57 protein-coding genes (2 of these 57 only partly in view) are annotated in these 55,267 nt (G+C 64.2%); 37 read left to right on the top strand and 20 right to left on the bottom strand.

The genetic code is table 11. The features are described 5' to 3' along the window. Window positions 1–680, bottom strand: the 5' portion of a protein-coding gene (locus ACM9ME_RS04300; protein WP_415642206.1) for an ATP-binding cassette domain-containing protein. It extends 133 nt beyond the left edge of the window; 680 of the gene's 813 nt are visible here — the first part of the coding sequence; it begins with the start codon at window positions 678–680; the stop codon falls past the left edge of the window. A gap of 71 nt (window positions 681–751) precedes the next feature. Here ACM9ME_RS04300 and ACM9ME_RS04295 point away from each other — a divergent pair, with 71 nt between their 5' ends. The 4 genes from ACM9ME_RS04295 to ACM9ME_RS04280 are packed head-to-tail and all read left to right on the top strand — an operon-like array spanning window position 752 to window position 5,015. After that, window positions 752–1,546 (top strand): SDR family oxidoreductase, encoded by a 795-nt coding sequence (locus ACM9ME_RS04295; RefSeq protein ID WP_415642205.1) that lies wholly within the window; start codon window positions 752–754, stop codon window positions 1,544–1,546. Next, window positions 1,543–3,606: an amidohydrolase family protein gene (locus ACM9ME_RS04290; RefSeq protein WP_415642204.1), complete on the top strand. Its 2,064-nt coding sequence runs from the start codon at window positions 1,543–1,545 to the stop codon at window positions 3,604–3,606. The genes ACM9ME_RS04295 and ACM9ME_RS04290 overlap by 4 nt, the downstream gene beginning before the upstream one ends. A gap of 10 nt (window positions 3,607–3,616) precedes the next feature. Further along, on the top strand, window positions 3,617–3,958 hold the full coding sequence (locus ACM9ME_RS04285; RefSeq protein ID WP_415642203.1) for a DUF1801 domain-containing protein: 342 nt from the start codon (window positions 3,617–3,619) through the stop codon (window positions 3,956–3,958). Further along, the gene (locus tag ACM9ME_RS04280; RefSeq protein ID WP_415642202.1) at window positions 3,945–5,015 is read left to right on the top strand and encodes an aspartyl protease family protein; all 1,071 of its coding nucleotides are present in this window, start codon (window positions 3,945–3,947) and stop codon (window positions 5,013–5,015) included. Before ACM9ME_RS04285 ends, ACM9ME_RS04280 begins: the two co-directional genes overlap by 14 nt. Here ACM9ME_RS04280 and ACM9ME_RS04275 read toward each other — a convergent pair. Beyond that, window positions 5,012–5,944, bottom strand: a complete 933-nt coding sequence (locus ACM9ME_RS04275) for a sterol desaturase family protein (protein ID WP_415642201.1) — start codon at window positions 5,942–5,944, stop codon at window positions 5,012–5,014. The genes ACM9ME_RS04280 and ACM9ME_RS04275 overlap by 4 nt on opposite strands. Window positions 5,945–6,054: 110 nt before the next feature. Here ACM9ME_RS04275 and ACM9ME_RS04270 point away from each other — a divergent pair, with 110 nt between their 5' ends. The 15 genes from ACM9ME_RS04270 (at window position 6,055) to ACM9ME_RS04200 (ending at window position 18,770) form a co-directional block, all read left to right on the top strand. After that, complete coding sequence (locus ACM9ME_RS04270) at window positions 6,055–6,885, top strand: formyltransferase family protein (RefSeq protein ID WP_415642200.1); 831 nt, start codon at window positions 6,055–6,057, stop codon at window positions 6,883–6,885. Then, window positions 6,869–8,779, top strand: coding sequence for an asparagine synthase (glutamine-hydrolyzing) (asnB, locus tag ACM9ME_RS04265; protein WP_415642199.1), 1,911 nt, complete (start codon window positions 6,869–6,871; stop codon window positions 8,777–8,779). The genes ACM9ME_RS04270 and asnB overlap by 17 nt, the downstream gene beginning before the upstream one ends. 11 nt (window positions 8,780–8,790) lie before the next feature. Next, window positions 8,791–9,381, top strand: coding sequence for a flavoprotein (locus ACM9ME_RS04260; protein ID WP_415642198.1), 591 nt, complete (start codon window positions 8,791–8,793; stop codon window positions 9,379–9,381). Between the two features lie 62 nt (window positions 9,382–9,443). Next, a complete protein-coding gene (locus ACM9ME_RS04255) occupies window positions 9,444–9,713 on the top strand; it encodes a PqqD family protein (RefSeq protein ID WP_415642197.1) in 270 nt (89 codons plus the stop codon). A 39-nt stretch (window positions 9,714–9,752) separates the two neighbouring features. Beyond that, complete coding sequence (locus tag ACM9ME_RS04250) at window positions 9,753–9,917, top strand: hypothetical protein (RefSeq protein ID WP_415642196.1); 165 nt, start codon at window positions 9,753–9,755, stop codon at window positions 9,915–9,917. 52 nt (window positions 9,918–9,969) lie between these two features. Beyond that, window positions 9,970–11,016 carry a hypothetical protein gene (locus ACM9ME_RS04245; RefSeq protein WP_415642195.1) on the top strand — a complete coding sequence of 349 codons (1,047 nt, stop codon included), beginning with the start codon at window positions 9,970–9,972 and terminating at the stop codon, window positions 11,014–11,016. Next, window positions 11,013–11,546: a hypothetical protein gene (locus tag ACM9ME_RS04240; protein WP_415642194.1), complete on the top strand. Its 534-nt coding sequence runs from the start codon at window positions 11,013–11,015 to the stop codon at window positions 11,544–11,546. Before ACM9ME_RS04245 ends, ACM9ME_RS04240 begins: the two co-directional genes overlap by 4 nt. Next, complete coding sequence (locus ACM9ME_RS04235) at window positions 11,543–12,346, top strand: DUF455 family protein (RefSeq protein WP_415642193.1); 804 nt, start codon at window positions 11,543–11,545, stop codon at window positions 12,344–12,346. Before ACM9ME_RS04240 ends, ACM9ME_RS04235 begins: the two co-directional genes overlap by 4 nt. Next, on the top strand, window positions 12,343–13,053 hold the full coding sequence (locus ACM9ME_RS04230) for a DUF455 family protein (protein ID WP_415642192.1): 711 nt from the start codon (window positions 12,343–12,345) through the stop codon (window positions 13,051–13,053). The genes ACM9ME_RS04235 and ACM9ME_RS04230 overlap by 4 nt, the downstream gene beginning before the upstream one ends. Further along, a complete protein-coding gene (locus tag ACM9ME_RS04225; RefSeq protein ID WP_415642191.1) occupies window positions 13,050–13,550 on the top strand; it encodes a S24/S26 family peptidase in 501 nt (166 codons plus the stop codon). Before ACM9ME_RS04230 ends, ACM9ME_RS04225 begins: the two co-directional genes overlap by 4 nt. Window positions 13,551–13,558: 8 nt before the next feature. After that, window positions 13,559–14,602 carry a hypothetical protein gene (locus ACM9ME_RS04220; RefSeq protein ID WP_415642190.1) on the top strand — a complete coding sequence of 348 codons (1,044 nt, stop codon included), beginning with the start codon at window positions 13,559–13,561 and terminating at the stop codon, window positions 14,600–14,602. Window positions 14,603–14,624: 22 nt separating this feature from the next. After that, the gene (locus ACM9ME_RS04215; protein ID WP_415642189.1) at window positions 14,625–15,485 is read left to right on the top strand and encodes a sterol desaturase family protein; all 861 of its coding nucleotides are present in this window, start codon (window positions 14,625–14,627) and stop codon (window positions 15,483–15,485) included. Next, entirely contained in the window at window positions 15,485–16,465 is a 981-nt protein-coding gene (locus ACM9ME_RS04210; RefSeq protein ID WP_415642188.1) for an acyltransferase family protein, read from the top strand. Before ACM9ME_RS04215 ends, ACM9ME_RS04210 begins: the two co-directional genes overlap by 1 nt. Further along, window positions 16,462–17,538 carry a nucleotidyltransferase family protein gene (locus tag ACM9ME_RS04205; RefSeq protein WP_415642187.1) on the top strand — a complete coding sequence of 359 codons (1,077 nt, stop codon included), beginning with the start codon at window positions 16,462–16,464 and terminating at the stop codon, window positions 17,536–17,538. Before ACM9ME_RS04210 ends, ACM9ME_RS04205 begins: the two co-directional genes overlap by 4 nt. Next, window positions 17,535–18,770: an O-antigen polymerase gene (locus ACM9ME_RS04200; RefSeq protein ID WP_415642186.1), complete on the top strand. Its 1,236-nt coding sequence runs from the start codon at window positions 17,535–17,537 to the stop codon at window positions 18,768–18,770. Before ACM9ME_RS04205 ends, ACM9ME_RS04200 begins: the two co-directional genes overlap by 4 nt. Here the strand turns inward: ACM9ME_RS04200 and ACM9ME_RS04195 are convergent. From ACM9ME_RS04195 to rpmI, 8 genes are all read right to left on the bottom strand, one after another. After that, complete coding sequence (locus ACM9ME_RS04195) at window positions 18,743–19,612, bottom strand: ribonuclease (protein ID WP_415642185.1); 870 nt, start codon at window positions 19,610–19,612, stop codon at window positions 18,743–18,745. The two genes, ACM9ME_RS04200 and ACM9ME_RS04195, sit on opposite strands and share 28 nt — an antisense overlap. Window position 19,613: 1 nt before the next feature. Then, the gene (locus ACM9ME_RS04190; RefSeq protein ID WP_415642184.1) at window positions 19,614–20,180 is read right to left on the bottom strand and encodes a Maf family protein; all 567 of its coding nucleotides are present in this window, start codon (window positions 20,178–20,180) and stop codon (window positions 19,614–19,616) included. 26 nt (window positions 20,181–20,206) lie between these two features. Further along, window positions 20,207–21,643 carry a S41 family peptidase gene (locus ACM9ME_RS04185; protein ID WP_415642183.1) on the bottom strand — a complete coding sequence of 479 codons (1,437 nt, stop codon included), beginning with the start codon at window positions 21,641–21,643 and terminating at the stop codon, window positions 20,207–20,209. Between the two features lie 93 nt (window positions 21,644–21,736). Next, entirely contained in the window at window positions 21,737–24,109 is a 2,373-nt protein-coding gene (pheT, locus tag ACM9ME_RS04180; protein WP_415642182.1) for a phenylalanine--tRNA ligase subunit beta, read from the bottom strand. After that, entirely contained in the window at window positions 24,106–25,152 is a 1,047-nt protein-coding gene (pheS, locus tag ACM9ME_RS04175) for a phenylalanine--tRNA ligase subunit alpha (protein WP_415642181.1), read from the bottom strand. Before pheS ends, pheT begins: the two co-directional genes overlap by 4 nt. 124 nt (window positions 25,153–25,276) lie before the next feature. After that, window positions 25,277–25,588 carry a GIY-YIG nuclease family protein gene (locus ACM9ME_RS04170; protein ID WP_415642180.1) on the bottom strand — a complete coding sequence of 104 codons (312 nt, stop codon included), beginning with the start codon at window positions 25,586–25,588 and terminating at the stop codon, window positions 25,277–25,279. Between the two features lie 73 nt (window positions 25,589–25,661). Further along, the gene (gene rplT, locus ACM9ME_RS04165; RefSeq protein WP_415642179.1) at window positions 25,662–26,027 is read right to left on the bottom strand and encodes a 50S ribosomal protein L20; all 366 of its coding nucleotides are present in this window, start codon (window positions 26,025–26,027) and stop codon (window positions 25,662–25,664) included. 13 nt (window positions 26,028–26,040) lie between these two features. Then, on the bottom strand, window positions 26,041–26,244 hold the full coding sequence (rpmI, locus tag ACM9ME_RS04160; RefSeq protein ID WP_415642178.1) for a 50S ribosomal protein L35: 204 nt from the start codon (window positions 26,242–26,244) through the stop codon (window positions 26,041–26,043). A gap of 179 nt (window positions 26,245–26,423) precedes the next feature. Here rpmI and ACM9ME_RS04155 point away from each other — a divergent pair, with 179 nt between their 5' ends. Both ACM9ME_RS04155 and ACM9ME_RS04150 read left to right on the top strand, forming a co-directional pair. Then, on the top strand, window positions 26,424–28,553 hold the full coding sequence (locus ACM9ME_RS04155; RefSeq protein WP_415642409.1) for an AsmA family protein: 2,130 nt from the start codon (window positions 26,424–26,426) through the stop codon (window positions 28,551–28,553). Window positions 28,554–28,620: 67 nt separating this feature from the next. Further along, window positions 28,621–29,259, top strand: a complete 639-nt coding sequence (locus ACM9ME_RS04150) for a DUF4893 domain-containing protein (protein ID WP_415642177.1) — start codon at window positions 28,621–28,623, stop codon at window positions 29,257–29,259. On the opposite strand, the gene ACM9ME_RS04145 is transcribed toward ACM9ME_RS04150, so the two are convergent. After that, on the bottom strand, window positions 29,256–30,032 hold the full coding sequence (locus tag ACM9ME_RS04145; protein WP_415642176.1) for an inositol monophosphatase family protein: 777 nt from the start codon (window positions 30,030–30,032) through the stop codon (window positions 29,256–29,258). The two genes, ACM9ME_RS04150 and ACM9ME_RS04145, sit on opposite strands and share 4 nt — an antisense overlap. Further along, the gene (locus ACM9ME_RS04140) at window positions 30,032–30,967 is read right to left on the bottom strand and encodes a ribose-phosphate pyrophosphokinase (RefSeq protein ID WP_415642175.1); all 936 of its coding nucleotides are present in this window, start codon (window positions 30,965–30,967) and stop codon (window positions 30,032–30,034) included. Before ACM9ME_RS04140 ends, ACM9ME_RS04145 begins: the two co-directional genes overlap by 1 nt. A gap of 65 nt (window positions 30,968–31,032) precedes the next feature. Between ACM9ME_RS04140 and ACM9ME_RS04135 the strand changes: the two genes are divergently transcribed. From ACM9ME_RS04135 to ACM9ME_RS04120, 4 genes are all read left to right on the top strand, one after another. Further along, window positions 31,033–32,691, top strand: coding sequence for an NAD+ synthase (locus ACM9ME_RS04135; RefSeq protein ID WP_415642174.1), 1,659 nt, complete (start codon window positions 31,033–31,035; stop codon window positions 32,689–32,691). A gap of 38 nt (window positions 32,692–32,729) precedes the next feature. Next, on the top strand, window positions 32,730–32,930 hold the full coding sequence (locus ACM9ME_RS04130) for a type II toxin-antitoxin system RelE/ParE family toxin (protein ID WP_415642173.1): 201 nt from the start codon (window positions 32,730–32,732) through the stop codon (window positions 32,928–32,930). 88 nt (window positions 32,931–33,018) lie between these two features. Next, complete coding sequence (locus tag ACM9ME_RS04125) at window positions 33,019–33,297, top strand: HigA family addiction module antitoxin (protein WP_415642172.1); 279 nt, start codon at window positions 33,019–33,021, stop codon at window positions 33,295–33,297. Then, complete coding sequence (locus tag ACM9ME_RS04120; protein WP_415642171.1) at window positions 33,294–34,598, top strand: glutamate--tRNA ligase; 1,305 nt, start codon at window positions 33,294–33,296, stop codon at window positions 34,596–34,598. The genes ACM9ME_RS04125 and ACM9ME_RS04120 overlap by 4 nt, the downstream gene beginning before the upstream one ends. A gap of 135 nt (window positions 34,599–34,733) precedes the next feature. Here ACM9ME_RS04120 and ACM9ME_RS04115 read toward each other — a convergent pair whose 3' ends face one another. Both ACM9ME_RS04115 and ACM9ME_RS04110 read right to left on the bottom strand, forming a co-directional pair. After that, complete coding sequence (locus ACM9ME_RS04115; RefSeq protein WP_415642170.1) at window positions 34,734–35,372, bottom strand: HAD family hydrolase; 639 nt, start codon at window positions 35,370–35,372, stop codon at window positions 34,734–34,736. Then, window positions 35,369–35,623, bottom strand: coding sequence for a DUF3572 family protein (locus ACM9ME_RS04110; RefSeq protein ID WP_415642169.1), 255 nt, complete (start codon window positions 35,621–35,623; stop codon window positions 35,369–35,371). The genes ACM9ME_RS04115 and ACM9ME_RS04110 overlap by 4 nt, the downstream gene beginning before the upstream one ends. A 31-nt stretch (window positions 35,624–35,654) precedes the next feature. Between ACM9ME_RS04110 and ACM9ME_RS04105 the strand changes: the two genes are divergently transcribed. Beyond that, window positions 35,655–36,029, top strand: a complete 375-nt coding sequence (locus ACM9ME_RS04105; RefSeq protein WP_415642168.1) for a response regulator — start codon at window positions 35,655–35,657, stop codon at window positions 36,027–36,029. On the opposite strand, the gene queF is transcribed toward ACM9ME_RS04105, so the two are convergent. Both queF and ACM9ME_RS04095 read right to left on the bottom strand, forming a co-directional pair. Then, entirely contained in the window at window positions 36,026–36,472 is a 447-nt protein-coding gene (gene queF / locus ACM9ME_RS04100) for a preQ(1) synthase (protein ID WP_415642167.1), read from the bottom strand. The genes ACM9ME_RS04105 and queF overlap by 4 nt on opposite strands. Then, the gene (locus ACM9ME_RS04095) at window positions 36,469–37,395 is read right to left on the bottom strand and encodes a LysR substrate-binding domain-containing protein (RefSeq protein ID WP_415642166.1); all 927 of its coding nucleotides are present in this window, start codon (window positions 37,393–37,395) and stop codon (window positions 36,469–36,471) included. Before ACM9ME_RS04095 ends, queF begins: the two co-directional genes overlap by 4 nt. 88 nt (window positions 37,396–37,483) lie before the next feature. Here ACM9ME_RS04095 and katG point away from each other — a divergent pair, with 88 nt between their 5' ends. After that, a complete protein-coding gene (gene katG, locus ACM9ME_RS04090) occupies window positions 37,484–39,700 on the top strand; it encodes a catalase/peroxidase HPI (RefSeq protein WP_415642165.1) in 2,217 nt (738 codons plus the stop codon). Window positions 39,701–39,774: 74 nt separating this feature from the next. Next, window positions 39,775–41,640, top strand: coding sequence for a DUF7380 domain-containing protein (locus tag ACM9ME_RS04085; RefSeq protein WP_415642164.1), 1,866 nt, complete (start codon window positions 39,775–39,777; stop codon window positions 41,638–41,640). 35 nt (window positions 41,641–41,675) lie between these two features. Here ACM9ME_RS04085 and ACM9ME_RS04080 read toward each other — a convergent pair whose 3' ends face one another. Beyond that, window positions 41,676–43,352: a cisplatin damage response ATP-dependent DNA ligase gene (locus ACM9ME_RS04080; protein WP_415642163.1), complete on the bottom strand. Its 1,677-nt coding sequence runs from the start codon at window positions 43,350–43,352 to the stop codon at window positions 41,676–41,678. Between the two features lie 109 nt (window positions 43,353–43,461). On the opposite strand from ACM9ME_RS04080, the gene rpmG reads away from it, so the two are divergent. The 3 genes from rpmG (at window position 43,462) to nhaA (ending at window position 45,320) form a co-directional block, all read left to right on the top strand. Then, the gene (gene rpmG, locus ACM9ME_RS04075) at window positions 43,462–43,629 is read left to right on the top strand and encodes a 50S ribosomal protein L33 (RefSeq protein ID WP_415642162.1); all 168 of its coding nucleotides are present in this window, start codon (window positions 43,462–43,464) and stop codon (window positions 43,627–43,629) included. A 129-nt stretch (window positions 43,630–43,758) separates the two neighbouring features. Beyond that, window positions 43,759–44,154 (top strand): acyl-CoA thioesterase, encoded by a 396-nt coding sequence (locus ACM9ME_RS04070; RefSeq protein WP_415642161.1) that lies wholly within the window; start codon window positions 43,759–43,761, stop codon window positions 44,152–44,154. A 26-nt stretch (window positions 44,155–44,180) separates the two neighbouring features. Further along, window positions 44,181–45,320, top strand: a complete 1,140-nt coding sequence (nhaA, locus tag ACM9ME_RS04065; protein ID WP_415642160.1) for a Na+/H+ antiporter NhaA — start codon at window positions 44,181–44,183, stop codon at window positions 45,318–45,320. Here nhaA and ACM9ME_RS04060 read toward each other — a convergent pair. Next, the gene (locus ACM9ME_RS04060) at window positions 45,289–45,717 is read right to left on the bottom strand and encodes a CoA-binding protein (protein ID WP_415642159.1); all 429 of its coding nucleotides are present in this window, start codon (window positions 45,715–45,717) and stop codon (window positions 45,289–45,291) included. The genes nhaA and ACM9ME_RS04060 overlap by 32 nt on opposite strands. Next, window positions 45,701–46,666 carry an Mrp/NBP35 family ATP-binding protein gene (locus ACM9ME_RS04055; RefSeq protein ID WP_415642158.1) on the bottom strand — a complete coding sequence of 322 codons (966 nt, stop codon included), beginning with the start codon at window positions 46,664–46,666 and terminating at the stop codon, window positions 45,701–45,703. The genes ACM9ME_RS04060 and ACM9ME_RS04055 overlap by 17 nt, the downstream gene beginning before the upstream one ends. A gap of 60 nt (window positions 46,667–46,726) precedes the next feature. Between ACM9ME_RS04055 and hflK the strand changes: the two genes are divergently transcribed. The 5 genes from hflK to ACM9ME_RS04030 all read left to right on the top strand — a co-directional run bounded on the left by hflK (window position 46,727) and on the right by ACM9ME_RS04030 (window position 53,426). Beyond that, window positions 46,727–47,827: an FtsH protease activity modulator HflK gene (hflK, locus tag ACM9ME_RS04050; protein ID WP_415642157.1), complete on the top strand. Its 1,101-nt coding sequence runs from the start codon at window positions 46,727–46,729 to the stop codon at window positions 47,825–47,827. Next, window positions 47,827–48,690: a protease modulator HflC gene (gene hflC / locus ACM9ME_RS04045; RefSeq protein ID WP_415642156.1), complete on the top strand. Its 864-nt coding sequence runs from the start codon at window positions 47,827–47,829 to the stop codon at window positions 48,688–48,690. Before hflK ends, hflC begins: the two co-directional genes overlap by 1 nt. Before the next feature lie 69 nt (window positions 48,691–48,759). Beyond that, a complete protein-coding gene (locus tag ACM9ME_RS04040; protein ID WP_415642155.1) occupies window positions 48,760–50,301 on the top strand; it encodes a Do family serine endopeptidase in 1,542 nt (513 codons plus the stop codon). Between the two features lie 40 nt (window positions 50,302–50,341). Further along, window positions 50,342–51,961: a helicase HerA-like domain-containing protein gene (locus ACM9ME_RS04035; protein ID WP_415642154.1), complete on the top strand. Its 1,620-nt coding sequence runs from the start codon at window positions 50,342–50,344 to the stop codon at window positions 51,959–51,961. Window positions 51,962–52,151: 190 nt separating this feature from the next. After that, window positions 52,152–53,426: a cytochrome P450 gene (locus ACM9ME_RS04030; RefSeq protein ID WP_415642153.1), complete on the top strand. Its 1,275-nt coding sequence runs from the start codon at window positions 52,152–52,154 to the stop codon at window positions 53,424–53,426. Here ACM9ME_RS04030 and ACM9ME_RS04025 read toward each other — a convergent pair. Continuing rightward, window positions 53,423–54,661 carry an argininosuccinate synthase gene (locus tag ACM9ME_RS04025; protein ID WP_415642152.1) on the bottom strand — a complete coding sequence of 413 codons (1,239 nt, stop codon included), beginning with the start codon at window positions 54,659–54,661 and terminating at the stop codon, window positions 53,423–53,425. The genes ACM9ME_RS04030 and ACM9ME_RS04025 overlap by 4 nt on opposite strands. A gap of 132 nt (window positions 54,662–54,793) precedes the next feature. On the opposite strand from ACM9ME_RS04025, the gene ACM9ME_RS04020 reads away from it, so the two are divergent. Next, window positions 54,794–55,267, top strand: partial view of an EF-hand domain-containing protein gene (locus ACM9ME_RS04020; protein ID WP_415642151.1) — the 5' portion only. It continues 168 nt past the right edge of the window; 474 of the gene's 642 nt are visible here — the first part of the coding sequence; its start codon is at window positions 54,794–54,796; its stop codon lies off the right edge, out of view.

Below are 55,267 nucleotides of genomic sequence, written 5' to 3'. Positions count from 1 at the left end.
TGCCGCTTGGGCACCGCAACCAAAGCCTGTGCTACCTCTCCGCCGTCGCCCGCAAGCAATTGTGCGGGCGTGCCGTCGGCGGCAATTTTGCCCTTGTCGAGTACGATCACCCGATCCGCCAATAATAACGCTTCGGCCATGTCGTGCGTCACCATGATCGTGGTCAGGGCGAGATCGTCGTGCAGTTTCCGCACCCGCTGTCCCAGCGCATCGCGCGTCACCGGATCGAGCGCACCAAACGGTTCGTCCATCAGCATCAGTTTCGCACCCGTGGCCAGCGCGCGCGCCACGCCGACGCGCTGTTGCTGGCCCCCGGACAGCGTCGCGGGCAGGCGGGCGATGAAATCTTCGGGCAGGTCGACCAGCCTGAGCCATTCGGCGGGATCGATGGTCCGACCGGCGAGTCGCGGGCCGAGCGCGATATTCTCGCCGACGGTCATGTGCGGGAACAGGCCGACATCCTGGATGACGTAACCGATTGCGCGGCGCAATTCGGTGACATCGTCGGGGGCACCAGCGACGGTTGCGGTACCCGCGTCGGGGTCGATAAGCCGGTTGATCGTGCGGATCAGCGTCGATTTGCCCGAACCCGATCCGCCGACCAGGGCAACGAACTCGCCGGGACAGATGGTCAGGTCGATCCCGCTCAATGCCGCGACGCCGCCAAAAAACTTGGTCACGCCGGCAAAGCGGACAGAGGGGTTGCGTTCCGCCACCTTTTGGCTTGTGAAGGGCGCGGAGAGGGGACGCAATGCGCCACGCAATTTTCATCACCGGCGGAGGCTCCGGAATCGGCCGCGCCACGGCGAAACTGTTCGCGGCGAAGGGCTGGTTTGTTGGGCTGGCGGACATCAACGCCAAGGGTATCGACGAAACCGGCGCGATGCTGCCTCGGGACATGTGGTCGAAACATGTCATGGACGTGCGCGATCCCGCGGCGTGGGACGAGGCGCTGGCCGACTTTGCGGCAAAATCGGGCGGGCGGCTGGACGTCTTCTTCAACAATGCCGGGATCGGCACCGGCGGTCCGATCGCCGAAGCGCCGGTCGACGAGATCGAACGGGTCATCGCGATCAACCTCACCGGCCCGATTCTGGGCGCGCGCGCGGCGCATCCTTATCTCAAGGCGTCTGCGCCGTCGGCGATGGTCACCACGTCCAGCGCGGCGGGAATTTATGCCGGGCCGAACATGGTCAGCTATTCCGCGACCAAATTCGGCGTACGCGCGATGACAGAGAGCCTGAACCGCGAATGGGCACCCGACCGCATCAAGGCGCGGACGATCATGCCGAGTTTCATCGACACGCCGTTGCTCGATCAGACGTCGCGCGCGTCCAATTCGTCGTTCCGCGACGCGGTGCGGAAGGCGGGCCTCGAATTCACGCCGGTCGAAGACGTCGCGCAGGCGGTGTGGGACGCGGCGCAAGGCAAGCGCGTCCACACGATGGTCGGGAAGACCGCCCGCCGCCTCAAATTCGCCACCCGTTTCGCCCCCTGGCTGCTACCCAAGGGGCTCGTCGAACCGAAGGAAGAACCGTCGAAATGAAAACGATCATCGCACTCGCGCTCGCCGCAACGTCGAGCATCGCCATCGCCGCCGACCGCTATGTCGTCATTTCGGGGGGCGTGAACGTCGGCCATGTCTGGGCGGATACGCAGGGCAACCGCGTGACTGTCGATTTCGACGTCAAGGAAAACGGTCGCGGTCCGACGGTCAAGGAAGTCGTGACGCTCGGCGCGGACGGCTTGCCCGTCATGTGGGATGTCTCCGGCGCGACAACCTTCGGCAGCAAGATTTTCGAACATTACGAACGCCGCGGGTCGAAGGCGTCGTGGACCGACGCGACGGGCAAGGGCACTGCGTCCGCGAAAGGTGCGGCGACCTATGTGACCCAGACCGCGTCACCGTGGGACACTGGTTTTTACGCCACGCAATTGCTCAAGCGCGGCGGCACGCTCGCGGCATTGCCGGGCGGTACGCTGAAGCTCGAAAAGGGCGAAGCGGTCGAGGTGACCGGCAAGGGCGGCGTGATCCCGACCACCGCCTATTTCGTCGGCGGCATCAACCTCGAACCCGATGTCGTCTTGCTCGACGCGTCGGGCGCGATGGTGGCGTATGTCACGCCCGGCTCGCTCGTCATCCGCGAAGGCTATGAGGGCGACGAGGTCCGCCTGCGCGGACTCGCCGCCAAATGGTCGACCGACCGTTACGCTGCGATCCAGCGCGACACCGCGCACGATTACAAAGCGCCGGTGCGCATCCGCCACGTCCGCCTGTTCGATCCGGCGACGGCGTCGCTGACCGAACTGAAATCCGTCATCGTCCGCGGGCGAACCATCGCCGCAGTTCAGCCCGACGACTCGCCTTCCACTCCCGGCGAAGTCACGATCGACGGCGCAGGCGGGACGATCGTCCCCGGCTTTACCGACATGCACGCGCATCTGGGCCAGTCCGAAGCCCTGCTCAACCTCATCGCAGGCGTCACTTCGGTGCGCGACATGGGCAATGATAACGAAGTTCTCGACAATCTGGTCGATCGCATCGAGCGTGGCGAAATCGGCGGCCCGCGTGTCATCCGCTCGGGTTTTTTGGAGGGTAAGAGCCCCTACAATGCCGCCAACGGCATCCTCGCGTCGAGCGAGAAGGAAGCCGTCGATGGCGTCCGCTGGTACGCCGCGCGGGGGTATTGGCAGACCAAGATATACAATTCGATCGACCCCAAATGGGTGCCCGCCATCGTCCGCGAATCGCACAAGCTCGGCCTGCGCGTCGCGGGTCACGTCCCCGCCTTCACAAATGCCGATGCGATGATGGAGGCAGGTTACGACGAACTGACCCACCTCAACCAGGTCGCGCTGCAATGGGTGCTGAAGCCGGGCGAGGACACGCGCACGCTGTTCCGGATCACCGCGCAGCAGCGTCTGCCCGGTCTCGACCTCAACTCTGCGCCCGTCCAGCATACGCTGGCGCTGATGAAGCAGCATGCCACCCCGCTCGACGACACGATGGTGATCCACGAATGGCTGTTCAAAAGCCGCGACGGCCAGCCGATCCCGGCGATGGCGGACGTGATCGACCATCTGCCGATTGGGGCGCAGCGCGATTCGCGCAAAGCCGCGACCAACCCGGAAATGATTGGCGGCATCGCCAATGCCGACGCGACCTGGGCCAAGCTCGTCGACATCATGAAGGCGTTCCACGACAACGGCACGCTATTGTTGCCGGGCACCGACATGGGCGGCAGCTTTACGTATTGGCGCGAGCTGGAGCTGTACCAGACCTTCGGCATGACCCCGCCGCAGATTCTCGCGCGGGCGACCGGCGATGTCGCGCGCTACCTCGGTCGGGATCAGATGCTCGGCTCGGTCGCCAAGGGCAAATATGCCGATTTCTTCCTCGTGCCCGGCGATCCGACCAAGGACCTGAAAGCGATCAAACGCATCGCAATGGTCGTGAAGGACGGGGTGTTTTATTATCCGGACGAGGTCTACCCGAAGTTCGGGATCAAGCCCTTCGCCGCCGCGCCCAAGGTGACGCTCGCCAAAACCGCCGGCGTGGAACCGCGCCAGCAATCGCATGTCGAACGCGCTGGCGAATTCGAATGAGCCTGTTTGCATGAGCGATTGGCGCGAAGATAGTCTCGCCTGGGTCCGCAAGCTGACGATGGAGGCGCTTCCGGGCGTCTCAGAAACGCGCAAATGGGCCAAGGCGGGTCGCCCCGACGGCGTGCCAGTGTGGGAGCAGGGCGGCATCCTGTTCACCGGTGAAACCTATAAGAACAAGGTCAAGCTGACCTTTGCCAAGGGCGCGTCGCTCGCCGATCCGGGCAAGCTGTTCAACGCCAGTCTGGATGCGGGAACACGTCGCGCGATCGACATCAGGGAAGGCGAGACGCTGGACGCGTCCGCGTTCAAGGCGCTGGTTCAAATGGCGGCAAAGGCCAATGAAAAGAGCTGATCCGGCCACACATTGCCTCCTCCACGCGGTCGTGTCGATCGTCGCGCTTGTCCTGTTGGTCGTCGGGGGCGCCACTCCGGTCTCGGCCAAGCGCAAGCCGCTCGACCCGGCGGCGAAAATGCCCGCGCTGCCACCGGCGCAATTCGATGATGCGCTGGCCATTGGCGGCAAGGACATCGACGCCCGCAAAGCGCGCACGCGCATGACCGTCGAGGTCATGGTCAACGGCAAAGGCCCCTATCACTTCATCGTCGATTCGGGGGCGGACAGCTCGGTCGTCGGCAACCGCATCGCGCGCGACCAGGCGTTGCCGCAGGGTACGCCGGTGATCCTCAACGGCATGACCGATTCGACACGCGTGTTCCGTGTGCTGGTCGATCAGTTGCAATTGGGCGACAGTGTCATCCGCAATTTGGAACTGCCCGCGCTGTACGAACGCGATCTGGGCGGCGAGGGCATGATCGGCATCGACGTGCTGGTCGAACAGCGGCTGATGATGGATTTCGAAAAGCGCACCATCAAGGTCGAGGATGCGCGGGTGCCCGCCCCCAGGATGGACGGCGAAATCGTCGTCACCGCGCGACGACGGCGTGGCCAGTTGATCCTGACCCAGGTAACCGCCAACCGCCGGCCGGTCGAAGCGGTGGTCGATACGGGTTCAGAAATCACCATCGGCAACATCGCGCTGCGCGATAAGTTGATTCGCGGCGATCCGTCGCGGATCGTCACGGTCGGCGTGACGGGCGTCACCGGCGTGACGGTCAATCTGCAACTGGCGCGCATCGCCGAATTACGGCTTGGGTCGATTACGCTGCACGATGTGCCGATCGCCTTTGCAGACGTGCCGCCGTTCGAAGTGTTCGGGCTCGATAAAGAGCCGTCGCTCCTGCTCGGTACGGACATCCTCGAAAACTTCCGCCGCATCAGCCTCGATTTCCACGCGCGTCGCGTGCGGTTTCAGCTGAAAAAATGCACATCGACCGGGATCGTCATCAGCACATCCTATTCAGCGACGCTGACGCGCGTGTCGTCAGACAATAAGCAAGTCTGCAACTAGGCGCGTTCGGCAATGCGGCGCCTCAACGGCGACGACAGCCACGATGCCAGGTGCAGATAGAGCGCGCGGGAATCGATCAGCATCTGGCGAACCGGACGTTCATAGCCGCTGTCCTTCATCCCATAAGCGACTGCGGTGTCGTCACCCGGATACCAGGTTCCGAAGACGTGATCCCACAGGGGGCACAGGCTAAAGTTGGTGTCTCGGTGACGCTCGTCGATCGAGTGATGGATCTGGTGGACCACGGGAGAACTGAACAGCCAGCGACCGATCCACCCCCATTTCCACGGCAATTCGGAATGTTGGAGGAAATTCACCGTATCGCCAACGATCGTGACCGCCAGCAGCACTTTGGGCGATGCGTCGAGGATCACCAGCGGCGACACGACGTAGAACACCCGCGACAGCGACTCGAGCGGGTGCAGTCTGAAGCGGGTGAGAAAGTTCAGCTCTTCGGCCGAATGATGAAACCGGTGTGCGTGCCACAGGATCGGGCGGTGGTAGAAGCGGTGGATCCAGTAGGAATAGAAGTTCGACACGATCCAGTAAATCAGGAAGGACACGACAAACCAGGGCAGGTTATGCTCCGGAAGCGTGATGCGGGCCCAGGCGAGTTTCGTGGACAACGCATCTGCTGCGCGCGAGCAGGCCAGCGCGAGCCCCGATGTGAACAGGATTTCGAGCACCAGGCCCAGACCGCACATCTGCAGCAGGTAGTAAAACAGATCGACTTTCGCCGAACCGCTGCGACGGACGAACAGCCGGTACATCGTCGTCTTTGGCCAGTCGCGCACCATCGCCTCGGCAAGGATGACCAGTGAGATCGCGAGCGTAATCCGTCCCGAATGCCCCAACAAATGCCCGTCGATGAAATAGGTCCATGCGCGGTGCGACAGCGCGTCCCATGTCGGCCATTCGGGCCAGGTCATCGCCGTAATCCCCCTGCGCGCGAAAATGCGGGCAGAGTGGGTGGATTGTCAATCGCCTCGCCGGGGCACAGATGCGCGGGCATAGCTGGGGGCAGGGTGACTTTCGTTCGATGACTCGTCTGTCCGTCCTGGGGTACGCAAGCGGCAGCCCGCTGTCGCACAGCGTGATGCGCCGGATCGCCGCCGACCATGATTTGATCGCGATCGTTACGCCCGCGCGCGGCCTGCGCGCATGGCTGAAACGCGTTTTGCGATTCAGAGTTTGGGGCGATGTCGCCGGGCCGATGGCCGCGGAGGGCATGGCCGCATGCTTGTCGCCCGACCTGATCGTCGTCGCATCCTATCCGAAGATTCTGCCCCTCGCCGCGCTGCAACGCGCCCGGGTCGGCGCGCTCAACGTCCACATGTCGGTGCTGCCGCGTCATCGCGGGATCGACCCGGTCTTTTCGACCTATTGGCATGATGATGCCGACGCCGGGGTGACGGTGCACTGGATGGACGCGGGCGTGGACAGCGGCGACATCGCCGCGCAGGTGGTGATCCCGTTGGTGCGTGGTCGCGCTTCGCGCGACCTTTATTTCGAACTGGCCGAACGTGCAGCGGCGCTCGTCGCCGATCTGTTGTCGCGGGTCGCCGAGGGTGACGTGCCGCGTCGCGCGCAGGGCGGCAGTGATGCGACAACGATCACCGCCGCCGACATCGTGCTCGCGCGCGTGCCATTTGCGACTTGGCCTGCTGAGCGCGTCTGGCATGTCTTAAGCGGGTTGGGCGACCAGCATGACGCGCTGATTGCCGACAGCGATGGTGCGCCCGCGCTTCGCGGTCGGGCGATCGGCTGGAAGCACTCGGACGTCTGTCAGCCCGGACGGATCGACCACGTGACGGTGGGTTACGATCTCCACTGTAGCGACGGGATCGTGACCATTGAGCGCGAAAGCTGAAGCGATGTGCGGGATCAGTCTGATCGTCCAGCCGAGCGCATCGACCGGCCTGGTCCAACGGCTGGGCGCGATGCACAATGCGATTCCACATCGCGGGCCGGACGGCGAAGGCGTTATGACGCAGAACGCGCGAACTGTGATGCACGCCGACCGGATCGACGATTTGCCGAGCGGTCCGGCCCAGCTCGGACTGGCCTTTCGACGGCTGGCGATACGCGATCTGGGCGAGGCGGCTTCGCAACCGATGGGGGCGGGAGATGTCTGGCTCGCCTTCAATGGCGAGATTTACAATTTCGAGATGTTGCGAACCCAGCTGACCGGCCTCGGGCACGAGTTTCGTGGTTCGGGCGACAGCGAAGTGGTCCTCGCGGCGTATCGCGAATGGGGCAGCGCATGTTTCACGCGGTTCGAGGGGATGTGGGCGATCGTCGTGGTCGATGTGCCTGCCAACCGGCTGATCCTCTCGCGCGACCGGTTCGGGATCAAACCGTTATTCTGGACGATCGACCGGCACGGCGCGCTGATCGTCGGTTCCGAGGTCAAACAGATCCTCGTGGCGCGGGAGGAAGCGCCGCGCGCCAACCGGCCCTTGGTCGAAATGTTCCTGCGCGGGCAGCGTTATCCGTTTGTCGAAGAAACATTTTTCGACGGAATTTACGCGCTGCCGCCAGCAAGCTGGTGTGCGATGCCGATTGATGCACCGGCTGCGCCCGAGCCGATCCCTTATTGGCGGCTGTCGGACTTTTGCGCGACCCAAACGGTCGACCATTCCGACGCCGTCGCTGAGGCGGAAACCTTGCTCGCGCGCGCAGTGGAGACGCATCGGCAAGCCGATGTGAGGGTTGGCGCGTTGCTGTCGGGCGGGATCGATTCGTCGACCATTGTCGGACTGGCAGCCGGCGCGGGGCATAAATTGCCGACGTATTCGCTGGGCTATCGCGAGGCCGCACCCGAGGCCTGCGAACTGCAATTCGTCGATGCGATGGTCGCGCACCACGGGCTGGAGAATCACGAAATCGGGTTCGACGCGGCATGGATCGCCGATAACGTCGATACGGTGCTGGGCGCGCTCGAAGAACCCCCGCTGGCGATGCCGGCCTTTGCGCAATATCGCGTGTTCCAATTGTGCCGCCGCCACGGTGCCACGGTGGTGCTCGATGGGCAGGGTGCGGACGAAATCTTCGGCGGCTATCACTATCATCAGCGGATCGTGGTCCGCGACCTGCTCAAGCGAGGGCGGTTCGGCGCCGCGCTGCGCGAACTGCGCGCGATCGGCAGGGCGGACCATCGGTCGGCCATCGGACTGTTCACCGACTGGTTCGTCAAACCGTATCTGCGGCGTCCCAGGCCCTTGTCATGGATCGTCGCCGCGCCGCCAGCCCCGGCACGATTTGCGGAGGTCGAGCGCGGGCGCGATCCGTCGGCGCTCAACCAGCAGCTTTATTTCGATGTGCGCTGGGCCAATGCCAAGATTATCCTGGGCTATGCCGACCGCAACGCGATGGCGCATTCGGTCGAGGCGCGGGTGCCCTATTTCGATCGCGCGCTGGTCGAGTTTGCATTTGGATTGCCTGCAGATCACAAGGTTTCGCGTGGAAATCGCAAGCGCGTATTGCGGGACGTCGCGCGCCGTCATGTGCCACCTATGATTACCGAGCGGCCCGACCGGATGGGGTTCGGCACCCCGGACGCGGCGATGCTCGCTGGTCCGCTTCGTCCGTTGGTGCGCGACGCCATGGCCGATCCACAGTTTCGGGCGGCGGGCTGGATCGACGCGGAACAGGCGGATCGTTTCGTCCTCGACTTCGAACAAGGCCGTCACCATGATTACCGCGCGGTGTGGCGGTTGTTCATGCTTAGCCGCTGGGCGCAGCATTTCGGGGTGGAGGGATAAAGATGGAGGTCGTGCCGAAGCGCGCGCGCAAGATTCTGTTGTGCGCCACCGGGGCGTATCACGCTTACACGTTGCCGCGCATCATCCTGCAATTGCTTCATCACTTTGCCGACGATGTGCAGGTGGTGCTGAGCCGCGCAGCGGCGAGGATCGTCTCGACCTATGCCGTCGAAGTCGCGAGCCGCCACAAAGTGTTCATCGAGATGGACGACACCGTCGAACATGTCTTCGTGCCGCATATCGAACTGACCCGCGACGTCGATCTGGTGCTGGTCTATCCGGCGAGCGTCAGCATTTTGGGAAAGGTTGCCAACGGCATCGCTGATGAACTGGTCTCCGCGCTGATCATCGCCGCCGAAGTGCCGGTGATTTTCATGCCGATCGCCAATCCGGCGATGAACGACCACCCCGCCGTCGTCCGCAATGTCGCGACGTTGCGGGACGATGGGTACACCGTTCTGCCGCCGCTGCCGGCAATGGAGGTTGCGACACGGGAGGGGATGGCCGAATTCACCGGCCCATTCCCGATTCCGACGCTGTTGATGCAGATGCGCGCGGCATTGGGCGCGACGGCCGGCGCGGGACACGCCCGGCGGGGATGACCAAGATGAATTGACGCGCGGCGGCTGCGCGGGCAATTTCCGGAAATGGTTGGGGGGCAGTAATGACGATCTATCGCCGCAATCCGCGCATCGACGAAAGTCCGTTGCAGGATGAAATCATGCTCTATGACAATGAAAAATCACAATTTTATGTGATGAATTCGACGATGGCGCACGTCTGGCAACATTGTGACGGAGAACGCGGTGTCGAGGAGATCGCGGCGACTCTGCCAGGGCATTTTTCGGGCGCCGAGACACATCCGGTGCGCGAAGAGATGGACGCCGCCATTCGCGAACTTCTGTCGCTTGACCTGATCGAGGCCGTTCGTTAGCCAATCGTCACGGTTTTTGATGAGCCATAGGGGGGCTGCATGAACACGACTCAGTTCGATCGCATCGAGACAACCGACAGCGACGATGCGGTGCTGCCGCACTACGAAACGCCGCGCATCCAGGCGATGAGCGAGAAGGACATTCTCAATTCCTTCCAGATCACCCAGTCGATGGGCGGCTGGTGGAATCTCGCTTCCTGCTGACGACGGACGTCCCGCACCGCGCCTGATCGGGCGCGGCCTGCGGAGTGCCGCTATGCCCTCGCTCAACTTGACCGCGCAGCTGCATGCGCTGCGTTCGAAGCCCATCGGATATCGCTGGTCATCGTCGGTCGTGATGGCCGATCGCCGGATTACCGTGTCGAGTGACGATCAGGCACTGTTCGCCGATTTTTTCACGATGTTCGGTGCTGCACCGCCGGTGGCGGGGTCTAGTAACGAGCGCGCAGACATGCAGCTCGATGTCGTTTCTGCCGGTGGCGGCGACTATGGCTGGTTCCGGCTTTCGGGCGACGACACGCTGCCGCTCGACGGGGGGGAGTTTCGCTTCGCCACCAGCCTTGCGCAGGGGACATTCGAGACCATCGACGGCGCCGAGCCCGGTTGGACCTGCGTTGCGGTGCGCGGTGGGGCGACTCCCGCCTTTGCCTTTCGAGACCGTGACTGTCTGTTCGCGCTGACCGGTAATTGGCGCGCCGGGCTGATGTGGTTCCTGTTCTGGCGGCTTTTGCGGTTGCGCGATGACGCGATCTTTTTTCATGCGTCCGCGATGGGGATTGGCGGCAAGGGCACGATTTTCGTCGGGCCGTCGGGCGGGGGCAAATCGACCACGGCACTGTCGCTCGCCGCTCGTGGCCATATGTTGTTGAGCGACGAGGTGGCGGGCTACCTGCCGGCTACCGGCAAGATCGTGCCGTTTCGCCGTCCCGTCGGGATCAAGCCGGGACCGCGCTGCGACGCCGTCAATCGCGCGCTGCAGCCCGAACACGACGCACGCATCCGGGACGAGGGATTCGTCCGCTTCGACGTAAACACGCTGTTCCCGGTCAGCGATCCGTACCCCGTGCCGCTGGACAACATCGTCTTTCTGCGCGGTTTTGCCGACCGGCCCATGCTCAAGCGCATCACGCCCGGACGCGGCGAGATCGCCGAGTTGCAGCCGTTGATGGGATCGTTCCTGAACGCCGCGCACGGGCGGCGGGTGTTCGACCTGACGCGCCTGCTGGGTCGCGCGAAGGTTTATGAATTGAAGCTGGGCGGTCCCGACGAGACCGCCGACTATCTGGAGCACGTGATCGCATGACGATGATGAGTGTTAGCGAGCGGTGCACCGCGGTGGCCACGTTCCGCCATGTCAGCGTGTGGCTGATGGAAACTGCCGCGCGCTGGACCCCCATCACCGCCGAGATGGAAGCCAAGGTGATGTTCGGCCACCACATCTGGGACTTTGCGCAGATGGCCGATATCCTCGGCAAGCGGACGTTCGAGCTGCGCCGTCATGAACATTATACCGTGCCGCCATCGACCGCCTATCAGGCGTTTCTCGCCGAAGTGGCGGGCACGGCAACGGTCGCCGACCGCATTTCGGCATTGTACGATGGCGTCCTGCCGGGGCTGATCGCGCGGTATCGCGTCTATGTTGCTGCCACCGATGCTATCCTCGACGAACCGACCATCGTCCTCGCCGAGCGGATTGTCCTGACACTCGAGCGACAGCGCGCCGAAGCCGCAGCGCTCATGGCCGAACTCGGCCTGGCATCGGACATCGGCGCGACGTTCGCGGCGCGTGAAGCGACGGTCGGGCCGATCGTCGCGCAGGACATGGCGGCATGACCGAGATCGGCTATTTCCAGGTCGATGGCATGACCCTGCGCGAGGAACCCGCGCGGGAAAACTGCTTTGAGATTGTCTACCGCGACGCCGATATGCACGAATATCTGGGTACCGAAGGCGTCGCCCGACGCGAAACGCTGCACCGGCACATGACCAACGAGATGACCAGCATCGACATCGCGGCGGCGTGCGTCGCTGAGTTTCCCGATGCGCCGTGGGACTTGCGCATGGAGCTGGCGCGACAATGCTGGGACGAGGCGCGGCACGTCCGCGCGCTGCACCGGCGGCTCGTTGAGGTCGGCGGTTACAAGGGTGAATTTCCCATCTCGACGCTCGAATGGAGCGTGACCTGCGCGCTCGACACGCTGATCGGCCGGCTGACGACGCAGAACAGGACGCTGGAGGCAGGGGCAATGGACGTCGTCGGCGGGCTCGCACGCAACGTCCGTGCCAGCGGCGACGAGGACACCGCCTGCTTGCTCGAAGCGATCCTCGCCGACGAAGTTCAACACGTCCGCTTCGCCAATCGCTGGATCAAGAAGCTGGTGGCGGACGATCGTCGCCTGCTGATGAAGGTGGCGCACGCCGTCCGCTTCCTGATGGCCGCCAATGCCAAGTTCCAGATCCGCGACGGCGGTGAGGTCAATGCGGTCGGCACCGTTTTGCAATCGCCCGAAGAGCGCATTCCCGCGGTCAACGTCGCCGACCGCAAACTGGCAGAATTCAGCGACGACGAAATTCACGAAATCCTGTCGCAGGCGGGTTTCCGCACGCTCGTTCAGGAGCCGCTGGCGGCATGAGCCCTGAGTTGTTCGCTGCGAACCCCGCCCGCGACGCGCGGTTCGACGTGCGCGATTTGCATGTTGAGCTTGCCAATTTGCCGCCCGACCATCCCGAACATGAAGTCGAGTTCCTCCATCGGCAGATGAACGAGGAGATCGACAGCCTGGAAATCGCCGCGCGTAACCTGACCGATTTTCCCGAAGCCGATTGGGCGTTGCGGATGGAGATCGCCAAGCAGTGCGCCGACGAGTCGCGGCATGCGATGGCCTTTCGCCGCCTGATGGAAAAACGGGGTTGCCCGGTCGGGCGCTATCCGGTGATCAATTTTCAGTTCCGCATCATCACCATGATCAAATCGTTGATCGGGCGGCTGGCGGTCGCAAATCGCAGTTTCGAAGCATCCGGCATCGACGCGATTCAGGACGGCATCGCCTCGTTCAGCAAGAAGGACGATCACGAATTCGTTGGACTGTTCGACGCGCAACTCGCCGACGAGGTGCATCATGTCCGTTTCGCCAATGTCTGGATCGAACGGCTGATCGAGCGTGAGGGCGGCCGGGCAATCATGGACCTGTCCCGCGCTATCGCCCATGCCGACCGGGCGTTCAAAGTCATCTCCGGCGGCAACGTCACAGTCTATCCGGTATCTGCGGAATTGCGCCGCGAGGCCGGGTTCAACGACGACGAAATCGAAACCGCACGCGCGATGGTCGCGCGGCAGTGATCGCCGCCGCCGATACGCTGTTGTCCGCTGCGCAACTGCGCGTGGTGGCCGAGCAGTGGCGGCGTGAGCAAAGAGTGATCGAGACGCAGTTTTCGGGAACCAGCATGCTACCCGCCATCGCCCCGGGTGCACGGGTCACGATCGCGTGCGGGACGCAGCCGTGTGTGGGCGAAGTTGCCCTGTTCGTCTTGGAGAATCAGGTCGCGGTGCACCGTATCGCGGCGCGGACGGCGGATACGCTGCTGCCGTGGGGGGATGCCAATGCGCTGCCCGACGACCCGATTGCGTCCGGCCAAGTCATCGGCACGCTGACCGATGTGGCGGCGCGGCGAGCGGATGTATTGCGCGCTTTGTTATTAAAATTCTGGCTCGATCCGCACCGGATCGAGGCAGCAACGCTGCGTCAACGCGTTCGGCGGCTGCACCACCGCCGCGATATCGTCGCCGCCGGTCCCGTCGCGATTCTGGCGCATCTCCGTCGCCGGGCGCGTGCGTGATGGCGAGCGTGGCACCACGGGGCTTGCGCGCCAGCATCGCCGAACGCGTGGCCGCCGCCGGCTGGATCAAATCGCCTGCGTTTGATTTCTTCCTGTTGATCGCCGCACCGTTGGTCACCGTGCCGATCATGGCCGGAGTCTATTTCAAGATCCCGCTGCTCGCGATTGTCGCCGCATTGACGCTGGCGTTCAGCCATTATTGGTCGACGCTGGCATTCTATTTCTGGGAAGACAGCCGGGCATATCACCGCCAGCGTTGGGTGGCATTTTATGCCGGGCCTGTGGTGTTGGCCGCTGTCTATCTCGCGCTGGTCGCCATTGGGGTGCCTTATTTCGTGCAGTTCATGCTGTTCTTCTGGAACACTTGGCATGTTGCGCGCCAGAATTGCGGCATATTGTCACTGTATCGCACACGTGCGGGCGTGCGCGACCCTTCGCAAAAGTCCGCCGCGAACGACGCGATCATCGCCATCAGCCTGTTTCTGTGCCTGTGGAATATCGGCACGCATCATCAGGTGTCGGCGCTGTTCGGCCTGATCTCGCCCGGCTTCGTACACGCGGTGACATGGGCGGCGGGGATTGCCGCAGGGCTGACCGTGCTGCGCCTGATCGTCGCCCTCGTGCGGCGGCGCGAGGCGGTGGGCCTGCCGGAAGCGCTGTTCCTGATCACCGGCCTAGTGTTCTTCTACCCCTATTTCCTGATGCGCGATTCCAATTACGCCACGCTCATCATGCTGTTGCCGCATTATGTGCAGTATCTCGCGCTGGTATGGCTGCTTCATCGCCGGAAATTTGCGGGTGCCGCGGGCGGCGCGCCTCAGTTGCTGGCGGGAATGAGTGCAAAGCTGGTCATCCTCGTGCCGATCCTGATTGTGGTCGGCTACAGCTTTTCGTTCCTCCGCGATGTCGCCAGCGCGACCGACACGATGACGTGGTGGAACGCACTCTACCTCCTTATCGCGTTCGAGCATTTCTATCTCGACGGGCTGATCTGGTCGTTCCGGCGTGAACATGCGCGCAGCACGATCCTGCCGCACCTCGTGGGCCGCTGATATGGAGCGGCTGCATTGGCTCTTGTCCCGCGCTGAAGTGCATTTGCTCAGCGCCAGCGCGTTGCGCGATTACGCCAAATTGGGGCTGGTGCTTGCGGTGACGATTCTGCTCGAAGTCGCGCGCCGCCGGAACTGGCGGGTGCGTTATGGCGGCAAAAGCTTCCGCCTCGATTTGCTCTACTTCGTGTTTTATTACGGCGGCTTCTATCATATCCTGTTCTTCACCTGGATCTATGTCGCGCTGACGGGGCTGGTGGCCCGCTACACCCCCGGGCTGCAACTGAACCTGCTCTATGCGATGCCCGGTTGGCTGCAGATGGTGGCGATGATCGCGACGTCGGATTTCGTCGGTTATTGGAGCCACCGCTGGCGTCATTCGCACTGGATGCTGTGGGAATTCCACTCGATCCATCATTCGCAGCAATCGCTGACCGCAGTGACCAATTACCGGTTCCACATGGTCGATGAGACGCTGCTGAGGCTGTGGCTGTTCATCCCGTTCCAGATTTTGGGGACGACGGTGACGACGTGGATCACCCTCGATTTCATCATGGCGTGGCTGTTGCTGATTCAGCATTCCGAATGGGACTGGCATTACGGGCGGCTGGGCCGGGTATTCGTCAGTCCGGTCTTCCACCGCAAGCACCACGCCCGCGCCGCCGAGCTGCACGACACCAATTACGGAATGCTGTTTTCGTTCTGGGACGATTTGTTCGGGACCGCCGAGCGCAAGCTGCCCGCACCGACGGTCTATGGCGTCGATGGTCCCGAAATTCCGGAAAGTTTCATCGGGCAGTTGCTGCACCCGTTCCGCTCGATCTGGACGCGGTGGCGCGGACGTGGCGCGCCGTTGCCCGATCCGGCGCCGTCCACCAGCGCCTGATGCCGGCAGCCCGCGATGCGCGGTTCGAAGGGCTGCGTGGACTGGCAGCGCTGCTCGTGGGCACCCAGATTTGCCTCGAGTTCCTGATTTATGGACAATGGGATCAGGCACCGGAAACGCTGCCGCGCATACTGGTTTACGATTGCGACTTGCGGGTCATGGGATCGGCACTTTTCTGGCTGCTCGCCGGATATTGGCTGGCGTCCCGCGGCGATGGCTGGCGCGGCTTTGTCCACCGCGTGTTCGGACGACTCTTTCCCGCATTCCTTGTCGTCGCCGTTTTGGGATGGGCGTTGTCCGCCGCTTTGGGCCAGCCGCCGGCATTGGCGGCGCTACTGCGGACGCTCGCGCTGCTGCACGTGCCGGTCGTGCAGCCGACCTTCGCGTCGATCCATGGCATCGTCACCATAGTGTTGTTGTTCTATGCGCTGTGCCTGATCCCGCCCTTCGCGCTGTCCCGGCGGCGCTTGGGGGTGGCGATCGTCATGTTGTTCGTGGCGATGGCCGTGATGATCGTCGTCGGACGGTGGTGGCATGTGCATTTCCCGGTGCGCATCGTGTTGGGGCTGGCGCTGGCGCATTTCGGTGCGTGGGCGCGGCTGGCGGGGTCGCCCGGCAAGACCGGTACGCTGTTGTTTGTCGTCGCGACCTTGCTCGTCTGCCGTCTGGCGTGGAGCGTCGCGTGGGGCGCGGGTGAGTTGTGGATCGGCCAAGCGCTCGGGTTTTGCGGCGCAATCCTGCTGTTCCTGGCGGTGGTTCACGCGCGCCGGGCGTGGTTTGCGGCGCTCGCACCCATTGGCCTGCTGGCCTACGAATTGTGGCTGGTCTTCCCGCCGCTGCTCGCCGCATCACGCTTTGCGATCGATTATGCGCGGATCGACGCGCGTTTGCTGGCGATTGCCGGGTCGATATTGCTGGCAGTGCCGCTGGCCTGGGCGCTGAACCGCTTCGTGACGCGACCTGCACTGACGCTGGCGTGAACCTGCCTGACGAACTCTGGCCGTTGGTCTGGCAGCGTGCGTCGGGGACGCCGTGGCCGCCTCTGAGTGACGATGAGGCCAAGCTGTTCTTTGTCACCGCCAACGATCACGGCCTGCTGCCGCTGCTGATGGTGGCGGGCGGTCTTCCGGACAGCCTCGAAGCTGCCAAATCGCGACATCGTGCCTGGGCGGCAATCTATCGCAAGCGCCACGACCTCAGTCGCGCCGCACTGCCCCGGCTGGCGGAGATCGTCGGGGCGGATGCGTTCACCTGTTACAAGGGCAGCGATTTCCAGCACCGCCTCTATCCCGATCCGGCGCTGCGCCCGATGAGCGATCTCGACGTGCTGGTGCCGCGGGAGCGGTTTGCGGAATTGCTCGACCGGCTCGCCGCTCACGGTCACGACCGCAAGTGCGGGGCGCATGGCGCACCGTTTTCGCCCGACCATTTCGAGGCTTCGATCATGTTCGGGGAGGTGCACGTCGAACTGCATCAAAGCTTCGCCCAGCCGGTCCGCAATACCATCGATTATGCTGGCCTGATGCAGCGGCGCGAAACGTTCGTTGGGGACGGCCTTAATTTGTGGCGGTTTTCACGCGCTGACGCGATCCTCGCTCAGGCATTCGAGCTGGCCAAGGACGAATTCGCCTCGAAATTGATCCGCCATGTCGATTTCCACCTGTTGATCGAAGGCCATAACGACCTCCTGCCGTTATGCGTGGCCCGCGCGAAGCAGTGGCAAATCCAGCGCGCGTTGTTCGGGGCGCTTGAGCTGCATCGGCGGCTATTTCCATCCGTTGCGGGGGATGCCGTAGTCGCCGCGATCGACACGTTGCTGACGCCGCGCGGTCGCGACAGATTGCGCGCGCATGTGCTCCACGGGCTGGATGGTCACAGAAATCGAGCGATGCAGGTGCAGACTAAATTGAATCTCATCGACAGCCCGTGGCGGCGGCTGGCGTTGCCCGTCGTTGCGGCCTGGCAGGAAGCCAAGGGCCGCATGTACGAACGGCGCGCACGGCGGGCGGGCATGGTCGTTCCGCCGCGTATTCGTGGAGCGTCCGGCGGATGATGCGGCATCCCGCCATCCTTATGCTTGGGGTGTGGGCCACGGCGTGGCTGTTGTTGCTCGGCGTCCTGCCGATGCGCCTGACGCGACCACTATCGCTTTATGGCTTGGCGGTGCTCGGACTGTTTCTGGCCAGCTTCTGCCTCGGCACATGGCTCTCGCGGGGCGTTCGGATCGCTGCCCGGCCGTTACCCCAGACTGACGCGCTGTTCGTGGATCGGCTGCTTGCCGCTGTCGCACTGATCGCCATTGGCGCATTCGCGGTCGATATCATGATCGGCGGGCCGCTTAATCTGCCCGCGCGCTCTGTGTGGCGTGCGCAGGTGTCGCAGGATTTGTTCTTCGGTCGGTCGTCGAGCAGCAGTTTGGCGTACAAGCTGGCGTTCCTGACCTATCCGGCGAGCTTCGTGTATCTCGCACGGCAGATCGTCCTCAGCCGGTCCATCGGCATGTTCCGGCTCGCATTGTTCGCAATACTGCCCACGGTGGCCGCATCAATCGCAACGGGCGGCGGGGGGCCGCTGGTCTATACGATGGTGATCGGGTTGGTCAGCCTGCTCGTCCGGCGAGCCGGACCGTTGTCGAATCGGGGCTGGATCGCCGCCGGCGGAAGTGTCGGTGCCGTGGCTGCGCTGATCTATTTCGCGCGCATCTTCGCGGTTCGCGCCGCCCGGTCGGGCGGGGTGCCAAGCTTGCTCGCCCACGCGCCGCAAGACTGGGGGGTGCGCATGGCGGCGCAACCGATATGGACTGCCTTGCTCGGCCCGTTCGGCACGTTCCTGCTCTTCATGGCCGGATGGTATTTCGTCCAAGGCCTGGTTGTCTCCAATACCATCTTCACCGCCTATGCCGGGCCGATGCAGTGGGGTGTCAATGGCGCGGATCTGATCGTCGCTATCGTCCGCCGCGTGGATCCCGCACTGATGGTCCGCGACTTCAGGGCGCTGAAGGACATTGGCGTTTATGGGCTGCTGCCCTCGGCTTTCGGATCGCTTTATATCGATTTTCGCTGGGCCGGACCGGTGATTTGCATGGGCTGGGGTTATGTCGCCGGACTGGCGTGGCGCAACGCGGCGACCAATTCGGGCTGGGCATTGGCCGAGCCGTTCGTCATCACCGGCATCATGTTCAGCACGTCGAACACACCGATTGCGCTGGCCAACGGGCTGGTGACGCACGGCTGGCTGGTGATCGCCTGTATGTTGGGTCAGCGTCGCGGCATGGCGGACAAATAGCCGTCATATTCGGCGCGGTGGGTGCGGCGGGCGTGTTCGTGCTGGGCGTGACGAGAGCGCATGATCGCCATGATCGATGGGCGCAGCAGCGGGCGGATGACCTGCATGAAGCCATAGCCGTTGATCGCGGTGCGCTCGAACGGACTGGCGAACGCATCGGTCATCGCCGCATCGAATGCGTCGGCGGCGGCGAGACGCGCGGATTTTGACGCGACAGTCGGGAAGTCGATCCCGATCGATCCGCCGATATCCAGGCGCCGGATGGTGCGCGCGACGAGCGTTGCGCCCGCGACGGCCAGGTCTTCGGGCGGGAGCGTGCCGTCGATATCGATCAACGTCATCGCTTCGGTCGCGTCGAGCCATAGCCGCACGCCGTCGCCATCGACGCGGCCCAATTCGGCCTCCTCGAGCAATTCGGTCCAGCCCGCGGCTTCTAAAGCGTCGGGCTGGTACGGTGACAGGATCGGCGCGGCGAGGATTGCGGGGAGCGAGGGTACTGCGGCGGCGGCGGCGTCCGTCACGCGAACCTTGGCGAGCTTGTGCGAGCGCGGGGTCCAGACGGCTTCGCGCACCACTTCGACGGTAAGCCTGGTGCCCGGCCCGGCGCCGGCCGGCGGGCGCGGCAAATAAAGCTGGTTGTCATGTTCGTCGATCAGGATCGCGGCGGCGGGGCGTTCGCCGGCGTTGACGCGTTGCGGGCTGTGCCAACGCGCGGCGAGGACGGCCCCCAATCGCGGATGATCGTCGCCCTTGAGCGCGATGTGCGCGGCGAGAATCCGGTCGCCATCGATCAGGATTGCGCGGTCGACTTCGGGGGTTTCCTCGACCAGCCAGGCGGCCATGTCAGAGGCTCAGCCCGCTGGCGAGAAGCAGGTTGCGCGTTTCGTACAGCGGCAGCCCGACCACACCCGAATGCGATCCGCGAAACTCGCGGCAAAACGCTTCGGCATAGCTTTGCAGCGCATAGCCGCCCGCTTTGCCGCGCCATTCGTCCGACGCGACATAGGCGTCGATCTCGCGCGCAGTCAGTGGCTTGAGCGTGACCAAAGATTCGGACAGCCGCTCGCGCAACTTGCCGCCTGCGTCGATGACCGCGACTGCGGTCAGCACGCGGTGGCGGCGACCGGACAATAAGTGCAAGCACGCGCGCGCAGTCGCCTCGTCCTCCGCCTTGGGCAGGATGCGGCGCCCGGCATGGACCACGGTGTCGGCGGCGAGGACGATCTTGCCGGGGTGGCGGGCAGCGACCGCCACGGCCTTGTCGCGGGCCAGACGCCGGGCGTGGTCGCGCGGGGCTTCGTCCTTAAGCACGCTTTCATCGACATCCGCCGGATCGACCGCGTCGGGCGTCACGCCGATGCGCGCGAGCAGAGCGAGCCGGCGCGGGCTGGCGGAAGCGAGAATGAGCATCCGCCGCGTGTGCGGAAAACCGCAGCTTAGAACAACCCCGTCACCTCGCGCTGCGCGACGGTGGGTTGCAGCGGAGTCAGCAATTCGCGGGCATGCGCCGATTGCGCGACCTGTTCACCCGAGGCGATGGCACCCGCGCTGCACGGCTTGCCTTCGACGAAATCGAGCGCGGCACGCAGCGAGGCTTCGGTCACGTCGCCCAATGGCTTGGTGGCGTCGTCGCCCGCGCGGCAAGTGACGGGGACGGTCGTCGCAAGGCCGTCGAAATAATTGGCGTTGCCGCTGCCATTCTGGGTCGCGAAGGCGATCACGCGCAACCGGTCGTCGCACGACGATTTGTCGATGGCGATCTGGCCGACCGGCTTGCCATAAGTATTGGCCCCGACCAGCGCCATGTTGGTGCCGAGATACGGGACCATGCCGTTGATCACGAGTTCGCTGGCGGAGGCGGTCGCGCCGGTGCCGATGAAGGCAATCCGCGTCGGTGCGATCGATTGGGCCGATGGCTGGAAAGTGCGCGTGACGTTGTTCGACGTCTTTTCGGGACGGAAGGTCTGCTTGTCGAAAATGTCGCTGGTGAAGCGATTGGCGCCGAGCAGGTCGCCGATCAGCTCCGCCGTCGCGACCAGCCCGCCGCCATTATAGCGCAGATCAATGACCACCTCGGTGACGCCCTGGCTTTTGAAATTGGCAAAGGCATCGCGCAAACCGGCATCGGCGGTCGTGATGAAGGTGCGCAGGTTGATATAGCCGACCTTGTGCCCGCCATCGTCGATCACCTTGACGCCATAGCGCGGGGACAAGGGCTCGAGGCTGTAATCGGCCTTGGTCACGCTGACCGTGCGCGTGCCGCTGGGGCCGATGACGCGCAGCACGCGGGTGACGCCCGCGGTGGTCGGGCCGAAGGCGTTGGTCACGCCGGCCACGCCTTCGCTGGCGATGATGCTGCTGACCGTGCGCAGGTCGGCGGTGGTCGTGCCGATGGCGTCGATGCGGTCGCCGCGGTCGATCCCCGCGGCATAGGCTGGCGCGGTTTCGAATCCTTCGGTGATCGTGGCGGTGCCCGCGGTCGCATCGGTCGCGACGCGGAAACCAAAGCCCGCGCTGGAGCCGCTGGTGTAATAAGCGGTCTCGTCGGCGATCGAGGTCAGATAGGTGAAATAGCGGTCACGCCGCTGCGACCGCGCCGTGGCGGTGAGGGCGTCGATGTAGTCGGGGACGGTCGTGTAGCCCGCAGTGCTGAGCGATGACGGCAGCGTTTCGGGGAACAGATACCATTCCTTGAGCACGCCGAATGCCCAGTTTTCTCGCTCGACCAGCGAGCAGCCGGCGCTCGTTTGGCCGCCAGTGGTGGTGCCGCCGGTCGATCCGGTCGAACCGGTGCTGCCCCCGCCGCCGCCGCCGCACGCGGCGAGCGAGGCAAGGGTGACGGTCGATATCAATTTGCGCCAGACTTGGGTCATTCGAACAAAACTCCCGACCCGGCAATGACTTAACAGAAGTCATCCAATTTAAAACGATCTCGTCATCCCCGCTTTCGCGAGGATGACGAAAGCTTAGCCGCGCAAGCTGGCTCCGAGCTTAACGGCCGCCGCGACGATACGTTCGGCAATCGCCTTCAACTCGGTTTCGGTGAAGCTTTGTGGGCCCGGTTGCAACGTGACTTCGACCGCGAGGCTGATTTGGCCATCGGGCACGCCGGCGCCCGCGAAGCGGTCGAACACGCGCGCGGACGTGATCGCCGCCTTGTCCGCACCCTTGATGGCGCGGACGAGGGCGGCGGCGGTCACGCTTTCGGGAACGAGGAAGGCGAAATCGCGGCGGACGGCCTGCAACGCGCTCGGTGCATAAGCCGCGCGTCCGCCGCCGCGCGAGGGCGGGATGGCGTCGAGATAAACTTCGACCGCAGCAACCGGGCCGTCGAGATCGAACGCCCTGGCGGCGGCCGGGTGGAGCATGCCGAAGCTCGCCAGAACTGTCTTTGGCCCGAGGCGTAAGGTGGCCGACTGGCCGGGATGGAAGTGGTCGCCCGCTTCGCCGAAGATTTGCAGATTGTCGACCGGTGCTCCGGCGGCGGCGAGCAAGGCCAGGGCCTCGGCCTTGACGTCGTACGCGTCGAACGCTTGCGCCTTGCCACTGGCCCAACCGCGCGATGTCTTGTCGCCCGCGAGGACGATACCGACGGTCGCGCGCTCGGCATCGGCGAGATAGCGGCGGCCGACTTCGAACAGGCGCACGCTGGTTTCGTCGCGTGCCAGATTGCGACGCGCGGCAGCGAGCAGGCCCGGGAGCAACGACGGGCGCATGGCCTTCAGCTCTTCCGAAATCGGATTGGCGAGCGTCCACGCCGCACCGCCGAATGCGGCAGCTTCGGTTTCGCCGACGAAGCTCCACGTCACCGCTTCGTTGAGGCCGCGCGCGGCGGCCGCGCGGCGGACGCGCGATTCCCGCTTTTGCGACGCCGTGGCGGTGGGTTTGGTGACGCCGTCTGGGCGCGGCAGTGCTACCGAGGCGACGCGATCTAGACCGGCGATGCGCACGACTTCCTCGACCAGATCGGCGGGGCCGTCGATATCGCGGCGCCAGGTCGGGACGAGCGCGTTGCCACCCGCGACTTCGAAGCCGAGGCGGGTGAGGATCGCGGCCTGCTCATCGGCGGGCAGTTCGACGCCGCCAAGCCGCGCGGTAAGCGCAGGATCGAACGACACCGATTTGCGCGCGATGGGCGGCTGGCCGACGCGCGTCACCGCGCTGGCGGTGCCGCCGCAATGTTCGAGCACGAAGCGCGTCGCGATCGACAGGCCTTCATCGAGGAACGCCGGATCGACGCCGCGTTCGAAACGCGCGCGCGCGTCGCTGGTCAGTGCCAGTTTCTGCCCCGTCAGGGCGATCTTCTCAGGCGTGAAATAGGCGCATTCGATGATCACTTCGGTGGTCGCGTCGGACACGCCGGAGTGCATGCCGCCCATGATCCCGCCAATGTCGTGGACGCCGCTATCGTCGGCGATCACGGTCATGCTCGCGTCGAGCGTGTAGCTCTTGCCGTTGAGCGTTTCGACGGTTTCGCCGTCACGCGCCTTGCGGGCATTGAGCGGGCCGGTGAGTTTGGCGCGGTCATAGACGTGGAGTGGGCGACCGAGATCGAGCGTCAGGAAGTTGGTCATGTCGACCAGGGCCGAGATCGATTTCTGGCCGACCGCCGCGAGCTTTTGGGTCATCCAAATTGGCGCGCTGCCGTTGGTCACGCCGCTGATCGCCTGCGCGTAGAAGGCGGGACAGCCTGCGGGATCGTCGATGCGAATTTCGGGCGCGGGATCGCTGCCATCAACCGGGGCCAGGTCGTCGGCATGATAGACCTGCGCCAGCGGCTTGAGCGTGCCGAGGCCCGCCGCGGCGAGATCACGAGCGATGCCGCGCACGCCCATGCAATCCTGCCGGTTGGGGGTGATCGCGACGTCGAACACCGGGTCGCTGCCGGCATAGTCGGCATAGGCCGTGCCGACCGGCGCGTCGGCGGGCAGTTCGATGATACCGTCATGCTCATCGCCCAGGCCGAGTTCGCGCGACGAGCACATCATGCCGAAGCTTTCGACGCCGCGGACCGCCGCGACCTTCAGCATCATGCCGTTGGCCGGGACGGTCGCACCCGGGCTGCCGAGCACACCGACCAACCCCGCACGGGCATTGGGCGCGCCGCAGACGATCTGCAGCGGGCCGTTACCGGCATCGACCGTCAGCACCTGCAGCTTGTCGGCCTGTGGGTGGCGTTCGGCGGTGAGCACGCGCGCGACGGTGAAACCGGTGAAGCGATCCGCCGGATCGTCGACGCCTTCGACCTCGAGGCCGATCTTGTTGAGCGTATCCGCGACGTCCTGGGCGGTCGCTTCGGTGACGAGGTGCTCCTTGAGCCAGCCGAGCGTGAACTTCATGCCGAAATCCCCCGGCTAAGCGTGGGCACATCGAGGGCGGCGAAGCCGTAATGGCGCAGCCAGCGCAGATCGCCGTCGAAGAAAGCGCGCAGATCGTCCATGCCGTATTTGAGCATCGCCAGCCGATCGACGCCGACGCCGAACGCGAAACCCGAGTAGCGCGTCGCGTCGATGTTGCAGTTGGCGAGGACGCGCGGGTGAACCATGCCGGAACCCAACAGCTCCATCCAGTTCTCGTCCCCGCCGAGAATGCGGCGGCTGCCTTGCCACGAATAGCCGACATCGACTTCGACCGAAGGTTCGGTGAACGGGAAATAGCTCGGCCGCAGGCGCAGGACGATATCGTCGCGCTCGAAGAACGCGCGCAGCATCGTCTCCAGCGTCCATTTGAGGTGGCCGAGATGGATGCCCTCGTCGATCACCAGCCCTTCGATCTGGTGGAACATGGGCGTGTGCGTGGCGTCCGAGTCCGAACGATAGACGCGGCCCGGCGCGATGATCCGCAGCGGCGGGGCTTGCGAGGTCATCGTGCGGATTTGAACCGGGCTGGTGTGCGTGCGGAGCAGTTTCCCGTCAGGGAAGTAGAACGTGTCGTGCATCGCCCGCGCGGGGTGCGTCTCGGGAATGTTGAGCGCGGTGAAATTGTGCCAATCGTCCTCAATCTCCGGTCCTTCGGCGACGGCGAAACCCATATCGGCGAAGATTTCGGCAAGTTCGTCCATCACCTGACTGACCGGGTGGATCGTGCCGCGCGGGCTGTCGGGCGCGGGGAGCGAGAGGTCGAGCCGTTCGGAGGCGAGCTTGGCTTCGAGCGCGGCGCCTTCGAGGCTCGCCTTGCGCGCGGCAATCGCTGCCGTTGCGGCTTCGCGCAGCCCGTTCAGTCGCGGCCCTTCGACCTGACGCTGTTCGGGGGTCATCCCGCCAAGCGTCTTGAGCAGCCCGGTAATGCTGCCCTGCTTGCCGAGCAGTGCGACACGGAGCGATTCGACCGCGTCGAGCGTATTTGCGGAACCGATTTCGGCTGTCAGATCGTCGATGGTCATTACCAAACCTTTGCCGTCACCCCGGCGAAAGCCGGGGTCCATTTCGCCGCAAGAGATGCCGTTGCGATGGCTGGCCGACCGTCGCGACGTGGACCCCGGCTTTCGCCGGGGTGACGGACGGGAATTATGGAAGGGAATGGAAACCCAAGATCGTCACAGCCAGATCGTCCCAGCAGGGGTTCTCCGCTTCGATCAACTGCAACTTCCACAGGCGTTTCCATTCCTTGATCTGCTTTTCGCGCAGAATGGCCCATTCCATCTCGTCGTGTCGTTCGAACCAAACCAGCCGTTTGACGCCGTACCGTTTGGTAAAGCCGCCCGTCACGCTTTCGCGGTGCTGATACACCCGGCCCGGCAAGTCCGACGTCAAGCCGGTGTAAAGCGTACCGCGTTTCGCACTGGCCATGATGTAAACGCATGGTTCCCGCTCCCGCATGCCGACCGATCAAGCAAAAGGGCGCAGACGGCAACCCGTCCACGCCCCGATGCGCTTCAGTTACGAAGGACGCTTATGCCGCTTGCGGCAACGCTGCCTTCGCCTGCGCGATGATGGTGCTAAACGATTCACCCTCGTGCATCGCGATGTCGGCCAGGACTTTCCGGTCGAGATCGACGCCGGCGAGCTTCAGGCCGTGCATGAACTGGCCATAGGTCAGCCCTTCCAGGCGAACCGCGGCGTTGATGCGCTGAATCCACAGGGCGCGGAACGAACGCTTGCGGACCTTGCGGTCGCGATAGGCGTATTGTCCGGCCTTCTCCACCGCCTGGCGGGCGATGCGGATGGTGTTCTTGCGGCGGCCATAATAGCCCTTGGCCTGTTCCAGGATCCGCTTGTGCTTTGCGTGCGTCGTAACGCCGCGTTTTACGCGTGCCATCTACCGGGCCTCCTTACTTGAGACCGTAGGGCGCCCACAGGCGCACCGTCGGTGTGTCGGCCGCCGACAGCACGGAGGTGCGGCGGTTCTGACGGATGTACTTGGAATTGTGGCTCATGAGCCGGTGACGCTTGCCAGCGACGCCATGCTTCAACTTGCCGGTCGCGGTGACGGTGAAGCGCTTCTTCACCCCGCTCTTGGTCTTCAGTTTGGGCATTTTCGTTCCTTTCGGTTCGACGTTCGAAATCGCCCTGGCAGCCCTTTCAGCCAGGCGATTCGTTGTAGATCGTCGCGTTGAAGCTGCGGCCAGTAGCGGTGAAGCGCGGAAATGGCAAGGAACGGGCGCGCGTCACGCTCGTTGGGGTACGGATGGCCGATAACGAGCAACCAATAGACATGCCCGAGGCCGAAACCGTTTCGGCTGCGGAACAGCCCGCGACGCCTGTCGAAGAAGTGCCGGCACGCAACCGCTGGCGCCGGATGCCGGTATGGCTGCGGATCATCCTCGGCTTCGTCGCCGCGATCTTCCTCGCCTGGCTGGTGCTGTTCGTCACCAAGGGCCGGTTCCTGAAACACCCGTTCGAAAAGATCGTCGGCAAGCAGATCGAACGCGAGGTCAAGGTCGCGGGCGATTTCCAGCTCTATTTCAACTGGTTCAACGTGAAGTTCGTGGCCGACGGGTTGAGCGTCGCCAACCCCGCCTGGCGCGGTGGACAGTTGTTCACGTCGAAGCATATCGACACGCGCTTGCGCACCTGGCCGTTGATCCTCGGGCGGCGCGAAATGATGTGGCTTAACCTCGATGGCGCCAAGGTCGATCTGGCATGGGATAAGCTGCATCAGCGCAACACCTGGACGTTCGGGGACCCCAATAAAAAGGGCAAGCCGTTCGAACTGCCGCATATCGAGCGGACTTCGGCGGTGGGCTCGCACGTCGATTATCTCGATCCCAAGATGCGGCTCGAAGCGCATATCGATATCGCGACGGTCGCGGGTCAGCAGACGCGCATTACCAATGACGTCCGCTTTACCGGCAACGGCCGGTTCAATGACAAGCCGTTCCAGTTGAAGGGCGGCCTGTTGTCACCCAACGAGATGGTCGGTGGCGGCGAGAACAAGCTGACGTTGACCGCGTGGGGATTGGGTCAGACGGTCACGGTCGACGGCACATTGACCGGTGCGACGGTGATCGATGGCGCCAAGCTGGCGACCACCGCGCGTGGCGACAACATCGCGCATCTGTTCGATTTCATCGGCGTGGCGGTGCCGGAGACGCGCGCGTATCGCATGGCGGCGACGCTGGTGAAGCAGGGCGGCAATTACGACCTGACCAATTTGCGCGGCATTTTCGGGACCAGCGACATCGCCGGCCGCGTGAGCGTCAAGACCGGCGAGCGCGTCTACCTCAGCGCTGATCTCAAGACGCGGTCGCTCGACATCCTCGATGCCGGGCCGTTCTTCGGGTGGAATGCGCAACAGGCAGCGAAGACCGGCGCGGTCGTCGGCACGGTTGCAGGCACACCACGCGTCTTGCCCGACGCACCGCTCAAGATCGAGGCGATCAAGCAGTTCGACGCCGATGTGAAATATCATGTGACTGCCGTGCGCGCGAAGAATTTGCCCGTCAGCAATATCGATCTGACGCTTGGTCTCGATCACTCGCTGCTCAAGCTCAGCCCACTGACCCTCGACCTCGCGGGCGGAAAATTATGGTCGGACATCTCGATCAACGCGCGCGTGCCCCAGGTCGTCACGGCATATGATATCAAGCTGTCGCCGACGCCGATGGGCAAATTGCTCGGGCGCTTCGGCGTCGAGGAATCGGGCACGACGGGCACACTCAGCGCACGGATCAAGATGAGCGGCACCGGCGATTCGGTGCGCAGCAGCCTGGCGACGTCCAACGGTCGTATCGCGGTCGTTATTCCCAAGGGGTCGTTCTGGACGCGGAATATCCAGTTGGCCGAGATCGACATCGGCACCTACGTCACCAAATTGCTGGGCAAAAAGCTCAAAAAGCCGGTCGATATCAACTGCGGGCTGGTGGCGTTCACCGTGCGCAACGGCATTGCGGCCGCGGACCCGATCCTGATCGATACGACCAAGAACGTGATTGTCGGGCGCGGTGGTTTCTCGTTCCGCACCGAGGCGCTGGATCTGGCCTTCCGTGCGGACGGCAAGACCATTTCGCTCTTCTCCGGTCAATCGCCGGTCGGCGTGAACGGCGTGTTCGCCAAGCCCGGCTTCCAGATCATCAGCCCGCAATTGCTGACGCGTGCCGGGGTCGGCCTGGGTCTGCTGGCGCTGGCCCCGCCGGCGGCCGTTCTGGCGTTCGTCGATGTCGGCGATGCCAAGTCGGCGGCGTGCGGCCCCGTCCTGTCGGCGGCCAGCGCTTCGGCGCAAAAAACGACCGGCGGCAAACCACGCGACGATGTCGGCAAAGGCACCACGGCCAAGTCGAAAAGCGGCAAAACGACCGGCGAAGAGCGCAAGGATCAGCGCAAGAAGTTCCTCGGCATTTTCTAGTCGAAACAAGTTGTTAACCAATGGGGAGGATTGATATCATTCCCGATGACTGCGCTGGTGAACCATGATGCGTAGCGCACCGCTGATCGTGTGCGCCGTTCTCGCCTTGGGCGGTTGTGCCCATCGCACGATGACGCGTGCGACCGTGGCGGTCGGCGAACCGATCGTGTCGGACGAGCCCTCGGACGATTGGCGGCACGTCGCGCGATCGTCCGACATTGCGCGCCTGACGACCTTGCCCGATCGATTTGCGGCTGCCGCGCCGCGATCCGGCGCGGGACAGGCCGCACTCAAGACCAATACGACGGCCCGCTGGCCATCGCCGACTCCAGGCGTGTACCGCTGCCGCGTTCACCGGCTCCCGGCTGTGGGGTCTGCACGGACCTTTCCACCGTTTTTTTGCTACGTTCAGTCCGACGGCGCCCTTCTGACCTTTGCCAAAGGCACGGGCAGCGATCGTCCGGCGGGCCGCCTGTGGGCCGATGGCAATGACCGGCGTGTCTTCCTGGGCGGTGCGGCGCGCGTGGCCGGCGCGGATGCGCCGGGTTACGGGGCCGACCCGGCGACCGATCGCATCGGCCTGGTCGATCGTATCGGCGATTTTCGTTGGCGATTGATCATCGACGCGCCGCGACCCGGCACCTTGTTCGACGTCGTGGAATTCTGGCCCGACAGCGGCAGTTTGGCGACCGACGCGCCGCGTTAAACGGCGAGCGCCTCGAGCACACCCTCGAGCCGCGCCGGATCGCCGAGCGCGATGACATCGCCCTTGCTGTCGCGGTTGAGCGGATCGCCCGCCCAGTCGCACATCGTGCCCCCCGCGCCTTCGACAATGGGGACGAGCGCCGCAAAATCGTGCAGCTTCAGCCCGCTTTCGACGACGAGGTCGAGATGGCCCGACGCCAGCAGCCCGTAATTATAGCAATCGCCGCCATAGACGATGCGCAGCCGGTCGACCTTGCTGGCGATGGCGAGGTACGCCGCGACCGAGCTTTCGTCGAAGAAGTAATGCGGGCTGCTGGTCGCGAGGATCGCGCCAGACAATTCGCGGCAGAGGCGGGATCGCGCCGCTTGCCCGTTGAGGGTCGTCTCGCGCCCGATGGCGCCGATCCAGCGGTCCCTGGCGATCGGCTGATCGATCACGCCGAGGACCGGCCAGTCGTCCTCCAACAACGCGATCAGCGTGCCGAAGATTGCGCGCCCGGCCGTGAAGCTGATCGTCCCGTCGATCGGATCGAGCACCCAGGTTCGCCCGGTTTGCGACGGCTTGTCGCCATATTCCTCGCCGATGATGCCGTCGCGCGGGTGCTCGGCCTCGATCAGGCGGCGCATCGCCGCTTCGGCGGCCCGGTCGGCTTCGGTGACGGGTGAGGTGTCGGACTTTTTCTCCACGGCCACGCCCGCGCGAAACAACGGGCGGATCGCGTCGCCCGCCAGATCGGCGAGGCGCTGGGCCAAAGCGACGTCGCTATCGCGCATCAATCGAACAGCGAGCTGACGGAGCTTTCATCCGCGATGCGCTTGATCGCTTCGGCGACCAGCGGCGCGATGGTCAACAGGCGGATTTTCTTCGCCTCGCCACTGCCGTCGGGCAGCGCGATCGAATCGGTGACGACCATCTCGGTCAGTTCGGACCGCTCGACCCGCGCAACCGCGCCGCCCGACAGGACGCCGTGGGTGACGTAGGCCACCGCATCGGTTGCTCCCGCCGCGCGCAAGGCGGCGGCGGCGTTGCACAATGTCCCCGCCGAATCGACGATGTCGTCGATCAGGACGCAAAAACGCCCTTCGACGTCGCCGATGATGTTCATCACTTCCGATTCGCCCGCGCGCTCACGCCGCTTGTCGACGATGGCGAGAGGGGCGTTGTTGAGCCGCTTCGCCAGCGCGCGCGCGCGGACCACGCCGCCGACATCGGGGCTGACCACGGTCAGGCGATCCGATGGAAAACGCGCCTGAATGTCCGCCGCCATGACCGGCGCGGCGAACAGATTGTCGGTCGGAATGTCGAAAAAGCCCTGAATTTGCCCGGCATGCAGGTCGACCGACAGCATCCGGTCGGCCCCCGCGACGGTGATCAGATTGGCGACGAGTTTCGCCGAGATTGGCGTACGCGGACCCGGCTTCCGGTCCTGGCGGGCATAGCCGAAATACGGGACGACGGCGGTGATCCGCTTGGCCGACGCCCGCTTCAGCGCATCGATCATGATCAGCAGCTCCATCAGATTGTCGTTGGCCGGGAAGCCGGTCGACTGGAGAACGAAGACATCCTCGCCGCGGACATTCTCCATCACTTCGACGAACACTTCCTCATCGGCGAAGCGGCGGACATTGGCGTCGACCAACGGCAGTTCGAGATAGTGGGCAATCGCCTGGGCCAGCGCCGGATTGGCGTTGCCGGTGAGTAGTTTCATGGTCGCAATCCCAAATGCCCCTGCCCCCGTTCCCTAGAGTGCCGGTCGCCGCTAGGGCAAGGTCCATGGCGGACAGACTGACCATCGCACTGGCGCAATTGGGACAAAGCGTCGGGGATTTGCCGGGCAATGCCGACCGGATGCTCGCCGCGCGGGCAAAGACGGTCGCGGACCTGATCGTGTTCCCCGAAATGGAACTGGTCGGTTATCCGGCCGAGGATCTGGTGCTCAAGCCCGCCTTGGCGCGGCGTTCGGCGGAGCAGGTCGCGCGGCTGGTCGCGGCGTCTGCCGACGGCGGCCCCGCCATGCTGGTCGGGACGATCGAGCGGATCGAGGGAAGCAGCCAAGTCCACAATGTCATCCTGCTGATCGCGGACGGGCGAATCGCCGGCCGGACAATCAAGCACGAGCTGCCCAATTACGGCACGTTCGACGAAAAACGTGTGTTCGCACCGGGGCCGCTCCCCGAACCGATCGAATTTCGCGGCGTCAAAATCGGCGTGCCGATCTGCGAGGACATCTGGTTTCCCAAGGTCTGCGCGCATTTGCGGGAACGCGGCGCGGAATTGCTGATCGCGCCGCACGGCAGTCCGTACGAGATCGACAAGGACGATCTGCGCGTGTGCGGCGTCGCGGCGAAGCGGGTCGCCGAAACCGGACTGCCGCTGGCGCTGATCAACCGTGTCGGCGGGCAGGACGAACTGGTGTTCGACGGAGCCAGTTTCGTGCTTAACGCCGATGGTTCGGTGGCGCATCAATTGCCCGATTGGGAAGAACATTTGCGCGAGACGGTGTGGGAACGCGGGCCCGCTGGCTGGCGTTGCGTGCCGGGCGAGATCGCGCGCCTCGATGACCATCCCGCCGACACCTATCATGCGATGCTGGTGGGCTTGCGCGATTATGTGAACGCCAATCGCTTTCCGGGGGTGGTGCTGGGCCTGTCGGGCGGGATCGATTCGGCGCTGTCCGCGGCGGTGGCGGTCGATGCGCTGGGGCCGGAGCGCGTGTGGTGTGTGATGATGCCGTCCAAATACACCGCCGATATTTCGGAAAGCGATGCGGCGGAATGCGCGCGGCTGCTCGGCTGCCGGCTGGATACGATCGCGATCGAACCGGCGATGACTGCGTTCGATGCGATGCTGGCGAGCGTATTTGCTGGTCGCGCCCCCGATCTGGCCGAGGAAAATATCCAGTCGCGCATCCGTGGGCTGACGTTGATGGCGGTCAGCAACAAGTTCGGGCCGATGCTGCTGACGACGGGCAACAAGAGCGAGATGTCGGTCGGCTATGCGACGATCTATGGCGACATGGCGGGCGGCTATTCGGTGCTGAAGGATGCGTACAAGACGACGGTGTTCGCGCTGTCGCGGTGGCGCAATGCCAATCGCCCGCGCTGGTCGCTGGGGCCGGACGGGCCGGTGATGCCCGAGCGCGTCATCACCCGGCCGCCATCCGCCGAATTGCGCGACGATCAGAAGGATGAAGACAGCTTGCCGCCCTATGACATTCTCGACCCGATCCTGATGGGGCTGGTCGAGGAGGAATTGTCGGTCGGCGAAATCGTCGAGCGCGGCTTCGATCGCGAAACCGTGGCGCGGATCGAACGCCTGCTTTACGTCGCCGAATATAAACGGCGGCAGGCCCCCCCGGGCGTTAAATTGGGCAAGCGCAATTTCGGACGCGACCGGCGTTACCCGATCACCAACGCCTTCCGGACACTGTAGCGATTGACAATTGTAACGTTACGCGATACACATCCGCGATGATTGCTAGCTTTCGTCACAAGGGATTGAAGCTGCTTTACGAAACAGGTTCGGCCAAGGGTGTCAGCGCCGCGCACAAGGATAAGCTGCTCAGCATTCTTGCGGCGCTCGATGCCGCTGCAGCGCCCGGCGAATTGACATTGCCGTCCTATCGTCTCCACCCGTTGAAAGGTGAGTTGCGCGGCCATTGGTCCATATGAGTGAATGGCAATTGGCGCGTGACCTTTCGGTTCATGGGTGCCGATGTCGAGCTTGTGGATTATCAGGATTATCATTGAGGACAGAATGATGATGAAGACTCCTCCCCATCCCGGTCAGATGCTGCGCGACGATGTGCTGGTGCCGCTCGGCCTCGGCGTTACGGTCGCCGCGCAAAAGCTCGGCATGTCGCGCGTGGCCTTGTCGCGCGTGTTGAATGGACGGGCGGCAATCAGTCCCGAACTGGCGCTGAGCCTCGAAAGCGCTGGCGTGAGCACGGCGCGGTTCTGGATGACCTTGCAGACCAATTATCAACTGGCGCAAGCTCGAACCAAGGTGGGACGACCGGTCGAAAAACTCGCTGCATGACCGAGATAACCCGTTTCGCGCCGTCGCCGACGGGCCGGCTGCACGTCGGCAATTTGCGCGCGGCGCTGCACAATTGGCTGTGGGCGCGCAAAAATGGCGGGACGTTCGTCCTGCGGATCGACGACACCGATCTGACGCGGAGCGAGGAACGGTTCGTCGACGCGATCCGCAGCGATCTGGCGTGGTTCGGACTGACCGTCGATCGTGAGGAACGCCAGTCGAAGCGCTTCGAACTGTACGAGCGCGAGTTCGCCCGGCTGCGCGATGCGGGGCGGGTCTATGCTTGTTACGAAACCTCCGAAGAGCTGGATTTGCGCCGCAAGGTTCTGCTCGGGCGCGGACTGCCGCCGGTCTACGAGCGCAAGCCGGCGGATGCGCCGGTGCCCGATGGCGTTGCGCCGCATTGGCGCTTCAAGCTCGATCACGCCGCACCGATCGAGTGGCTCGACCTGATCCGCGGACCGCAGCATTTCGACCCGGCCAAATTGAGTGACCCGGTGATCCGCCGTGCCGATGGCTCATGGCTCTATCTGCTGCCCAGCGCGATCGACGACGTCGACATGCGCGTGACGACGGTGGTGCGCGGCGAGGACCATGTCTCCAACACCGCGCTGCAATTGCAGATGTTCGCGGCGCTCGGTGCCGAACCGCCCAAATTCGCGCATGAGGCGCTGTTGACCGGGACCGAGGGCAAATTGTCCAAGCGCCTGGGCAGTGTGGATTGCGACGCGCTGCGCGACGACGGCGTCGAGCCGCTCGCACTCGCGGCATTGCTCGCGCATCTCGGGACCAGCGATGCGGTCGAGCCGGTCGTGTCGCTCCAGCCGCTGATCGACGGGATCGATTTTTCACGGTTCGGTCGCGCGCCCGCGCGGTTCGATCTGGCGGAATTGCAGGCGCTCAACGCCAAGACGCTGCATGCGCTGCCGTTTGCGGATGTTGCGTCCCGGGTGGCGACGGACGAAGCGACGTGGCTGGCGATCCGGCCCAATCTGACGCGGCTCGACGACGCGCACGACTGGCTGGCGGTGATCGCCGGTCCGATCGATGCGCCGATCGCGGCGGACGATGCGGAGTATCTGGCGGAGGCAGCCCGCGTGGCGGCGACGATCAATTGGTCGGGCGATCCGTGGCACGCGCTGACCGGCGCACTCAAGGAATCGACGGGGCGCAAGGGCAAGGCATTGTTCATGCCGTTGCGGCTGGCGCTGACCGGGAAAGAGCATGGGCCGGATATGGCGGCTTTGCTGCCGTTGATCGGGCGGGAGCGGGCTTTGGCGCGGTTGGGCATGGGCGCGTAGTCGTCGACTCTCCCCACCCTGGTCGCTGCGCGACCTGTCCCTCCCGCCAGCGGGAGGGACGTCTAGAGACGTGTTGAAACAGACGTCACTCCCTTTAGGGAGGGACAGGCGCGACGCGCCAGGGTGGGGAGTGCCCTAAACCGCCTCGCCCGCCAGCCGTGCCTCGATCCACTTCACACCCGTGGCCCAATCATCGATCCGCGCATGCGCGTCGGGTGCGGGCGGCATGCGCGCGGCCAGTATCGGCTCGGCGATCATGTGCAGCCGCCACGTATCGGGAGCCTCGCGCGCGACCGAGGCGTGATGTTGCGGCAGGTCGTCGACGAATACCGCCATGCTCGGTCGGTACTCCGCGATCAGCCGCGCGACCGGCGCGCCCTTGCCGCCCTGGTTGCAGAATACGGGATAATCGATGCCGACCGCGCGCAGCTGATCGGCCCGCGCGCCCTGATGTTCGTCCATCAAATTGGTGAGGACGACGACGTCCGCCTGTTCGGACAATCGCGCCAGCGCTTCGCGCGCGCCGGGCACCAGGGTCTGGCGCGGCATTTCGCTGCGGAAGAAGCCGTTGAGCAACGGCCACACCGCTTCGCGCTCCATCGGCTGGCCCGCCTTGGTCAGCGCATTGCCGAAATCCCCGGCGTCGAGCGCGAAATCGACGGCATGCGCCTCCGCCAGCCAGTCGCGGAAATGGCTGACCATGTGCAACAGCACTTCGTCGCAGTCCGTAATGACGAGCGGGCGGCCCCCGTCCTGAGCCTGTCGAAGGGTCATCGCAACGCCTCCTTCGCGCCGAGCAATTTGAGCGGCGACACGTCGAGCGCCGCGGCACAGGCGATCAAATCGGCCTCATGCCCTTCGAGGAAATCGATCACCGCACGCTGCGTCGAGACTTCATGGAGGTGCGCGCGCAGCGTATCGGCCTCCAGACCGGTCAGCGCGAGCAACCGCTGCGCCCGCCGATCATCCTGCAACGTCCAGACCAAAGCCTGGAGCACAAGAGCGCTCGCTTCATTCGATTCCATGCGTTATCCTGCGTCGTATAAAGGAAGTCGCGTGGCAAAGACGGTACTGGTTGTCGAGGACAACGACCTCAATTTGCGCTTGTTCTGCGATTTGCTGACTGCGCACGGCTATGCGGCGCAAGGGGAACGCGACGCCCGCGAAGTGATGGCGCGGGCGCAGGACATGCGGCCGGACCTGATCGTCATGGACATCCGCATGCCGCACATCACGGGCATCGAACTGACCGACGCGATCCGCAGGGACGGGTCGCTGGCCGCGACGCCGATCATGGCGGTGACCGCCTTTGCCGGCACGGACGACGAAGCGCGGATCCGCGCCGCCGGGGCGAACGATTATATCACCAAGCCGGTCACGCTGGGTCGGTTCATCGCCTCGGTCGAGGGTTTGATCGGCGCCGCGGCCTAGCCCCGCCCGCGATAGCCCGGCACGTCCTGCGCGGGCAGCCACAATCCTTGCGGCGGTTCGCCCGATTGCCAGAACACGTCGATCGGGATGCCGCCGCGCGGATACCAATATCCGCCGATACGCAGCCAGTGCGGTTGCATCTCCGCGAACAGCCGCTCGCCGATGCCCACGGTGCAATCCTCGTGAAACGCCGCGTGGTTGCGAAAGCTGCCGAGGAACAGCTTGAGCGATTTCGACTCCACGATCGTTTCGCGCGGCGCGTAGTCGATGACCAGATGCGCGAAGTCGGGCTGTGCCGTCACCGGGCAGAGCGAGGTGAATTCGGGCGCGGTGAAGCGCACGAGATAGGGCCGTCCGGTGCGCGGGTTCGGGACATAGTCGAGCGCGGCTTCGTCGGGCGAGGCGGGCAGCGCGGAGGTCTGGCCGAGGTGCTTTGGGGTCATGCCGCATTGTAGCCCGTCCGGCGCGGCTTTGTCGAAGGCCGCACCGCCGCGCGGACGGTCGCGGCCATCTGGTCGAGCTGCGGCGCCAGCGGGCTGGTGCGGCGCCAGATCATCCCCAAGGTGCGCGTCGGCTGAGGATCTGCAAAATGCACTGCGACGACATCGCCCAGCCGCGTTTCGACCGGCACCGCCATTTCGGGGATCAGCGTCACGCCCATCCCCGCGGCGACCATCTGGACGATCGTGGTCAGCGAACTGCCGTCGAGCGCATCGCGCGTGTCGCCGCCGCGCATGTCGCAAAAGCTGAGCGCCTGATCGCGGAAACAATGCCCTTCCTCGAGCAGCAACAGCCGCATGCCGCGCAAATCGTCGCGCGCGGGCACCGGTGCGGCGGCATCGGCGACAGGCCGTACGAGGACAAAGGGTTCGGTCAGGATTTCGGCGCTGTCGAACGCCGTTTCGGGAACGGGCAAGGCCAGGATCGCCGCGTCCAGCCGTCCGTCGGATAGATCGGCGATCAGCGTCGGGGTGACGGTTTCGCGCACCTTCACCTCCATCGCCGGATAGGTCGCGGCCAATCCGCCGAGGATCGCGGGGAGAAGGTAGGGCGCGACCGTAGGGATTACGCCCAGCCGCAATTGCCCGGCCAGCGCATCGCGCGACGCGCGCGCCATGTCTTCCAATTCGTCGATATCGCGCAGGATCGCGCGGGTGCGGCGGACGAACTCGGCACCGAAGCCGCTCAACCGGACGTGGCGCGGCCCGCGTTCGAACAACGGCGCGCCGAGCGAGTCTTCCAACTCGCGCACCGCCACCGACAAGGCCGGTTGCGACACCGCGCAATCGCTGGCGGCGCGCCCGAAATGGCCCAGCCGTGCAAGCGCCTCGACATAACGCAGCTGGCGGACGGTGATATTGCGCATAGGCACAGACTATCACACTCATAACAAAACGCCATTTCCGATTATCAGCTTGCGGGCCTAGGCTCGGCGCAAATCAACGGAGGATCCCATGGCCGATTACGAATCAGGCGAAGCCGCCCCCCAATGCCCGATGCACGGCGTCGCCCGCTCGCTGCTGGGACGCACCAATCGCGACTGGTGGCCCGATGCGCTGCCCGTCGACATGCTGCATCAGCATGGCGTGTCGCCCGATCCGATGGGCGAGGAGTATGATTATGCCGAGGCGTTCAAGGCGCTCGATTACAACGCGCTGAAGGCCGATCTGACCGCGCTGATGACCGACAGCAAGTCGTGGTGGCCCGCCGATTACGGCCATTACGGCCCGTTCATGATCCGCATGGCGTGGCACGCCGCGGGCACGTACCGCGTCACCGATGGCCGCGGCGGCGCGGGTTCGGGGCAGCAGCGCTTCGAACCGCTCAACAGCTGGCCCGACAACGGCAACCTCGACAAGGCGCGCCGCCTGTTGTGGCCGATCAAGCGCAAATACGGCAAGCACATCAGCTGGGCCGATCTGTTCATCCTCGCCGGCAATGTCGCGATCGAAAGCATGGGCGGACCGGTGTTCGGCTTCGGCGGCGGCCGCAAGGACGTGTTCCAGTCCGAAGGCGACACCTTCTGGGGCACCGAGGAACTGTGGGTCGATCAGGGCGTGAAGACGCGCATCATTCCGGAGGAAGAGCTGGAACTCGAAGGCCCGCTCGCCGCGATCCAGATGGGCCTGATCTACGTCAATCCCGAAGGTCCGGGCGGCAACCCCGATCCGCTGGCATCGGCGCGCGACATGAAGGCGACGTTCCTGCGCATGGCGATGAATTCGGAAGAGACCGTCGCGCTGACCGCCGGCGGCCACGCGTTCGGCAAGGCGCATGGTGCGAAGCCGGGCGAGACGTTCGGCAAATCCCCCGCGTCCGAAGCGCTGCAGATGCAGGGCCTCGGCTGGCTGACCGACAGCGACGAGATCGGCAAGGGCCACATCACCACGTCGGGCATCGAAGGCGCGTGGTCGAACAACCCGACCAAATGGAGCGGCGATTATTTCCGCCTGCTGTTCAAATACGACTATGAACTGGTCAAATCGCCCGCGGGTGCGCAGCAGTGGCAGCCCGTCAATGCCGCGCCCGAGGACATGGCGCCCGACGCGCGCGATCCGTCGAAGCGTGTCCCCACGATGATGACCACCGCGGACATGGCGTTGAAGATGGACCCCGAATTCCGCGCGATTTCGGAACGCTTCCACGCCGATCAGTCCGCGCTGGACGATGCCTTTGCCCGCGCGTGGTTCAAACTGACGCACCGCGACATGGGGCCGAAGATCCGCTACCTCGGCCCCGAAGTCCCCGAAGAAACGCTGATCTGGCAGGACCCGGTTCCCGCAGGCACCGCGCCGTCGGACGGCGATGTCGCGGCGTTCAAATCGGCGGTGCTGGCCAGCGGCCTGAGCATCGGCCAGCTGGTCAAGACCGCCTGGGCGTCCGCCTCGACCTATCGCAAGTCGGACCATCGCGGCGGCGCCAATGGCGCGCGCATCGCGCTGGCCCCGCAAAAGGACTGGGCGATCAACGAGCCGGCCGAACTGGCCAAGGTGCTGGCCAAGCTCAACGAACTGCGCGGCGGCATGTCGCTCGCCGACGCGATTGTGCTGGCGGGTTCGGCGGCGATCGAGAAAGCGGCGAAGGATGGCGGTTACGCGGTCGACGTGCCGTTCACCGGCGGGCGCGGCGACGCGACGCAGGACTGGACCGATGTCGACAGCTTCGTGTGGATGGAGCCGCAGGCCGACGGGTTCCGCAACTACCTCAAGACCAGCCAGACGGTGAAGACCGAGGAGTTGCTGCTCGACAAGGCATCGCTGCTCGGCTTGTCCGGGCCGGAAATGACCGTGCTGGTCGGCGGCCTGCGCGTCCTCGGCGTGAACCACGGCGACATTGCGGACGGTGTGCTGACGACGCGAAAGGGGGCGCTGACCAACGACTTCTTCGTCAACCTGCTCGACAATGAAGTGTTCTGGAAACTGGTCGACACGTCGAGCGATCAGCAGTTCATCGGCCACGACCGCAGCAACGCGGGCGAAAAATGGCGCGCCACGCGCACCGACCTGGTGTTCGGATCGAACAGCCAGCTCCGCGCGACGGCGGAAGTCTATGCCGAAACGGGCAATGAGGAAAAGTTCGTGAAGGACTTCGTCAAGGCCTGGGTCAAGGTGATGAACGCCGACCGGTTTGATGTCACGAGCAAGCCGGTGACAAGCGAACGCGCGAGTTGAGGTTGGGGCGGGCGGTGCATGGGAAGGTGCCGCCTGCCCTTGCGTTCAACTAGCTTTGGCGACAGCGCCAGAGCATGATCGAACTTCCCAAACCCGAAGTGATTTTATCGGCTGACATTGAATCGCCAATTTTAGAATCTGCCTGCGTAGATACTGACGATTTCGAGAAGGCCTTCCGTGAAGCGGGTGCGGAAGCAGAGGCATCTGGTAGTTACGATCAAGCAGCAGTCTATCGGTTGATGGCTGACATCTGCACTTTTCACTTCCGGCCAGCAGATAAAACGGAGCCATTCTCCAATAGGATGGGCTTCGGTGACGGTCGTCGAACACTAGTTGGCTCGGACCTCGCAGATGATACAATTGTCGCGCTCAGTAAGGTTGCTTCTGGCCTATCTAACGTTGCGCTGCGCACTAGGATCGCAGATCTCGTGTGGTCACGCGACAAACGGCAAGCAGAGTGCGCCAGAGTTGCCATTGACGGTTATCTCGATTTGGTAGGCAAGCTCGTTGACGGCCCTGGGGCCGAACGGTTCCACGGGCCGGAACCGACGGGAATTTCCGCCCAAGAGTTCTTGCAACGCGCGGGCCTCATCGCCCGCTCAACTGGCTGGTCAAAGTCCGAGAATGATCGCTTCCGTCAATGCTTTTTGCAAATCCTGGAACTTGCATTTGAGAAACAGGACTTCGCGATCGTGCGCTTCGGCAATCTTGCGATGGATTTGGGACTTAGTGAAGCAGGAGAACTTCTCAGCAGCTTGCCCGACGTCGTTCAAGGGGCGCTTGCTAAACCTGACTTTCATTTGGCCGAATCAGCACAGGAGTTGGTGATCAGGGGCGCGCGTCGATCTCGAGACGACGAGGCGGTTAAAGTTGCTACACTGAAGTTTGTCGAAGTGCTGGAGGCCAAGGGCGAGACCGCAAAAGGTAGCCCGATGTTACAGGGATTGGCGCTGCAACAGGCGATAAGCAGTTTGCAAAATATCAAAGGTGTGAGGGAGGTTAGGCAACGCCTGCACGAAAAGCTCAAGGACGTGCAGCTTCACATGTTCGAGGAGTTTGGGGTCATCGAACACAGCATGGATTTGACTGACGAGGTGCAGCGGATAATTGGGGGCTTTGCGGGGCTCGACCTGCTTGAAAGTCTTTTACGGCTGGCTCGAACAGAGCTACCAAAAAATCCCGACGACCTTGAGCGCGAGGCTATTGAGTCATCGAGGCGTCACCCTCTGTCGAGCTTGTTCGCCACATCCAGCGTCGATCAGAAAGGTCGCGTCGTTTCCAAATCACCCGGGGGCGTAGATTCACCCGAAGGACTGAGACACGAAGTTATTCGGGCAGAATTGTTGAAAACCGGTATTGTGGTTGCAGCCGCCATTGATCCGATACGAACTGAAATTACAAAAAACTTCGATATTCCGTATCAAGTTCTGTACGAAATCTGCCGTCTTTCGCCTTTCGTGCCCTACCATGCCACACACATCTTTGCCCGGGGCATTGAAGCATTTTTGTACGGAGATGACCTAATCGCAGTCGCTACTCTGGTCCCATACTTGGAGGCAGGTTTACGCCAAATTGTAGAGATGGCTGGAGAGTCAGAGACGCGCATTGGAGCAGACGGCATCGAATCTGTGATAGGTCTGGGTCCGCTTCTTGGTGAATATCGGAGCACGCTCGAAGGCGTGATTGGTAAGGCCATGCCCTATGCTATCGAAAACTTTTTCGAGCACGAAGCCGGACCAAAAATACGACACCACTTTTGTCATGGTTTGACCGCTTACGGGGCTATGTTCGGCGAAGATCATACCTATGCGCTAAAACTGCTTTTCACTTTGGTGATATTGCCCTTAGCGGGCCCAAACTGGCCAGCTTTCAAAGAAGAGATTTTAGCGCGTTCTTCGCGACACGATGGTGCTAGATCAGACCCTGCAACATTGCATTAGCGTATGGAGCGAGCATCGGCGACGGATTGCGCCACTCACGTCACCAACCGCTGCAACGTCGCCAGTGTGTCCGCTTCCGCCGCGGGCTTGTCGTTCCTGATGCGGTGGATGCGGGGGAAGCGCATTGCGACGCCGGATTTGTGGCGCTTGGACAAATGCACGCTGTCGAACGCGACTTCCAGCACCATGGTCTTTTCCACTTCGCGCACCGGCCCGAACCGCGCCAGCGTGTGGTTGCGGACGAACTTGTCGAGGAATTTGAGCTCCTCGTCGGTGATCCCCGAATAGGCCTTGCCGACGGGGGTCAGCACGGCGTCCCCTGTGTCCCCGTCAACGCCCCAGCAGCCAAAGGTGTAATCGCTGTAGAAGGATGAGCGCCGCCCGTTGCCGCGCTGTGCGTACATCATCACGCAATCGGCGGTCAGCGCGTCGCGCTTCCATTTGTACCACAGCCCGGTGCGTCGGCCGGCGGTGTAGGGCGAATCGCGGCGCTTGAGCATGACGCCCTCGATCGCCGCGTCGCGCGCGCCCGCGCGGATTTCTTCGAGCGCCTCGAAACTGTCGGCCTCGATCAATTGCGACAGGTCGAACCGCGTGGCGTCGAAGCGCGGCATGATCGCCTCCAGCCGCGCGCGCCGCTCGGTCCAGGGCAAGGGCCGCAGGTCTTCGGCGCCGTCGAACAGCGCGTCGTACAGGCGGACGAAGGCGGGGTAATCGTCGAGCATCTTCTTCGACACCGCCTTGCGCCCGAGGCGTTGTTGCAGGGCGTTGAAGCTGGCCGCTTCCCCACCCTGGAACTCGCCGCGCACCATCAATTCGCCGTCGAACACGCCAGGCACGGTGACGGCACCCGCGACATCGGGAAAGCTGCCGGTCACGTCGTCGCCGGTGCGGCTGTACAGACGCGTCTGGCTGACCCCGTCCTTGTCGGGAACATTGACGATCTGGACGCGGATGCCGTCCCATTTCCACTCCGCGGCGTAATCCGCCATCGACACACGCAAGTCTTCCATCGGGTGGGCGAGCATGAAGCTGCGGAACACCGGCGTGTCGGCGGCGGTCGGCTGTTCGCTGCGCCCCTCCGCCCAGTCGAACAAGGCGGTGTAGGGCGGCGCGATGCCGTGCCACACCTCTTCCACCGCCTCGACATCCAGCCCGAACGCCTGCGCCAGCGCGACCTTGGCCAGCCGCGCAGTGACCCCCACGCGCAGCGCGCCGGTCGCCATTTTGAGCAGGGCGAACCGCTCGTCCGATTCGAGGCGGTCGAGATAGTCGGCGAGGACGGCGGGAGCGTCGGAGCGGGATAGGCCGAGGAGGCGGTCGACCACCGCCGCCAGCCGCAAATCCGTCACCCCGGCGGAGGCCGGGGCCGCTATCGATAGAGCACGACCGCTGGCAGCGGCCCCGGCCTTCGCCGGGGCGACGTATGACGTTTCAAACCGCGATGGCCACATCAGCGCCACCGTTTCCGCGCTGTCGCCCACATAATCGCGGCTCATGCGGTACAGCACCGGATCGACGCGCTCCTCGATCAGCGCGCGGATCAGCGCGGGTTTCACCGCCGGGATGTCGAGCTCGCCGGTCAGCACGCCCAGCGCATAGCCGCGATCCGGATCGGGCGTGACGCGCAGATAATCGCCGATCAGCGCCAGCTTGGCATTGCGCCCGCGTGTATAGATCAGACGGTCGATCAGGTCGGCGAAGGCGCGCATTCAGGCGGGGGCTCTCATCGGGGGATGCAACGCGCAAGGTTGACTTTGGAGCCTGTGTTCGACAAAGGCGCGCGCTTCCAGTTCATCCAGATTCGAAGGCATTCCGGTCATGGCCAAGCCAGCCACCGTCAAGATCAAGCTCGTCAGCACGGCCGATACCGGCTTCTTCTACGTCACGAAGAAGAACCCGCGGACCAAGACCGAGAAGCTGTCGTTCAGCAAATACGACCCCGTCGTGCGCAAGCATGTCGAGTTCAAGGAAGCCAAGATCAAGTAATCGCGCGCGTGCTTCGGCGCGTTGCGGGTTAATGGATCGGACAACGGCGTGGCTCTTGCCGCGCCGTTTTTTCGTGCTCGCGATTCGCGCTGTGCGGCTTGTTAACAATGATGTAGGTAGAGTCGCATCATGGCCGCGATTCCCCATCATCACCCCGTCGGCATCGTGCCCGGCGACATCGATTTCATGGGGCACGTCAACAATGCGCGCTATCTGAACTGGGTTCAGGACGCGGTGGTGGCGCATTGGCAGAAGATCGCTCCGCCGGCCGCGATCGCGGCGCATGCCTGGGTCGCGCTGAAACACGAGATCACCTATCGCAAGCCCGCCTTTCTCAACGACGACGTGGTGGCGACGACCGTCCTCGAAAGCGTTCAGGGCGCGCGTGCCTTTTACAACACGCTGATCAAGCGTGGCGAAGAGGTGTTGGCCGAGGTCAAGTCGAGCTGGTGCTGCCTCGACGCCAAGACCCTCCGCCCCGCGCGGATCGCGCAGGAATGGGCGCGGCACTTCTTCCCCGATTGATCCCGGCGGGGCATAGCGCGCCGATGATGCGTTCCGCGCTCCGCCATTTTTTGCAGACCGAAGCCGCTGGCGGAATCGTCCTGATGGGCGCGGCCGCGCTGGCACTGATCGTCGCCAATTCGCCCTTGGCCAATGCCTATTTTGCGACACTGGCGCTGAAGGCCGGGCCGCTCAGCGTGCTGCACTGGATCAACGACGCGTTGATGGCGGTGTTCTTTTTCCTCGTCGGACTGGAGATCAAGCGCGAGTGGACCGACGGGCAATTGTCGCGCTGGGGCGACCGGGTGCTGCCCGGCGTCGCCGCGCTGGCGGGCATGGTGGTGCCGGCGATCGTATTCCTCACCATCGCCGGACGCGAGCCCGGCCTGGCGCGCGGCTGGGCGATCCCGGCGGCGACCGACATCGCCTTTGCGCTCGGCGTGCTGGCGTTGGCGGGAAAATGCGTGCCCGCGTCGCTGAAACTGTTTCTGACCACGGTGGCGATCGTCGACGATATCGGCGCGGTGGTGATCATTGCGCTGTTTTACTCTGGAGCGCTGCATTGGGGCGCATTGGGTGGGGCGGCTGCGATCCTGCTGGCGATGTTCGCGCTCAACCGCGCGGGGGTGAAAGCGCTATGGCCGTATCTGATCGGTTTCCTGTTGCTGTGGATTGCGGTTCACGAATCGGGCGTTCACGCGACGGTCGCGGGCGTGCTTGCCGCCTTTACCGTGCCGGTTGACCGCGACGATGCGGTGTCGCCTCTTCACCGGCTGGAACACGGCCTGTCGCCATGGGTCGCGTTCTGGATCGTGCCGCTGTTCGGCTTTGCCAATGCCGGGGTCAGCCTGGGTGGCATGACGCCGTCGAGCATCGTCGCACCGTTGCCGCTGGCGATCGCGCTGGGCCTGTTCATCGGCAAGCAGGCTGGGGTGTTCACCGGAGTGCGCCTGAGCGTCGCGCTGGGCATTGCGCGGAAACCCGAAGGCGCACGCTGGCGGCAGGTTTACGGCGTCGCGTTGCTGTGCGGCGTCGGCTTCACGATGAGCTTGTTCATCGGCGGATTGGCCTTTGCCGATCCAGCCCAAGGCGACGCCGTCAAGATCGGGGTATTGGCTGGCTCGATCCTGTCGGCGCTGGCCGGGTGGGCGCTGCTCAGGACACCCGCGAAACGCGCAGGCGGATAAGCTCGATCTTGGTGCAGCGGTCGGCAACGACCTTCAGCCCCGCCGCCTCGGCGCGTGCTTCGGCTGCTGGATTGCGGATACCGAGTTGCAGCCACACCGCTTTCGCACCCGCCGCAATCGCTTCGTCGACCGCCTCACCCGCCGCTTCGGGGCGGCGGAAAATATCGACCAGGTCGATCGGCTCACCGATTTGCGACAATTCGCGCCACACATATTCGCCGTGAACATGCTCGCCCGTGATCTGCGGATTGACCGGCAGCACGCGATAGCCGTGGTCCTGCAGCGCCTTCATCACGCCAAAGCTCGGCCGGTCTGGGCGATCCGATGCGCCCACCAGCGCAATCGTTCGTACCTCGCCAAGCAAGGCGGCGATATCTTCGTCAGACGTCAGCGGCATCCTTATTCTCCAACCAGTGACCCAATTCGGCCGCTATACCTTCGAACGCCGCGACTTGCGCGAGCGTTCCCGCATCCGACGCCTCGCGGATCGCCATCGCCAGCGGAATCCGTCCGAGGAACGGCAGGCGCATGTCCATCGCCGCCGATTGCGCGCCGCCGCTGCCGAAGGGATCGCTGGTCTCGCCGCAATGCGGACAGGCATAGCCCGACATATTCTCGACCAGCCCGATGATCGGCACGCCCGCCGACGCGAACAGGTCGATCGCGCGCGTCGCGTCGATCAGCGCGAGGTCCTGTGGCGTGGATATGATCACCGCGCCCGCGGGCTTGTGCTTCTGGATCATCGACAGCTGCACATCGCCGGTGCCGGGCGGCAGATCGACGACCAGGATTTCGGTGTCGCCCCAGTCGGCGTCGATCAATTGCCCGAGCGCATTGCCCGCCATCGGCCCGCGCCAGGCGATCGCTTTTCCGGGCTCGACCAGCTGTCCCATCGACAGCATCGGAAAGCCGTGCGGCGACATGACCGGCTCGAGCTGCTGACCCTTGGCCATTGGGCGCATGCCTTCGGTGGCGAGCAGGCGCGGCTGCGACGGGCCGTAAATATCGGCATCGACCAGCCCGACTTTGCGTCCCTGCCGCGCCAATGCGAGCGCGAGGTTCGCCGATACGGTCGATTTGCCGACCCCGCCCTTGCCCGATCCGACCGCGATGATCCGGCGACCACGGCGTTCAGCTGTCTGAAAGATGCGGACTTCGGCCACTTCCGGCAGCGCGAGCAACGCCCCGCGGATTGCAGCTTCAAGTGCGTTGCGGCCCGTTTCGCCCAATCCGCCGACGTCGAGCATCAGGCTGGCGCGCCCGTCCTTGAAGCGTGGCGGGGCGGCGCGCGCACCGATGTCGGGGATGGCGGACAGGGTTTCGGCGAGGCGTGTTTCGATGGTCATGCCGTGCGCCTTAGCCGTCCCCTGTAAGTTTCGAAAATCCGCCCTATATCCGTCGTCACCATGACGGTCACAAACGGGGCGGCTTTGCACAACGGCGCGATGATGAACGAGGACGGCCCATGGGGCGGTCGCGGAGCAGACGGCGGCGACGCCAAGCCGGAGGGGCCGCGCAATCCATGGGACCTGCCCCCCAAGGGCGGCAAGCCCAAGACCGTGCGCGGCAAGCCGGCGGTCGAGGATTTCGTGACCAAGCTGCGCGCGTTGCGCGGCGGCGGGAATGGTGGCGGCGGCGGTTTTGGCGGCGGCATGCCCGCGCTGCCCGGCCGCGGACTATGGGGCTATGCCGCGCTCGGTCTGGTCTGCCTGTTTCTGGTGATCACCAGCTCGCACTCGATAGGACCGCAGGAACGCGGCGTGGTGACGCGCCTCGGGCGCTATGCCTACACGCTCCAGCCCGGGTTTCAGATGACGCTGCCCGCACCGATCGACCGGGTGCAGGTGGTCAATGTCGAAAACATCCGCTTCATCGACATCCCGGAGGGTGCGGGAGAGAAACTGGTGCTGACCGGCGATCAGAACATCATCAACCTCGATTACCGGGTGCGCTGGAACATCAAATCGCCCGAACAATATCTGTTTCAGCTGTCCGATCCCGATTCGACGATCAATTCGGTCGCCGAAAGCGCGATGCGCGCGGCGGTCGCCAACATGACGCTCAACGAAGTTTTGGGGCCGGGCCGGGATGCGCTGGGCTCGGAAGTGGCGCTGCGCATGCAGGTGCTGCTCGACAAATATAACGCCGGGATCCGGATTCAGGGTGTGGCGGTGCAGCGCGCCGACCCGCCCGACGCGGTCAACGACGCCTTCAAGGACGTGACGGCCGCGCAACAGGATGCTCAGGCGAGCACCAATCAAGCAAATGCTTACGCGCAACAGATCATCGCCAAGGCCCAGGGCGACGCCGGTGCGTTCGACCGTGTGTTCGTCCAGTATAAGGCGGCGCCGGGCGTGACCCGCCGCCGCATGTATTACGAGACGATGGAGAAGGTGCTGGCGAAGACCGACAAGACGATCGTGGAGCCGGGCGTCAGTGCCTATCTGCCGCTGCCCGCGCGGCCGCAGGCGCCGCCGACGGCCCAAGCCCAGACAGGAGGCCGCTGATGTTCGAACGTGCGGGACGCACTCCAAAGCTCGTCGCGATCGTCGCGGTGGCGCTGTTGATCCTCGCCTCGGCAACCTTCTCGATCGTGCCGGAGACCAAACAGGGCGTGGTTTTGCGCTTTGGTCAGCCGATCAAGGTGTTCAACGTCTATCACCCCGGCGAACGCTTCGGCGCGACCGGTGCGGGCATCCTCGCCCGCGTGCCGTTCGTCGACAAGGTGGTGTGGGTCGACAAGCGCGTGCGCGATATCGACATGGAGCGGCAGCAGGTCATTTCGACCGATCAGCTGCGCCTCAATATCGATGCGTTCGCGCGCTATCGCATCACCAACCCGCTGCGCATGGTCATCACCGCGCAGACCGAGGAAAACCTGACCGACGCGCTGAAACCCAACCTCGGTTCGGCGCTGCGCAACGAACTCGGCAAGCGGCGCTTCGCCGAATTGCTCAGCCCCGAGCGCGGCATCGTCATGAACAATATCCGCATCGGGCTGGATCGCGTCGCGCGGCAATATGGCGCGGAAATCGTCGACGTGCGGATCAAGAAAGCCGATCTGCCCGACGGTACGCCGTTGACCGCAGCCTATGATTCGATGCGTTCGGCGCGGCAGCAACAGGCGCTGACCATCCGCGCGCAGGGGTTCAAGCGCGCGCAGATCATCCGCGCCGATGCGGACGCGCAAGCGGCGGGCATTTATGCCGCGGCTTATGGCAAGGATCCCGACTTCTACGACTTCTATCGCGCGATGCAGTCGTATGAACGGACCTTCGGCACTGACGGCTCGTCGCCCCAGGGTGGCGCGTCGATCATCCTGTCGCCCAGCAACGATTACCTTCGCCAGTTCCGCGGGGGTGGTAAATGATGTTCAATCGGCATTCAGCCGTGTGGCGCGAAGCGCGCGCCTGAAGAATAGATGCGAGGATTGCTTTAGATGCGTTACGCCTATCCCATGACTGCCCTGGCGCTGGTCGCCGGCACCGCTGCGACGATGCTGATGCAGACCCCGTCGTCGGCGCAGACCGCGCAAAACGAGCCCGGCGCCATCTCGGCCGCCGCGCCCAAGGTCGGCGCGCCGATGAGCTTTGCCGACATGGTCGCCAAGCTGCAGCCGGCAGTGGTCAACATCTCGACCACCAGCCAGGTCAAGGTGGCAGCGCAGACCAACCCGTTCGCCGGCACGCCATTCGGTGACCTGTTCGGCGGCGGCAGCGGCGGCGGGCAGCCGGTGACGCGTGAGCAGACCTCGCTCGGCTCGGGCTTCATCATCTCCGCCGACGGTTACATCGTCACCAACAATCACGTCATTTCGGGCGGACAGGCGAACAATGCGCCGGTCGGCCAGATCACGGTGACGATGAGTGACCGCAAGGAATATCAGGCGCGGCTGATCGGGCGCGACGCGACGTCCGACCTCGCCGTCTTGAAGATCGATGGCGCGAACCTGCCGTTCGTCCGTTTCGGCGACTCGGCGAATTCGCGCGTCGGCGACTGGGTCGTCGCCATCGGCCAGCCTTACGGCCTTGGCGGCACCGTGACCGCCGGCATCGTCTCGGCGATCCACCGCAGCATCAACGGCGGTCCGTTCGATCGCTTCATCCAGACCGATGCCGCGATCAATTCGGGCAATTCGGGCGGGCCGATGTTCGACCTCAACGGCAACGTCATCGGCATCAATTCGATGATCTTCTCGCCTTCGGGTGGTAATGTCGGCATCGGTTTCGCGATCCCCGCCGAACTGGCCAAGCCGATCGTCGATCAACTGCGCGGTGGCGCGAAGATCAAGCGCGGCTATCTCGGCATCCAGATCCGCCAGCTCGACGACGGCATGGCCGATGCGCTGGGCCTGCCCAAGAATCGCGGTGAATTCGTCGGGGGGGTCGAGCCCGGCCAGCCCGCGATGCGCGCCGGGATCAAACAGGGCGACGTGATCGTCAAGGTCAACGGCCGCGACGTGACGCCCGACGAAAGCTTGTCGTTCATCGTCGCCAATTTGCCCGTCGGCAGCAAGGTGCCGATCGAACTGATCCGCGACGGCAAGCGCCTGTCGGTTGTCGCGACGCTGATCGAGCGACCGTCGGAAGAGGCACTCGCCGGGTTCAACCAGCAACAGCAGGGCGACGATGGCACGCTGGGCGGTGACGACCAGCAGGCCGACACGGTCGCGGCAACCAACGCACTGGGCCTGACGGTCCAGCCGCTGACCGCGATCATCGCCCGCCAGATTGGTGTTCCGGAAGGGACGCAGGGCGTCGTCATCTCGGGTGCCGATCCGTCGAGCGACGCGTCGGCCAAGGGCTTGAAGCGCGGCGACGTGATTCTGCAGATCAATCAACGCCCCGTCGTTTCGGGTGCCGACGTGGCGGCGGCGGTCAACGCCGCTCGCGCGGCGGGGCGGTCGAACGTGCTGGTCTATGCCCGTCGTGGCAGCGCCCAGCCGCAATACGTGCCGATCAAGCTCAAGCCGGCAAAATAGGCCTCTTTCCCCGGGCTTGGGCTAAGCCTAGGCTCGGGGCATGACCGACAGCATCTTTATCGGCGCGGCCTCGGGCGGCGCTAACCCCCAGGCGCTCCAATTGAAGCGCGCCAACCGCCACGGCCTGATCGCGGGGGCGACCGGGACCGGCAAGACGGTGACGCTGCAGACCATCGTCGAAGGGCTGTCGGCGGCGGGCGTGCCGACCTTCATTGCGGACGTAAAGGGCGATTTGTCAGGCATCGCCATGGCCGGATCGCCGACCGGCAAGAACCACGAAATCTTTGCCGCGCGCGCCGCCGATGTTGGCGACGCGGCGTGGAAATATCACGACAATCCGGTGCAGTTCTGGGACCTGTTCGGCGAACAGGGCCATCCCGTCCGCACGACGGTCAGCGAGATGGGGCCGTTGCTCCTCGCGCGGCTGATGGACTTGAACGACGTTCAGTCGGGCGTGCTCGAAATCGCCTTCCACGTCGCCGACAAGGACGGGCTGCTGCTGCTCGACCTTGACGATCTCGGCGCGATGCTCACCGCCTGTGCCGAACGCGCCGACGAGTTGACGATCACCTACGGCAACGTCTCCAAAATGAGCGTCGGTGCGATCCAGCGCTCGCTGCTCCAATTGCGCAGCCAGGGCGGCGAGCATTTCTTCGGCGAACCCGCGCTCGACCTGCATGACCTGATCGCGCTCGACGATAGCGGGCGCGGCGTGGTGAACATCCTCGCTGCCGACAAATTGATGGCGAGCCCGAAGCTCTACGCCACGTTTCTGTTGTGGTTGCTGAGCGAGCTGTTCGAGACGCTTCCCGAGATTGGCGATCCGGACAAGCCGGTGCTGTGCTTTTTCTTCGACGAGGCGCATCTCCTGTTCGACGATGCGCCAAAGGCATTGCTCGACAAGATCGAACAGGTCGTCCGCCTGATCCGCTCCAAAGGCGTCGGCGTCTATTTCATCACTCAAAACCCCATCGACGTGCCCGATGCCGTCGCGGCGCAACTCAACAACCGCATCCAGCACAAGTTGAACGCCTTCACCCCGCGCGATCAGGCAGCGGTGCGCGCGGCGGCGACGACCTTCCGCGCCAACCCCGATGTCGATGTCGCGACCGTTATCACCGAATTGAAGATCGGTGAGGCGTTGGTTTCGCTGCTTCAGCCCGATGGCTCGCCCGCGCCGGTTCAGCGTACGCTGATCGCGCCGCCGGGCAGCCGCGTCGGACCGATCACGCCCGAAGAGCGCAAGGTCATGATCCAGACCGACGGCATCGGTGCCAAGTACGACGAGGCGATCGACCGCGAATCCGCCGCCGAACTCCTGTCCGCCAAGGCCGGCGAGGCGGCGGCAGCAGCGGCGGCATCCAAAGCGGAAACCGACGCGGCCAAGGCCGCCGCCGAACAGGCCAAGCTCGACGCGCAAACCGCCAAGGCTCAGGCGCAAGCCGCGCTCGCCACCGCGCGCGTGAAGGCCCAGGCCGATGCCGCCGCGGCGCGTGAAGCGGCAGCGGTGGCGCGCGAGGCCGCCAAGCCGTCGCTGGCCGACAAGATGATGCAATCGGCGGCGCGCTCGGTTGCCTCGTCGGTCGGCCGACAGGTTGCCGGGCAACTCGGCGGGCAATTGCTGCGCGGTATTTTGGGCGGACTGTTCAAGGGGCGGTAACAACTGCTGCGCGATTTCGCTGTCCTACACACCTCTTGTTGTGCCAGCCTCGCGGCATGCCGCCGTCCTTGCAACTTGCGCTTGTCGACAAGATGATTGGCACATGTGAATCGTGTGAACCGGCACGACGAAGCGAGCGGGAGGATAAGACATTGGCACATGTGAACCGTGTGAATCGATCCACCGCGCGATGACCATGCTGCCACCCGAAATCGCCGATTCGTTGGTCAGTCCGAAAGCCTATGGCGAGTGGACCGGTCTTCTCGAAAACTTCGCCTGGGCCCGCGACCACGCGCCGGTCGGGCTCGCCGAAGCCGACGGGTTCGACCCATTCTGGGCGGTGACGCGCCATGCTGACATTCTGGAGGTCAGCCGCAACAATGCGCGTTTTGCTTCGGGTATACGCCCCACCGTTCTGACCAACCGGGACGGCGAAAAACTGGCGCGCGCGATTCAGCCCGACGGCCATCTGGTGCGCAGTCTGGTCCAGATGGATGCGCCCGATCACATGAAATACCGGCTGCTGACGCAGAGCTGGTTCATGCCCAAGAATCTGCGCACCATCGAGGCACGGGTGCGCGAGATCGCGCGCGAGACCGTCGATGCGATGCTCGCCGGCCCACGCGAGATCGATTTCGCGCGCGATGTCGCGGCTTTTTATCCGTTACGCGTGATCATGAACGTGCTGGGCGTGCCGCGCGAGGACGAGCCGCGCATGCTGATGCTGACGCAGCAATTATTCGGGTCGACCGATCCCGAACTCAACCGTGCGCGCGCCGCGATCACCTCGGCGGATCAGGCGATTGCGATGCTGCAGCACGTCATCGCCGATTTCTACGGCTATTTCCGCGCGCTGACCGAGAGCCGCCGCGCCGCGCCGCGCGATGACATCGCGACCGTGCTCGCTCAGGCGACGATCAACGGCCAGCCGCTGCCCGACCGCGAGACCAACGATTATTACATGATCGTCGCCACGGCGGGTCACGACACGACCAGCGCGTCGACCGCCGGTGCGATCATGGAACTGGCCAGGTCTCCCGCTTTGTTCGACCGTTATTGCCGGCCCGATGCCGACTTTGCCGGGCTGATCGACGAGGCGATCCGCTGGACCACGCCGGTGCAGCATTTCATGCGCTCGGCGACCGAAGATACCGTGATCGGTGACCAGGCGATCGCGGCGGGCGACTGGCTGATGTTGTGCTATATCAGCGGCAATCGCGATGCGGCGGCGATCGAGCGCCCGGACGAGTTCGATCCGGACCGCAAGCCGAACAACCAGATCGCGTTCGGCTATGGCGCGCATGTCTGCCTCGGTCAGCACCTCGCGCGCATGGAAATGCGCATCCTGTTCGAGGAATTGCTCCCCCGCTTGACCAGCCTTGAACTCACCGGCGAACCGGCGCGGGTCGAGTCGACTTTCGTCGGCGGATTGAAGCGCCTGCCGATCCGCTTCGCTGCGGCCTAAAGCCCCTCGCGCCGGCCGAGCAAACGCAGGCGCAGCGCGTTGAGCTTGATAAAGCCCTCGGCGTCGCGCTGGTCGTAAGCCCCGGCGTCGTCCTCGAACGTGACGATGTCCGCCGAATAGAGATTGTGCTGCACCGGCGACTTGCGCCCCACGACGGTGGCCGAACCCTTGTACAGCTTAAGTCGCACGGTGCCCGTGACGTTCTCCTGACTAAGGTCGATCGCCGCCTGCAGCATCCGCCGCTCGGGCGTGAACCAGAAGCCGTTATAGATCATCTCGGTATAACGAGGCGCCAGTTCGTCCTTGAGGTGCATTGCACCCTTGTCGAGCGTGATGCTCTCCACGCCGCGATGCGCGATGTGGAGGATCGTCCCGCCCGGCGTTTCGTACATCCCGCGCGATTTCATGCCGACGAAACGGTTCTCGACCAGGTCGAGGCGGCCGATACCATGCGTCTTGCCCAGCTCGTTGAGCTTGGCGAGCAGCGATGCTGGCGAATAGCCTTCGCCATCGATCGCCACCGCGTCGCCACGTTCGAAATCGATCGTGATGTATTGCGGTGTGTCCGGCGCTTCCTCCGGACTGTTGGTGCGCGAAAAGACGTATTCGGGAACTTCGGCCCAGGGATCCTCAAGCACTTTGCCTTCCGACGACGTGTGCAGCAGGTTCGCATCGGTCGAAAATGGGGATTCACCACGCTTGTCGCGGGGGATCGGAATCTGGTGCGCCTCGGCAAACGCGATCAGCGCTTCGCGGCTGGTCAAATCCCATTCGCGCCACGGGGCGATGACCTTGATGTCGGGATTGAGCCCATAATAGCCGAGTTCGAAACGGACCTGGTCGTTGCCCTTGCCCGTCGCGCCGTGACTGACCGCATCGGCGCCGACCATCCTGGCGATCTCGATCTGGCGTTTGGCGATCAACGGCCGCGCGATCGACGTGCCGAGGAGATACGTCCCCTCGTACAGCGCGTTGGCGCGCATCATCGGAAACACGTAATCGCGAACGAATTCCTCGCGCAGGTCGTCAATGAAGATATTCTCTTCCTTGACGCCCATCAGCCGCGCCTTCGCCCGCGCCGGTTCCAGTTCTTCGCCCTGGCCGAGGTCGGCGGTGAAGGTGACGACCTCGCAATGATATGTCTGCTGCAGCCATTTGAGGATGACGCTGGTGTCCAGCCCGCCCGAAAATGCCAGCACCACCTTGTTGATTTCTGGCCGCGTCACGTCGCTCATAGTGTCTTCCCGCAATCGAATCAGGCGTGGCCGATAGGGATTGCGGCGCAAGTGCGCCACCTCGTTACGCGTTCAACCGCGATACAGCTTGGCGGCGGCATCTTCGCGCCACAGGATTCGAGGAGCGGAATAATGTTCAAGGCCTTGCTGCTCGCCACTGCGGCGGGACTGACGACATTGGCACTTCCGGCGCTGGCGCAAATGGCCGGCGGACCCGCGGCCGAATGGGCGCGGGCGGTAACGCGGACCCAGGCGGAGCAGGAAGCGCGCGCCGAATTCGCCTTGGCCGACATCAACAAGGATGGGTTCGTCACGCCGGACGAGATTCACGCTGCTGCCGAGACACGCATGGCGGCGCACCGTGCCAGGGCGTTCGACCGGCTCGACACCAATCACGACGGCGCGGTCAGTCGCGAAGAATTCACCGCCCGCCCGGCTGGGCCGGATGGCATGATGGCCGGCCATCCTACGGCGCCGGGTGGTCCCGACCGGATGATGGGTCACCACGTCATGATGATGCATCATGGCGGACCGGGCGCGGGGCATATGATGATGGCCGATGGCGACAAGGACGGTCGTATTTCCCAGGCGGAAGCCGTCAGCGGC

Source organism: Sphingomonas antarctica (genome assembly GCF_965137005.1).
In the GTDB taxonomy this organism is placed as follows: Bacteria; Pseudomonadota; Alphaproteobacteria; order Sphingomonadales; family Sphingomonadaceae; genus Sphingomonas_O; species Sphingomonas_O antarctica.
Note: the sequence above shows the minus strand (reverse complement) of the source record. Positions and strands in the feature narration are given on the sequence as shown.

What these genes read in the sequence shown, in the direction of transcription:
- ACM9ME_RS04145 (WP_415642176.1), bottom strand. Translation starts at nt 30,032, where the DNA reads ATGCGCGATAGCGACGTCGCTTTGGCCCAGCGCCTCGCCGATCTGGCG.
- ACM9ME_RS04245 (WP_415642195.1), top strand. Translation starts at nt 9,970, where the DNA reads ATGCCCTCGCTCAACTTGACCGCGCAGCTGCATGCGCTGCGTTCGAAG.
- ACM9ME_RS04280 (WP_415642202.1), top strand. Translation starts at nt 3,945, where the DNA reads ATGAAAAGAGCTGATCCGGCCACACATTGCCTCCTCCACGCGGTCGTG.
- ACM9ME_RS04190 (WP_415642184.1), bottom strand. Translation starts at nt 20,180, where the DNA reads ATGCTCATTCTCGCTTCCGCCAGCCCGCGCCGGCTCGCTCTGCTCGCG.
- ACM9ME_RS04285 (WP_415642203.1), top strand. Translation starts at nt 3,617, where the DNA reads ATGAGCGATTGGCGCGAAGATAGTCTCGCCTGGGTCCGCAAGCTGACG.
- ACM9ME_RS04210 (WP_415642188.1), top strand. Translation starts at nt 15,485, where the DNA reads ATGCCGGCAGCCCGCGATGCGCGGTTCGAAGGGCTGCGTGGACTGGCA.
- ACM9ME_RS04120 (WP_415642171.1), top strand. Translation starts at nt 33,294, where the DNA reads ATGACCGAGATAACCCGTTTCGCGCCGTCGCCGACGGGCCGGCTGCAC.
- ACM9ME_RS04150 (WP_415642177.1), top strand. Translation starts at nt 28,621, where the DNA reads ATGCGTAGCGCACCGCTGATCGTGTGCGCCGTTCTCGCCTTGGGCGGT.
- ACM9ME_RS04130 (WP_415642173.1), top strand. Translation starts at nt 32,730, where the DNA reads ATGATTGCTAGCTTTCGTCACAAGGGATTGAAGCTGCTTTACGAAACA.
- ACM9ME_RS04035 (WP_415642154.1), top strand. Translation starts at nt 50,342, where the DNA reads ATGACCGACAGCATCTTTATCGGCGCGGCCTCGGGCGGCGCTAACCCC.
- ACM9ME_RS04185 (WP_415642183.1), bottom strand. Translation starts at nt 21,643, where the DNA reads ATGACCCAAGTCTGGCGCAAATTGATATCGACCGTCACCCTTGCCTCG.
- ACM9ME_RS04270 (WP_415642200.1), top strand. Translation starts at nt 6,055, where the DNA reads ATGACTCGTCTGTCCGTCCTGGGGTACGCAAGCGGCAGCCCGCTGTCG.
- ACM9ME_RS04230 (WP_415642192.1), top strand. Translation starts at nt 12,343, where the DNA reads ATGAGCCCTGAGTTGTTCGCTGCGAACCCCGCCCGCGACGCGCGGTTC.
- rplT (WP_415642179.1), bottom strand. Translation starts at nt 26,027, where the DNA reads ATGGCACGCGTAAAACGCGGCGTTACGACGCACGCAAAGCACAAGCGG.
- ACM9ME_RS04115 (WP_415642170.1), bottom strand. Translation starts at nt 35,372, where the DNA reads ATGACCCTTCGACAGGCTCAGGACGGGGGCCGCCCGCTCGTCATTACG.
- ACM9ME_RS04235 (WP_415642193.1), top strand. Translation starts at nt 11,543, where the DNA reads ATGACCGAGATCGGCTATTTCCAGGTCGATGGCATGACCCTGCGCGAG.
- ACM9ME_RS04275 (WP_415642201.1), bottom strand. Translation starts at nt 5,944, where the DNA reads ATGACCTGGCCCGAATGGCCGACATGGGACGCGCTGTCGCACCGCGCA.
- rpmI (WP_415642178.1), bottom strand. Translation starts at nt 26,244, where the DNA reads ATGCCCAAACTGAAGACCAAGAGCGGGGTGAAGAAGCGCTTCACCGTC.
- pheS (WP_415642181.1), bottom strand. Translation starts at nt 25,152, where the DNA reads ATGACCATCGACGATCTGACAGCCGAAATCGGTTCCGCAAATACGCTC.
- ACM9ME_RS04055 (WP_415642158.1), bottom strand. Translation starts at nt 46,666, where the DNA reads ATGACCATCGAAACACGCCTCGCCGAAACCCTGTCCGCCATCCCCGAC.
- ACM9ME_RS04200 (WP_415642186.1), top strand. Translation starts at nt 17,535, where the DNA reads ATGATGCGGCATCCCGCCATCCTTATGCTTGGGGTGTGGGCCACGGCG.
- pheT (WP_415642182.1), bottom strand. Translation starts at nt 24,109, where the DNA reads ATGAAGTTCACGCTCGGCTGGCTCAAGGAGCACCTCGTCACCGAAGCG.
- ACM9ME_RS04085 (WP_415642164.1), top strand. Translation starts at nt 39,775, where the DNA reads ATGATCGAACTTCCCAAACCCGAAGTGATTTTATCGGCTGACATTGAA.
- ACM9ME_RS04135 (WP_415642174.1), top strand. Translation starts at nt 31,033, where the DNA reads ATGGCGGACAGACTGACCATCGCACTGGCGCAATTGGGACAAAGCGTC.
- ACM9ME_RS04060 (WP_415642159.1), bottom strand. Translation starts at nt 45,717, where the DNA reads ATGCCGCTGACGTCTGACGAAGATATCGCCGCCTTGCTTGGCGAGGTA.
- ACM9ME_RS04095 (WP_415642166.1), bottom strand. Translation starts at nt 37,395, where the DNA reads ATGCGCAATATCACCGTCCGCCAGCTGCGTTATGTCGAGGCGCTTGCA.
- ACM9ME_RS04040 (WP_415642155.1), top strand. Translation starts at nt 48,760, where the DNA reads ATGCGTTACGCCTATCCCATGACTGCCCTGGCGCTGGTCGCCGGCACC.
- katG (WP_415642165.1), top strand. Translation starts at nt 37,484, where the DNA reads ATGGCCGATTACGAATCAGGCGAAGCCGCCCCCCAATGCCCGATGCAC.
- ACM9ME_RS04170 (WP_415642180.1), bottom strand. Translation starts at nt 25,588, where the DNA reads ATGCGGGAGCGGGAACCATGCGTTTACATCATGGCCAGTGCGAAACGC.
- ACM9ME_RS04295 (WP_415642205.1), top strand. Translation starts at nt 752, where the DNA reads ATGCGCCACGCAATTTTCATCACCGGCGGAGGCTCCGGAATCGGCCGC.
- ACM9ME_RS04155 (WP_415642409.1), top strand. Translation starts at nt 26,424, where the DNA reads ATGCCCGAGGCCGAAACCGTTTCGGCTGCGGAACAGCCCGCGACGCCT.
- ACM9ME_RS04070 (WP_415642161.1), top strand. Translation starts at nt 43,759, where the DNA reads ATGGCCGCGATTCCCCATCATCACCCCGTCGGCATCGTGCCCGGCGAC.
- ACM9ME_RS04250 (WP_415642196.1), top strand. Translation starts at nt 9,753, where the DNA reads ATGAACACGACTCAGTTCGATCGCATCGAGACAACCGACAGCGACGAT.
- ACM9ME_RS04240 (WP_415642194.1), top strand. Translation starts at nt 11,013, where the DNA reads ATGACGATGATGAGTGTTAGCGAGCGGTGCACCGCGGTGGCCACGTTC.
- hflC (WP_415642156.1), top strand. Translation starts at nt 47,827, where the DNA reads ATGTTCGAACGTGCGGGACGCACTCCAAAGCTCGTCGCGATCGTCGCG.
- ACM9ME_RS04110 (WP_415642169.1), bottom strand. Translation starts at nt 35,623, where the DNA reads ATGGAATCGAATGAAGCGAGCGCTCTTGTGCTCCAGGCTTTGGTCTGG.
- ACM9ME_RS04195 (WP_415642185.1), bottom strand. Translation starts at nt 19,612, where the DNA reads ATGGCCGCCTGGCTGGTCGAGGAAACCCCCGAAGTCGACCGCGCAATC.
- ACM9ME_RS04030 (WP_415642153.1), top strand. Translation starts at nt 52,152, where the DNA reads ATGACCATGCTGCCACCCGAAATCGCCGATTCGTTGGTCAGTCCGAAA.
- ACM9ME_RS04080 (WP_415642163.1), bottom strand. Translation starts at nt 43,352, where the DNA reads ATGCGCGCCTTCGCCGACCTGATCGACCGTCTGATCTATACACGCGGG.
- ACM9ME_RS04025 (WP_415642152.1), bottom strand. Translation starts at nt 54,661, where the DNA reads ATGAGCGACGTGACGCGGCCAGAAATCAACAAGGTGGTGCTGGCATTT.
- rpmG (WP_415642162.1), top strand. Translation starts at nt 43,462, where the DNA reads ATGGCCAAGCCAGCCACCGTCAAGATCAAGCTCGTCAGCACGGCCGAT.
- hflK (WP_415642157.1), top strand. Translation starts at nt 46,727, where the DNA reads ATGACGGTCACAAACGGGGCGGCTTTGCACAACGGCGCGATGATGAAC.
- nhaA (WP_415642160.1), top strand. Translation starts at nt 44,181, where the DNA reads ATGCGTTCCGCGCTCCGCCATTTTTTGCAGACCGAAGCCGCTGGCGGA.
- ACM9ME_RS04255 (WP_415642197.1), top strand. Translation starts at nt 9,444, where the DNA reads ATGACGATCTATCGCCGCAATCCGCGCATCGACGAAAGTCCGTTGCAG.
- ACM9ME_RS04140 (WP_415642175.1), bottom strand. Translation starts at nt 30,967, where the DNA reads ATGAAACTACTCACCGGCAACGCCAATCCGGCGCTGGCCCAGGCGATT.
- ACM9ME_RS04125 (WP_415642172.1), top strand. Translation starts at nt 33,019, where the DNA reads ATGATGAAGACTCCTCCCCATCCCGGTCAGATGCTGCGCGACGATGTG.
- ACM9ME_RS04290 (WP_415642204.1), top strand. Translation starts at nt 1,543, where the DNA reads ATGAAAACGATCATCGCACTCGCGCTCGCCGCAACGTCGAGCATCGCC.
- queF (WP_415642167.1), bottom strand. Translation starts at nt 36,472, where the DNA reads ATGACCCCAAAGCACCTCGGCCAGACCTCCGCGCTGCCCGCCTCGCCC.